The sequence below is a fragment of the Halovivax cerinus genome (assembly GCF_024498195.1).
GTDB lineage: Archaea > Halobacteriota > Halobacteria > Halobacteriales > Natrialbaceae > Halovivax > Halovivax cerinus.
On record NZ_CP101824.1, the window covers coordinates 56,271 to 110,841 of the forward strand.

The window sequence follows — 54,571 nt, forward strand, 5'->3', positions numbered from 1 at the left end:
GGAACTGATCGAGGCGACCGACTCGTTCGTCGACCTCGACGGCGACGCCGACCGATTCCTCCTCTGAGACGGTCGAAACTGACCCACACCGATCCACAGCCGATGGCGACCGCGTCCGGTTCGGTCGCTCCCACGTCCGTCGGTCTCGACCTCGCGGGCCGCTCTCAGCGCTCGGACAGCTGCCGGGTCCGACTCCTGGCTCGTCGATGTCGAAACGGAGCGACGCTCGTCGCAGAAACCGAACCCGGGGCACTCAGGCGGATCTCGACTGGAAACTCCTGATCCCGCCGACGATACCCGCCCAGAGCGCGAGGCAGACGCCGAGAATCGCGATCGCGTACAGCCCCAGCGTCTGCCCGACCACCGACTGCCCGACGGTGATGAGCCCGGCTGAGACGAGGAGGAGCGTGCCGAGCGCGATCTGTGTCCCGTCCATTCGTGGTGGAAATAGCGGACATACGTAGTAAAATGCTATCGGTTCGAGCGCCAACAGTATAGATTGTTGTCTGATTCGATCAGAAAGGTACGGTCGGACGTCGTCTCCCCGTCGACGAAGACGCTGTCGATCGGTTCGATACCCTTTCGACGGTCCAACCGCAAGTGACGCCGATGACTGACGCGGTCGATCGGTCGACGCTGCGGCGGATCGCCGAGTACCAGTTCGGATCGGGCGCCGGCGACGCCCTGTTCCCGGCGGACGAATCACCCACGATCACCCGAACGAGTGGCGGTCGCCCCCAGCAGATCCACGTCGACGAGGAGAGACTCGCCTCGTTCGGAACGGACGGACGATTCACGCTCGGACTGGCGGGCGGGCGGCGACTCGCCGACGCGCTCGACGCGCCGGCGAGTCGCGTCGTAGTCGACGACGAGAGCGAGCCCTTCGTCCGCGACGGCAAGAACGTCTTCGCGAAGTTCGTCCGCGCCGTCGGAGACGAGGTCCGTCCCGGCGACGAGGTCGTCGTCTGCCACGAACGGGGCGACGTGCTGGCGGTCGGGCGCGCTGAGCTATCGGCGGACGGAATGGAAGACTTCGAGACGGGGATGGCGGTGAAGGTCCGTGAGGGTGCCCCTGACGCGGAGTGACGTAGGACGGGACGGAGACGCAAGAGAGAGAGAGAGAGAGAGAGAGAGAGAACGGAGCCGGGACGAACCGGCAGACCGCGGTACGGGACGAACGACCCACGCGACGCGTCGTCGGCCCGTTCGTCGCGTCGACCGTCGGCGGTCGTCAGCCTTTTGCCCGCGCGTGGCAACCGACAGAGTATGTTCGGGGGAGGCGGCGGACTCGACCCGCGGAAGATGGAACAGATGATGAACCAGATGGGCATCGACATGGACGAGCTCGACGCCGAAGAGGTGATCATCCGGACGGCCGATCACGACCTCGTCTTCGAGTCGCCCGACGTCACCAAGATGGACGCCCGTGGCCAGGAGACCTTCCAGATCATCGGCACCCCGTCGGAGCGCGACCGCAGCGAGGGGAGTGCTGACGGATCCAGTTCGGACGGCGCCAGCTTCGACGCCGAGGACGTCGACCTCGTCGCGACGCGAACGGGAGCGAGCGAGGAGGACGCGCGAGCGGCGCTCGAGGCGAACGACGGCGACCTGGCGGCGGCCGTCGCCGAGCTGGAGTGAGCCAGTCGTGACGGTCCTCGTCGTCTGCGAGGACCGCGAGTACCTCGTCGATCCGGGCGAGGAGTTCGGCACCGACCTCGGCGTGCTCGACGTTCCCGCAGACGTCGAACCGGGACAGACGATCGAGACGCACCTGGGCACCGAGTTTCGCGTCCGCCGCTTGCGCGGCCCCGACCTCTTTCATCACTTCGACCGGACGGGCGCACCCATGGTGCCGCGCGACATTGGCCTGATAATCGGCGAGACCGGCGTCTGCGCCGGCGATCGCGTGCTCGACGCGGGGACGGGGACGGGCGTCCTCTCCGCCTCCGTGGCCAGAGCCGGTGCGTCGGTCGTCACCTACGAACACGACGCCGACTTCGCCGACGTCGCCCGCGAGAACATGGCGCTTGCGAACGTCGCCGAGTCGGTCGACGTCCGGACGGGTGACCTGACCGAAGAACTCGACGACGTTGCCGACGCCGAGGCGTTCGACGTGCTGACGCTCGACACTGGTGACGCCCCTGACATCGTCGAACGCGCACCCGATATGCTGGTCGAGGGCGGCTTCGTCGCCGTCTACAGCCCCTTCGTCGAGGACTCTCGCGACGTGGTCGCGGCGGCCCACGACGCGGGCCTCGCGGACGTCCGTACCCGGGAGACTATCCAGCGGGAGATGGACTTCGACGACCGCGGCTCGCGGCCCTCGACCGCGCCCGTCGGACACACGGGCTATCTCACGATCGCCAGAAACGACTGACGGTGGCGCTCACGCGCGATCGAGCGCGGGCCGGACCCGGGCGGCCGGGTCACCGCCCGCGGTAGGTATCGACGCCAAGCAACCGGTTCAATACACAGACCTGTGTGGCGCCGGTGAACAGGAGTACCACGCCCACGAGGACCGCGAGCGCGCCCAGAACCGTTCCCAGCGTGCCGCCGAGGCCGATCCAGCCGCCGAGGATGGCGACGCCGACCAGCGCCAGGATCGGTCCGACGACGAGCCGTGCGGTGCGATCGGTGCCGCCGACGTTCTTCTTCATACACGATCACCGTTAGCACCTAACACGGGAGAGGGAATAAGCGCACCGCTCGATTCAACGAACCTCGACACGCCGACGAAGCGTCGACAGCGCCGACCGGGTCGGACCGGAGACCGATACCGACTCAAGCCGGGACAGCCGATTGGTTCGGGGACCCGACGACGGCACCGGCGGACACGTGTGGCGCACGTCGTTTCACCGCGAGCGCGAACGCACTCGCGGCCCGATTCGTGGACGTGCTACGAGTCGAGTGGGACCGGACGGTTCGTTGCCCGTACGAATAGGCGGCGAGACGCGCCGCGACTGTCGAGGCGGTGACACTCCTCGCAGCGCCCGTATGCAGCGAACGAGTTCCAGGCCGAAGACTCACCTGTCTGCCGTGGCGGCGGTGGCACCACGCGGTTCGCGCTACGTACCAGCCCGACGTCACCCGATGGAACAGGTCGTCAGTGGTCGTCTTCGCGCCACTTGTGCTCGCACTCGGTGCAGATGAAAAAGCGGGTCTCCGATTCGTCCGCGGAACGGATCTGCTGGAGGTACCAGTAGGCGCGGTCGTTGCCGCACTCGGGACACTGGGCATCGGTCTCGGGGAGCGACGACTCGTCGGAGGACTCGATGACCTCGCCCGCCTCCTGGTCGTCCGTGACGACGAACTCGTCCGCGTCGCCCCTCGGCTTCTCGAAGCCGCAACTGGCACAGACCCAGGTGCCGTCGTCGGCTTTCATCATCGAACCGCACTCGTCGCAGAACTCCATTGGTGTGCTATCGTGGCGGGTCGACGACCTTAAGCGGCGTGTTTGGTCCCTACCCGTTCCCCCGCGGTGTGACGACGGTCAGGACCCGTTTCTGCGTGGTGTAACGACGTTCAGGACCCGTTTCCGCGTGGTGTAACGACGGTCGGACGGCCCACGCGTCCGGACGGTCGACGGACGACGGACAGAACCGTCGAGAACGGTGGGGACCGGACGGTGGTGAGTAGCTGTCGTCGTCCGATCGATACGGCTCGCCGACGGCGTTTCGCGCGAATACCGAGTACGCGTTCGGATTCGAGTTCGGTCTCGCCGTCGGCGAGTCGGAGCGTCGTATCGCCGGGTTCGCACTCGACGGTGGTCTTCGAGACCAGATACGAAATCCTGCCGAGGTGATCGGTGAGTTCAGTGAGCGAGAGAGCGTCCACACGGAACGATTCGGCGAGGGGAGTACAGAATGGTCGTCGTAGTGGCGCAGAGAGTCTCCGCGGTGGACAGGCGACGAACGTCGATCCGATATCATTTCGGTTCGAAATCGTCATGGGCCCCGCCTCCGAATGGAGACACGAATGCTACGGTCGGGTCTCCGGTCGGTCCGCGGCGCGTTCGCCGTGGACCGTCGGGTCTTCGCGCTCGCGTTCGCCCGGCTCGCTGACGGCATCGGCAACTCGTTCCTGATCATCGTGATCCCGCCGTACGTCGCGAGCAGCGTGGTCGGCGGGCCGACGTTTGGCCTCACCGAGGCGATGATCATCGGAGTCATTCTCTCGCTGTACGGCCTGCTCAACAGCCTCTTTCAGCCGTTTACGGGACGACTGTCCGACAGCAGGGGCGCACGGAAGCGATTCATCCTGGTGGGACTGGCAGGACTGGCGACCACCAACTTCCTCTACCTGTTCGCCGGGTCGTACCTCTCGCTGGTCGTCCTTCGGGCGTTGCAGGGGGTGAGTATCGCGTTCATCGTGCCCACGTCGGTCGCGCTGGTCAACGAACTGGCGACGGCCGGCGACCGCGGCGGGAACATGGGCGTCTACAACACGTTCAGGCTCGTCGGCTTCGGCGCGGGCCCGGTCGCCGCAGGCGCCGTCGTCGCCGGCGGGCCGTACGCACTTTCGGTCGGCGACTCGGCGGTGACGATCAGCGGCTTCGAGGCGACGTTCCTGATCGCGACGGTGACGGCGCTGATCAGTCTCGCGATGGTCGCCACGCTGATCACCGATCCGTCGGACATCGAGCGGCGAGCGGGCGGCGCGCCGTCTCTCTCCCTCGGCGATCCACGCGGGCAGAACGTGCTCAATCCTGTGATCACGCTCGGCCTCGCCACGCTGTTCATGATGATCGGTATCTCGATCTTCGCGACGCTTCAGAACACCGTCAACGCGCGACTCGATCAGGCGTCGACCTGGTTCGGCCTGCAGTTCTCGGCGTTCGTCATCGCCCAGATCGTCCTCCAGACGCCGATCGGTCGCGCGAGCGATCGGTTCGGCCGACGGCCGTTCATCCTCGCCGGAATGATCGTCCTGGTTCCGACGACGCTGGTCCAGGGGTTCGTCGGGACGTCGCTCGCGATGTTCGTCGCCAGAATCGGACAGGGGGTCGCCGGTGCGATGGTGTTCGCGCCGGCGCTGGCGCTCGCCGGCGATCTGGCCCCCGAGGGGGAGTCCGGGACGACGCTGTCGGTCCTGACGATGGCGTTCGGGTTCGGCATCGCCATCGGGCCGCTCATCTCGGGCTTCCTGGTCGGGATCGACTTCGCCGTCCCGTTCGTCTTCGCCGCCGGACTGGCCGCGATCGGCGCCGTCCTCGTCGCGACGCAGGTCGACGAGACCCTGGATCGAGAGGGTGCCCCAACGGCCGCCGCCGAGTGACGGCGACCGTGATGGGGTGTGAGCGCACACCGTGCGGGCGGAGCGAGCGGAACGGACGAACGAGCGGGACGGACGAACGAGCGGAACGGCGTCGCGACGCCGTCGAGACGAACCACTCGCTCGCCGCGGCCGACGGGTGGCGGTCGCAATGCAAAAGTACCGATTGACCGTAGCCTCGCGTGATGAGTCTCTCCGAGGAGGCGCGCGATCGCCTCGCCGACGTGGTGCAGCTCCAGCCGACGAAGAACAGCGAACTCCAGGATCGGTGGGACCTGGAGAGCGGCAGCGACGTCCACCAGTTCCTGGAATCGGAGCTCTCGGAGTACTACTTCCGCGACGACAACAGCCTCATCCGGGCGACGCCGGAGGCAGCCGACCTCGTCGACGTCGAACCTGGCATCGAAAGCGATCCGGACGACGGGGTTCCATCGAGAGTGAGCGTGACGCCCTTCCAGGAGACGATCCTCTCCGTCGTCCCCGGCCCGTCGGACCGCTCGGCGAGCGTCGTCGCCGTCCTCCAGGCCGTCCGCGAGACCGGAGCGGTGGACGACCCCGACGTCGACGACGTACGGTCGGGGCTGCAACGGCTCAAGCGCCTCGGCATCGTCGAGGTGGAGTACCGGACGGTACCGACGTACCGGCTGGCGGTCGACCGCGACGAGTTCGACGTATCAGTGAGTGAGTGATACCGGCGCGACGGTCGCAGTCGACGAGTGACGTGACTGGTGTTCGTGACGGAGCGTGCGTCGACGATCGCGTCGGGCCGTCGGCGGGCGTGTCGACGCACGGTGTACCGAGGGCTCGATCGACGAGCACCGGCGACGGCGGGTGGGAGAGCGTGCCTGCGATGGCGGGTGGGAGAGCGTGCCTGCGACGGCGGGTGGCGAGAGCGTGCCCGCGACGGCGGGTGACGATTTCACACCCGCAGCGGATCAGGCGTATCGACGAGAAGGCGCAGGCGACGTGACGACGGGGTTAGAAGACGTACTCGTCCGCCATCTGGGCCGGCGAGATGAGCGACAGGTCGTCCGCATCCCGGTGGTCGCTCACGGACGAGGCGATCGCCTCCAGCGATGCGACCACGTCGTCGTCGACGTGTGAGAACGCGATGGACGTGATACCGCCGACCTCGGCCGTCCAGTCGACCAGGTTCGCTGCCGTCTCGGGGTCCGGGTTCGCGACGCGCGTACAGAGGTGCGGGTTCGCGGCGTGACCCTGGGCGGGGAACCGACCGGCGAACGCGAGGTCGTACTGGTCAGTCGCGGCCTCGTAGGAGGCCTCGTCGAATCGACCGCCGGGGAACGCGAAGAAGCGTGCGTCGTAGCCGTTGTCCTCGAGCCAGGCGGCAGATTCGCGAACCTCGCTCTCGCGGTCACCCTCGTCGAGGTCCGGGAGGCGCAGGCCACGCGACGCGTAACTGCCGACGGTCCAGCCGGCGCCAGCGAGTTCGTCGAGTTGTTCGGTCGTCAACCGGTCGCCCTCGGCGTTTCGGGACTCGCGGACGCGCTGGGTCGCGACGAACGTCGTCGCCGGGAGGTCGTGTTCGTCCAGGACCGGGTAGGCCAGCTCGTACTCGGACTCGTAGCCGCCGTGGAACTGCACCATCACCTGGCCGTTCTGGCTCCGCGGCGAGAAGAAGAGGTCGTCCACCCACAGATCGCCCTCGCCGTCGTCGCCCAGCCAGTGGACGATGTGGATCTCTCCGATGCGCGAGAGGTCCACCTCGCCGCCCATCTTCGAGAGGCCGAAGTTCCGTCGAACGAACGGGTTCTCCGGGTCGGTCTGCTGTCGATACTGCGCCTTGTGTCCGTTCTCGTCCCACAGCTGGATCGCCGGCGCGTTGCTCGACTCCGAGGCCATGGCGAGACCGGGAACCACCTCTGAACAGTCGAGCGGGGCCGACAGCGACTTGACGATACGCCCGCGAGCGTCGGAGTCGGCCGAGATGCGAACGGACTGTGATCCAGTGACCGAGCGGCCGGTGTCGGCCTCCATCGATCCCTTCGTCGCCGTCCAGTCGGCGAGTGACTCGAAGTCGTCCCACGTGCCGGCGAGTTCGTCGGGCGTCTCCGAGGGATCGTCGTCGTCGAAGTCGCCGATGTCGTCGTCGGACTCGTTGGCGGGGTCGTCGTCACCGCTCGTACACCCCGCGATCGCGACCGCCGTCGTCGCCGTTGCCGTCGTCAGGTACGTACGTCGCTTCATGTGTGACCGTACCGGAGCCTCTCGGTAGCGAGCGGTTTGTTATGCAGGTACTGGCACCCCGGTGGGACCCCGTACAGTTCCGACAACGAGAGGGTACAGCGACTCGCCGGGGGGACAGCCGTCCCGGACACGGCGGTGAGACACCTCGCCCGCTCAGGCTGACGTCGCCGTGGCACCGAAAGAGCGCAGCAGCGGGGAGCGACGCGAGTACTCTTCGGCTACAGCCCGCGTTCCGACGACGAAGCGGGCAGCGACCCGACACTGAAGCGGGCCGTGTTTCGACGCCGAAACTGGTCGCGAGCCGGCGCCAACCTGAACGGGTAGCGATGGCGGGCAATTTTGTCCCCGGTCGACGAACGGACGGTATGGAATCGATCCCCGCAGACGCGACCGACCTGTTCGAGAAGCGGACGTTCGCCCACCTGACAACGCTGTTCCCCGACGGCTCGCCGCACGCGACACCCGTGTGGATCGGCTACGACGAGGCGGCGAACCGACTCCTCGTCAACACGGAACGCGACCGACAGAAGGAGAAGAACGTCCGCGCGGACCCCCGGGTAGCCCTCAGCATGACGGATCCCGACGACCCCTATCGGATGCTCTCCGTGACGGGTGAAGTCGACGAGCTCACGACCGACGGCGCCCGCGAACACGCAGACGAATTAGCGGGGCGCTATACGGGAACCGCGGCGTATCCGAGTCCGATCGAGACGGAACGTATCATCATGCGTATCAGACCCGACACGGTCAGGTACGGCGGAGACTAGGGATTGTGGTGTCGCGAACGCCCGCTGTCGGGGCGGGTACGATCGCCGCCGCGTCTGGGAACGTGCGCGGTCAGCAGGCGGGTGATCGGGTACAGTGCTGGATTCCGTCGATTGGCCGGAATCGGGGAAGACGACTGCGCCGTCCCCAGGCAGTCGGCGTTCGATCTAGACGAACCTGAACCGGCGTCGATTTCCTCCCGAGTCCCGCACCCGTGGACTCGGACGCCGCGATGGACAACGTCGCGGGACTGGGCATCGGGACGATCGTCGCCGTACGGAGTCGATGGGCCGGTAGCACAGAGATGGTCCGAACGGCGACAGGTTTTCGACACGCCGGTCGTCTCACAGGGTATGGGCATGAACGAAACGGTCACGCTCGATACCGAGCTGTCGGCACACGAGGTTGCTGCCGGTTGGCCGGCGGATGCCTTCACGTGGATCAACAACGTCCGTCGGGCCGATGGTGCGGTCTCCGTGCTGCTAACCGATACGGTCGGTCCTGATCCGGAGCCATTCGCCGAGACGTTGCTCGACGGATTCCCTGCGGTCGAGCGTGTCGCGTGGACCCAGTTGCACAACACCTCCGACGGTTGTGTCGTGGAGGTATACGAGCGAGCACCGGAGTACGTCTCTGAACCCACTATGCGGGTGCTACAGGTTGCAGCCGGGACCAACTACTGGCGCCTCGCTCGTGACGCCGTTCGAGAGCAGTGTGGAATCCCAGTGCAGACGTGGTACGAGATCATCGACGGGGACGCCGATATTCAGACGGTCCCCCGCGACGAGACGCCGTACTGAGACATCGCCTCGTCCCGTCGGTTTGGCCCGCTACGGCGTTTTCTGTGGGTGTGCCGGTCGGACGTAGATGTACGCGGGCGACGGGGCGTGCGCTACGGCGTCGGAGCCGTGCTGACTAGCCCGGACGTCCGTCTCGAAGCGGACGTCGAGCGGTAGACAGTCCGCACTCTGTACCCACGATCACTCCCGCAGCGACTGGAGCCACCCGAAGGAGGCGTCTTCGTCGTCGATCGATCCGACGTACGGTTTCACGTCGACGATCGGCGTCCCGTCGACGAGATCGAGTCCCCTGACGTGAAGCGTCGCTCCGTCGCGTTCACGCAACTCGACGGTCGTCTGGGCGAGCGGGTTGGGCCGGTGAGGACTCCGCGTCGCGAAGACGCCGACCGCGAGGTCGTCGGCGTGTGGCGGCCGAGCGGTGAGGCGGTACTCGTCGATCTCGTCTAACTGGGCGAAGACGACGACGTGTGAAAACTCCTCGATGCCCTCGAGACCGGCCTCGTACTCCCCGTCGAGGACGATCTCGCCGGTCGTCTCGTCGACTGCGTCGTGATCGACGTCGGCGGGAGACTCGTAGGGCGAGCGAACGCGTCCGATCGGCGTGTACGTGATGGTCATGTGGCTGGTGTGGCTACGAGCACGTAGTGTGTTCGTGACTGGGTGGCTACTCCGGCCTCCGCGACCGAAAGCACTGCGGTGATAGCTGCGACGAGCGGGACGGACCGAGTCCGTCAGTACCCTTCTCGCAGGTTCGACTGGTCCGGCTACTGTCTCGAACCCGTCGAGGACACCGGCGAACGTGTCCAGTACCCGGGTGACGCCGTTCGTGCGGGTACCCAGCCGTGTCATCGGCTACCGCTCGAATCGCGTCGGTCGACCCGTTGACCGTCGCATCGAACTCTCCTGTATCGGAGTGGACTGTGACGGGATATCGCACGGGTTCGTCCGCCCGGCCGACCTGAACGCGTCCTCGTCGGAGGCTGACTGTCGAGACGGACCGCTCGCTGACTCGTGGCCGGCCCTGGTTGTCGTGTCTGGTCAGGTGCGCCCGACACTCCACCACCTATTCCATCGGGACCGAGACCGCTCCGACGGAGCGCATTCGCCGGCCACCGGCGCAACCGAGAGAGTATCCCTCTCGATCACCGAGGGCCCGTATGCAGTGGTGCGACCAGTCGCCGGGCTCGTTCGGGAACGAGGGTGTGACGGCCAGGACCCAAGATCCGACGGAGGGCGCGGCGTGACCGACGAGCCGCTCCCGGTCGAACACCTCTCCCCGCTCGCCGCGCTCGTCGACGAGGTGCTCGCGGGCGTCGGCTACGAGGTGGCGGCCGCCACCGAGGTCGTCGACGACACGGTCCCCGGCTACGGCGGTCTCTTCGATCCCGCGACCGACCCGGCCGAGTTGCGGAGTGCACTCGAACGACTACTGGAGTCGGGTCTCTCCCGGCCGCCCGTCCCCGAGGCGGCGAGCGACGCGTTCGTCCTCTACGTCGACGGTAGTTCGCGGGGCAACCCCGGCCCCGCCGGTGCGGGCGCCGTCATCCAGGACGCCGCAGGGGACGAACTCGCCCGTCTCGGTCGCCCCGTCGGCGCCCGGACGGGGAACAACACCGCCGAGTACGTCGCCCTCCAGCTCGGGCTCGCCGAACTGCTTGCTCGCTACGAGCCGCGCCGGCTGGACGTGCGCATCGACTCGATGACGGTCATCCGCGACGTCTGGGGCGGCGACGACCCGACGGAACCGGGCGTCGAGCGCTACAGCGAGGCGATCGCGGCGGCGCTGTCGGACGGTCCGGACCACCGGTACACCCACCTGGCCGACAGCGATCCGAATCCCGCCGACGCGCTGGCGACGGTGGGGGCCGACATCGCGGCGTTCGGACCCGGGTAGGACGTGGTGCCGGTCGACGTCACACGGACGGCTGTGGTCCTCGACCTGCTCGACACCCCGATCGCGAACGTCCGCGCGCCGTCGACCGACTACCACCGACGACGGAGGACAACTCGGCCACCCGACACCAGAGATGGATTTTACAAGCCACAGGTCCTCGGTCGCGTTATGGCGACCGAGGCTACCTTCACCGTGCCGTCCGATCAGTTCCCGCTCGGCACCGTGTTCACGCAGCTCCCGGACGTGACGGTCGAACTGGAGCGATTGATCCCGGCGGGGGACGTGGTGATCCCCTACTTCTGGGTCCGCGGGACTGCGGTCGACGACATCGAGGACGCGTTCACCGACCACCCCGGCGTGGAACGGATCCAACTCGTCGATTCCGTCGCGGACGAGTACCTCCTCCGGGTCGAGTGGTCCGTTGAGTACGACGACGTCCTGAGCGTGCTGACCGAGGTCGACGTCCCCCTCGTCGGCGCGACGGGGACGAGTCGGCAGTGGACGTTCGACATCCGCGGGGACACCCGAAGCGACGTCGCGGCCTTTCACACGCGCTGTCGAGAGCTGGAGATTCCGGTCACGATCACGGAACTCCACGCCCTGACGCCGCTCGAGACCGAGACGGAGTCAGCGCTCACCGAGACACAGGAGGAAGCCCTGGTGCTCGCCTACAATCGCGGGTACTTCGAATCTCCACGGGAGGTGACGATGGAAGAGATCGGCGACGAACTCGGTATCTCACCGCAGGCCGTCGCCTCGCGCCTCCGACGCGGTATCAATCACATCCTCGGCCACACGCTCTCCGACGTATCGGCGCCACCCCGGGACGAGACCTAAAAGTGTGTTACATAGTAAAAAACCAGGCTGAACTGCTCGACCGGTCGGATTACTAGTGATGCATGGGGATACCGGTGATTTCGACACGGTGCTCGATCTCTGTCGGAACGACCACCGTCGCATCGCGCTCGCTGTGCTCGCAACGGAGGGGCGGGCGGTGACGGGAGACGACCTCACCACGGCTATCCTCGAATACAATCACCAGACTCCAGCGTCAGAGGTTGGCGAGGACGTACTCACGCGGGTCACGAATTCGCTGTATCACGAACACATTCCCCGGCTGGAATCGGCCGGCGTCGTCGACCACGACCGCGAGCGCGACCGCGTCGAACCGACGGACCGACTCGAGGAGTTGCGCCCGTCCCTGGACACGATCGTCGAGCTCGACCCCGGACTCGAACCGCCGATCGAACTGTGATCCCGCGGTCCCACAGCGTACGCTCACCACCGAGACCCCATCGAACCGTCAGTCGCTGAGACGAATTCCTCACCGGGAACGCAACGCAGCCCCGATGCCCGCACCGAGTGCGACGCCGATCGGTATCCAGATTCCCAGGTCGTCCGTCACGAAACCGATCGCGACGCCGAGACAGCTGCCGATCGCCATCCCCGTCCCCATCTCCGAGCCGCTCGTCGCCATAGCGGTGGCCTTCGAACGGCACGCACATACAGGTTCTGGAGGGGTAGGCGAGGTCTTTAGTGAGTAGGTTCCGCCCGAGAGCGGCTCGGTGATGCGGTGAGTTGCTGGTGGATAGGACGCGCCCTCCGGAGTTGATTCACGGCTTGCGGGTCCATGAGGAAGTCACGTGTTATCTCCGTCCGTTTGAGAGTGCACAAGTGGCATTCAATACATATATAATCAAATCCATTTACTATCGAAATATGATGGATTACGCGTTCTTGGTAGTGGGGATTCTTGCCGCTATAGGGGTAGTGCGAATTCTCGCTTCGACGGTCATCAATGGAGGCGATACCGAGGATGTCAAGGGAGTCGGGGCACTCTTTATCGTGCTCGCGGCTGTGGGCACCGAACTGGTTCCGAGTCGGTTTCTCACGGTCACGCCTGCTATCGATCGCGCGAGTGATATCCTTATCCCCGCGGTTTTGATTCTGGGCCTCGCCCTCCTATTTGGGCCAGCCATCCGCAGCAGATGGTCGTAGGAGTCTGTCCCGCCTACTATCGTCCGGCGATGGTCGATAGAGCATCTCCATCGAGCGCGACTAGCATTCCACACCGCGTGGTTGGGCATATAAACACCTGCCCCAACCAATGCATTGGTTAGGCATTTAATCTCACGCGATAGCCACTGTATTATGGCGTTACTGGAGACGCCGGATCGGGAACGCGGGTTCAACAAAGAGCGGATCATCCGCATTCTGTTGAACCACGTGGGAGACGATTTGACGAAGTACCGGTTAGCACAACTTTCGGAGGCGTCTGAGCCGTGGACGCGCCAGTTCACTGAAACGCTCGAAGAACGGGGCCTGGTCGAAGGGACCGAGGTCGTGGCGCCCGCGGAACTGTACCGGACGTGGTTAGATCAGCGGATCGAACCGAATCACGTGGCGGTATCGCTCCAGCAGCCGATGGACCTGCTAGCGGAGACTGACTTGCAGTACGCGTTGACGACGTACCAAGGGGAGAACTTGCAGCAGGGGTTTCTCTTCGCTTCGACCACCGACTTCTACATTGCTCCAGCAGAAATCGACGACTGGCTAACGGTCGGCGAGGAGAAGGGACTGCTGGGCGGGGGAAATACCCGGATCAGGGTTATAGACGACCACGTCTTCTACAATCAACAGACGGTCGATGGGTTCTCGACCGTATCGGTCCCCCAATTGATTCTGGATTTGGTCGCGGAAGGCGGACCGTGTGAGGAGGCGGCGGAGAAACTCATCGATTCGTATCACGGTGACCGACAGTGGTGAGACAGTACTACGTACCGCAGGTAACGGAGCTCTCCGAACAGGACCTCCAGGCAGTGTTCGAAGCAGCGCAACCGCCGGTCTGCCTGCTCGGTGATTGGGCCGTCCACCTTCACGTCACCCCCGGTTCCACTCGGCGCACGGCCGCGAGTAATCGGCTCAAGAGACATCGATATCGGCATCCACGTAGACGCGAGTTGGTCGAGTGACGATCTCCGGGAAACACCGGTTGGAGAGACTATCTCGGCAGTCGAAGACCTTGGATACACGAAGAGCCGGTTCGGATTCGTCCAGCACTTCCTCCGTGACAGTCAGGACCGAATCAGCGAAGACGAAGCAAGCGAACACGGCATGCACGACGTGTTCCAGGTATACGTCGATATAATCCCGGACACCACGGAGTTAGACGAGTTCCGAAACGCGTACGGGTTCAAACCACCGGCGGAACCACTCCTGAAACCGGTATTCGACGCGGACACGGGCGGACAGTTAGCGGAGCACGTGTCGTGGTCGCCGTCCGCCGGAACGCTGATTGTGTCGCCGGAATTGCTGGCCGCGATGAAAATTCGCTCACTCCCGGACCGAGACAAGAGTCACAAACGGGTGAAGGATGTTGCCGACCTTCACGCCCTCCTCTGATACGTCACGGACTATACGGATGTACGGACCGGCGCACTGGAATACGTCTCCGACTCCGACGTAGAGCGATTAGCGGCCGCAGTAGACGATCCAGTGTTCGAAGACGCAGCGACACTCCTCCAGATCGAACCGCAACTCGTCAGCGACTCCATTTCCCAGTTACTCCGGTGATCCCGTCACGAGGCCGATCGCGACGCCGAGACCGCTGCCGATCGCCATCCCAGTCCCCATCTTCGAGCCGCTCGTCGCCATAGCGGTGGCCTTCAAACGGCACGCACATACAGGTTCGGGAGGAGACGGGCGTTCAGGGGTAGCAGGTCCGTCCGACAGCGTCTCGGTGAGGCGTGGGAAGTCGCTGGAGACAGCACGTATACCAACCGAAACGGCTTTACGATACAATCGACTACATTTGGGTACACTATGCCGGTGCTGCTCAAAGATCACGACGCCGAACTGACCCTTCGGCCAGGAACCACGAAATCAGATATCGTGGCCTACCTGTACCACAATCCCGAGTGGGGGTACTCTCCGCAGGACCTCACGGACGCCCTCGACATCCCGCGAGGGACCGCCACGACGACGCTAAAACGCCTCTACGAAGACGATTACGTCGGGAAAACCGACGACGGGTACTACTACGCGCTCGGCGAACGGGAAGACATTCGCCAGTACGTCTCCAGTCTCGATCAGGTGGACCGGCTGTTCGGCCACCACCGCGAGGCCGATGTCACGCCCGAGGAACCCGACAAACAGATCGGTGAGGGCCGGACCGACGAGGAACTCGATGCCGAACTCGACGCGCTGGAAGATGGGAGTGGCGACGTAGATGAGTAAACTATCTGCAGGAGACGTGTGCTGGGCACGGGATCCAACGAACGCCCATTCTCAGAGACCAATCGTCGTACTGGCTCACGAAACGCACCCGTTCAGCGCCACCGATTGTACCGTGATGTGCATCGGGACGAGCGCCGGAACGTACCAGCAAACGACACCCGAACTCACGGATGAGCACCTCACCGGTATCTCGTTCAACGACACCTCGTACCTGATGCCCTGGGCCCTGTACACGATCCCGCCTGGGACGATCATGAACGGGAATACAAAGGGGAAACTGACGGAAGCTGGACGAAGACTCGTGAAGAAGTCCCTGATTGCGCTTCTCCCGTAGTGAGCGGACAGTGAGAGCGGTGCTGTAGTGCAATACTCCAGCCGGTACCGGGGTCCCAGGCTGTAGCAGTCCGAGTCTCCGCCGTGTAGTTCGTGGAGTGACTTCGACTGTCCTAGACGGAGACCGGATTCAATCGAACAGTATCGAGCCTGTCCGAGACAATACATCACTTTCCTAAATGATCCGGCAGAGTCACCGAAGATAATAAATTTCCAACCTATCCAGTAATTATAATACACTGTATCGCGTAGCTCCCGCTGGAAGCCAGCGTCTCCATCAATCGCAGGGGACTGCGAAGCAACGAAAGAGTCTCCGACTCTTTCGAGCATCGCGGGAACTCCGTTCCCGCTCAAAATTGTCCCGGGTGTTGCACCACCCGAGACGCGTGGCTTCCAAACCCGCTTGAGGGTTTAGTCACCATGTTACGGAACACACCGCCGAGACAAAAAGGTCTCGCCCGCTCTCGGTTTCGAGAGACGAATCGCTATCCGTCGCTGCCTTTCGATTCCCGGGATTGGGGGCCGAGATCCACCGGGTGGCGAGTTCGATCGCACCGTGGTGAGCTCGGATGAGATCCATCGAATCGGCGGGCGGCGGGACTCGCGACACGTCTCGGACCCGCGAGTGTTACCGGTGTGACCGTGACGTGGCGCCACAACTCCTCTTTCGGGTCGACGTGCAGTCGCCGGACCATCTGTCGGAGAAGTACGCGGACTCCGTTCGGTACTGCTGTGAGCACTGCGCGGCCGCGATGAACCTCTCCGACTTCTCGGATCGGTGGAAGGCGCACGCGAAGCGGGAGTAGACGGGCAGGGGTGAGATTTTGTAGGGGTGCCTACCGCGTTTGGCCAGTTCACGCGTAGAAGTCAGCGGGATCCTCGACCACCTCGACTCGATAAGGCTCTAACAGTCTTGTTCAGATGTTACAGTGAGTGTGCAGGTCGCCACGTTCACTTTCAGAGCCCTGGCGCTCTCGACTCCCACGGCTCGCTGCGGTCCGTACGGCGTCCTCAGAAATCGAAGAGTTGTGATGGGCCGCACAAGAGCCTCGCTCTTGCGAACGTCGGGGGTACCCACTATTCGTCAACTCGGAATGTACGTGATTGTCACTTACCAAGCGGAGTATGTCACGGTTTTCGCCTCTATTGTCCATCACAAGTCCCCATTTCCCCGACCGGTTCTCCAAGTGGACAGCAAGGTTAGACTCTTCGATCACTGTTTGAACAGTCTCCGTATCGAGTTGGTCGACGACGTACTCCGACTCCACGTCTTGCCGAGGTTCGAGATTTGCACTATACACTCGGTGACCGCGCTGTCGAAATGACGTGACCGTCCCAGCGAGACCCCTCACTGGGTTACGTCAGTTCATCCGCGGAGCACGACCGACTCGTCCGACGCCCGCTCTATAGCGTCGGTCAGTTCCAGCCATGCGATTCCCGACGCGGTCACTTCCACACCGATCTGGCGTTCAATCGCCGACTCGGGGACACCCGTGTAGAGATCGTCATCGTATTCGAACTCCAGAAGCGTGGTGATAGCATCGTGGACTGTCTTTCCGTCCCGAGACTGACGTAGAGACTCTCGATCTCTGCGTGGATGTCGAAGACGTATCCCCGCTCTTCGAGCCGATCCAGCTTGTGTTTCATCGCGCCAATGAACTCGTCTCTTCCGATGAGTCCCAACTGCGTTTCGACTTCTTCGAGGATCACGTCATCGTCGATCCCGCCCTGGGCGATTCGAATCATGTCGTCGACGTCGTCCTCGCGGTTGGCGACTGCCTTGAACAGGAAGATGTCGGTTAGCGCGACCGTCCGCACCGAGAGGGGGCCTTCGTCGAACAGGTGTCGACTCCGAGAGACCATCGAATCGGTTAGAAAGAGGACGCCAGCGACCTGCTCGCAGAACACGTCGAATCGTCGTCGGTCATTCTCGAGGATGAACGACGCCTCGAGCTCGTGGTACGATTCGGAGAGGCCCGCCGGCGGCTCGTATCCTGCTGAACGAAGGGCGGTTCGAAGCTGTCGGAGTTCGGAATCGCTCCGGACGATCAGATCGACATCCTTCGTGGCGTTTTTCAGTTCGGCCAGTGTCAATGCACCTCCGCCGATGAGATACACCGTCAGCTCGTCGTCGATGAGTTCGGCGAGTTCGCTGAACTGGCGACGAATCGCCGACGAACCAAACGTCGGCTCACGGCTCATATCTCGACCTCGTACTCGGCCGCCAGCGTCTCGAACTCGCTCCACTGCGGCGTCTCGTTCGAATCGGTCTCACCGCAAGTCTGTAAGAATTCCAGCAATGGGTCGACTGTATCAGCAATCCCATATTCGTTCGCGGTCGATTCGACGTCTTCGGGCGACAGCTCTTCCGCAGCAACCAGCAAGAGGGCGTACTTTCTGTGCCGGGAATCGTTTTCGATGAGGAGAAGGTGACACACCAGCTCCTCAGCGGTGAGTGAGTCCCGGTTCGCCGAGTAATAGTAGTACTGCTCGGACGTCGTGTGAAACCGAAGCCCGTACTCGGCGTAGGCGTCGAGACCAGTCAGGTGGTAGTCGATATCCGCTATCGTCTTCTCGGTGCGGACGAGGAAGTCGTCGTGTGACTCCCAGACGATCGTCCCGTTTCCCACATCGCGTTTGATTCGAACTCGGTGCAAGTGGTGACGGAACTCGGACGCGAAGACGTGCAGGTCCTCGAAGCCCGCTGTGAGCTGATAGTGGCTCTGCGTTTTCGTCGCCATTGCGCGATTCGTAAGCGTCCGCAGATTTCGGTAGATTGTCGCCCGGGCGTGATCCGTACGCTCTGTGAGTTCGGTGGCCGTCCACGACTCGTGACTGCTCAGGTAGTACAACACGTTCAGCATCGACGAGGTGAATAGCTCCGGAAAATCGACGTGCGGATGTGCCTTCGTGAGTGACTGCAGCGTCTCTACACACCGATTATCAACAGGTCTCGCGAGCGTTTGGTTCCCGTTTCGCTCTTTATAGATGAGATTTCCCTGTTCCAGATTGCCGAGTGCCTTGGTTATCGTCGTCTCCTGGTAGTCGAGCTCCCCGGCCAGCTCTCGCCTCGACGTAGCCGCGTCGAGCACTGAGAGTACCCGAAGTTCCTTCTCACCGATCATGTTGTCTCATATTCGAACAGACCCTACTTAAGCACTTGGACGAATATGAGACAAACTATCCGAAATATATCCCCTCCTATTTGACTTCAGATGCTGCTCTATATCCAACAATTTATGGCGTGTGTTTTGGATATTAACGCAGAAATCGGCAAATATCCGCCATTCTGACGGATTGGGCCGTAGACGGCTATGTACCAAACACACCCAATAGATCAAAAATAATTCCTCTCGGTGACATCCTCCCCGTCGTAAACCGGCGGCTACGTGTAAGGAAATGCGGGAAAAGGGGTTTATATCCAGTGGGCCGGCGCAGCGGGGAACTACGTCGATACTGTGCAGTGTCGATACCTCGAACGGCGCAAATCGGGTTGATGATTCTACTCATGGTCAAGATCCTCCAAATCGAGCGATTCGATCAGCGGTCGACGACGCTTCTCCATCCGATCCCGGAGCCGTCGACGGCGCTCCTCGGGATCGGCTTTGTCGTAGTGCTCTTCGATCGTCTTCACGGTGGCATTGACGCGCTCAGCTACATCCTCGGGCGGCCAGCCGCGATTGAGTAGCCAGGTGACTGTCCCCGTTCGGATGCGATGCGGAGATCGCGACGACGGGCACTTGCTGGCGTGTGCGTACTCGGTCCACTCACAGCTGGCTCGTTCCTTCCCATGCGGGCACTCGCCCATAAGACAGGGCTCGGTCGCCAGGTAGCTCCAGACGCGGAGCGTGTTCTTTCCGGGCCGACCCTTTGCGCTCGCTAGAAGCGGCTGACGACCGTTCTCGTCCCGAACGTCGTACCGGTTGTTCCGGATATAGAACCGGACCACCTCGGCCGTCTCCGGCCGTAGCGCGACCGGCCTCTCCCCGCCAAGCTTGTTCTTCAACGGGGTCCCGGATTCCGGCCGGTGACGGAAATCAGCGTACGGTTGATCGCCCAGGTGAACGTCTCGGATATCGAGCGCCCGGAGGCCGCCTTGCCTCGCTCCGGTGAACCAGGCGAGTTCGAGGAACGCGTGGGCGCGGGTTCCGTAATGCTTCTCACTGTTTCGATAGAACTTCAGCAGCGCAACCGCGTCCTCGGTGTGCAGTTTCGCGTTGTTCGACCGGTCTTCGGGGTCAAGATCCGGAATCCGGACGGAATCAGCCAACCCATCCTCGACAGCGCCGAGATCTTCGAGGAAGCCGGCGAGTTTCTTCAGCGTCCACATCTCGCCTTCTAACGTCGCCGGAGCGACGTCGGACGCGCGGATCTCGTAGTACTCGTCCATGTCGTACGGGCGAAGCTGACCGACCGTCACGATCCCGACCGACTCGCACCACTCGATCCACAGTTTCAGCCTGTATTCCCAACCGTGAAGACTCCCCTCAGTCGAATCGGCTTCTCTCCGTCGAAGATACCGCTGGACGGCTTCCCGAGGAGTGAATTCCTCGGGGTCGCGGCGTCGTCGATTCCGGCTCACTCTCGCCCCTCCCGACCAGCCCGATCGCGACGCTCCGCTTCGCGATACGCACGCTCGATCTCCCGAGCGCAGTTGGCGCAGACGTGCCCCTCGGGCGTTATCGTCTCGGCCCGCCCATCGCAGCGGGGCGTGTCGCACTGGCCGGCTTCGACGGGTTGGACGCTCATGCGGCCACCCCGCGAGTGTCTGAAAACTGGTTGGTAGCGGTACGCTGAAGGATCGTGCGCGTGTTTGCTCGCATGGTCTCACCTTGTGGGACCACGGACCGGACCGGGCGCACAGCATGTCCAGTGACGCGCGCCCGGTGGGGGTCCGTTGGTCGATACGATAGTTGTCGAGAGGGTAGCTTAAGGTCGGGAGTCAGCTTTCCGGAATTTCCGATACGGTGTCGTCGAATGGGGCTTTCATATCCCCGTCGGGTGCAGTGTTGCATGGTTCTCGCACACCAGAGAACCACCCGGACCCGCGCCACCACGCGGGTCGTCGTCTTTCTTCTTCACATCGATCGGCCCAGGCCTGGGTGAGTCTCTGTTAGCCGGACTGACTGTCCCCGTATACTTATAGATTAGCGTAAAAACGCTACTATCACAGCACAAATGAGACAAGACATTGGCAAACCGACGGAAGTTAAACGGGGTCGGACCGACGGAACGGACGAATGCGGCCCAGACCGGCGTGGATGAGTCTGAAAGATGGTCTGATCCTCGAATTCCTCGCGGATCACGATCTCGAGCTCCCGCCGAAGCCGCTCTATCGGAATTTGAATCGACACGGGCACGAAATCGGGTACTCGACGGTCCGGCTTCGGCTCAGTGAGTTGGACGATCACGGACTCATCCGTCAGACCGAAGACGGCGGATACTACGAAATCACCGAGAAGGGGCGTGCGTATCTCGACGGCGAACTCGACGCGTCGGACCTGGAGGACTCAGACGAATCCGAGTGACTCGGTCGCGTCTCGACTTAGAATCACGTTCTTTTCGGAAACCGACACGTCCGAATCGGAAACGTCGCCGATCAGCGCGGCCAGGTCACGGAGGTAGCCGTCGTTTCGCTCCTCGCGAAACCGGACGATCTCGTTCACCGGCTCGATGGCGCGGTTTTCGAGATAGCACAGCACCCACGACTCGCGCGTCTCGTCGGACGCGTCGGCCAGGTACGCGGGCACCGTAAGCTGTTGGTGTGCCTTCGGTCCGACGGGCGCACCGAGACAGGTGAGGACCCGGCCCAAGACGGTACCGTGTTCGGTCGGGCGCGCTTCGTCGGCCCGACCGTCGCGATCGTCGATCACCTGGTACTCGACGCCGACCGCGTCGAGCGCGTCGACGATGTGCAGCTGGCGCCGCGTCGGATCGAGCGCGAACGACGGCCGGTAGTACTCTTCGGCGATCGACCCGCCCGAGAACACGTTCGCGACGAGCGCGTTCAAGGCTTGAAAGGTCGGGTGGTCTTCGTCGGTCTCGATCCAGTCGCGTTCTCTGGCGACTTCAATCGCGGCCACCGCGTCCGGCTTCGAACCGTCGAGCCAGGACCGGATTCGTCCACGCGGCATATCGAGTGCGTTTGCAATCGCGCTCGATCCCTTGTTCGGGTGCTTGCTCCGGTATCGCATCGCCTCGTGGTACTGCTCCACCCGTTCCCACGCGTCGACGGTCCGCCCACCGTCGTAGGTGCGCGCCAGGTCCTCGGCGCCGACGACCGCCTCGATAGTCATCACTCGTTACAGGTCACGAAACGCCCAAAACGGTTATGGTGTTATGTCTGATGGTCTGTATCCTTAGATTTCGAGAGTTTCAGCGCCTTCAAGACATCCTTGGAACGCCCATTACGACCACTGATGATTTACAAGCGGTGCTATTCACAATCCTGAGACTGTCAGTGGAACGTGACTGGCAGATAGATTTATACTATCCCCGTTCACTCTCTGTCCCGTACCCGGCAATCGATCAGAAAACGTGGGCGTGCAGGTTGCGGACGGATTCCCATTCCCTGCCTGCACTGGTGCGACCCAGCGCCCGAGAGATAAGTTTTCTGTTCGTTCAGCCGCGGACGGACGAACCATGGACGGAAAAACAATTCGCAACAAACTGGTCGGATCGGACGACGAACGCGCAGTCTCACCCGTGATAGGGGTCATCTTGATGGTTGCCATCACGGTCATCCTGGCAGCAGTCATCGCGACGCTCGTAATGGACTTCGGGGACTCAGTAGAACAAGAAGCGAATGCAGGTGTGGTTATTGAAACTACTGGATCGGATGCAACGGTGACTTGGCAAACTGGAGGCAACGCGGAGTGGATCGATTTAAACGTTGATTCGAGTACCCAAGCCTGTGCTGACGTTTGGCAAGCGGAGAACCCAGGAAGCGGTGGTAGTGGTACTGGCGAATTAAGTACTGTCGGTGCTTCAGAAACTCTCGATGAGAGTATTGGTGGTGTTGGCGGGACTTCCAACGCCTGTCAGGACGAAAGTGGTACGATCTCTGCTATCGCTGTTACTGAGGATGGGGATCGAACTGTAGTTCAAACGGAGAACTTCGACTTCAACTAATTAGATCTGGGGTTCCTCACCCCGAGTTCCTGAACCGATGTTTAGATTTTTAACGTATTCCTCCAGACAAATCTCCGCATAGGTAGTTGAATGTGAGGTATATACACTCCGTCAGGAAACCGGCCACCTGGGTACAATCCCATGGCAGTACGAAACATCGCGTTCGGCAGTACGAACGGAAACAACGAGGTCGATCTCGTTGACCTGGGGGCACTCGTCCTCATTCCGTTCATGGTATCGTTCCTGTTTCAGGTAACCTCGTTCCAGATCAACGTCTTCGGGGGCTACGACCTCACTGCGCCGATCTGGACGGTCGCCGGGATCGACATCTCAGCGTCGCTCCTGGTCGTCATCGCCGGCGTCGCCTGGATCTTCGCCACCAACCTCGCGAACACCAGGACCGACATGGAAGATCTCGAGCTGGCCGCGGTCGCCACCGCGCTGTTGCTCCCGATCCTGTACGTGTTCGTCCCGGCCGTCGAGTCGCTCATCATGTGGCACGACACGACCCAGCTCGCGGCGACGCTCTACGTCTCCGCGGCGTCGGTCTACGCCAGTTACGTCAGCTGAGCAGACCCCACTTCGCTCGACCATGATACCGGATTTATCCGCACTCACGACGGCCAACGAACGGGTATACAACTACGCCATGCTGGGGTACTGCCTCGGCGCGGCCGGGCTGACGATCGTCCTCTCGGCACTCGCGGTCTCGGGGGTGGTCTGAGGTGCGGCCCAACGCCCAAAGCGTCCGGGCACTCGCCCTGGTCGCGGTGCTTCTCGTCTCGGCGGTCGCCGTCCCGATCGCCGCGGCGCAACCGGCCGCAGCCCAACCATCGCCTCAAGTCGACTGGGACGACGACTTTCTCGAATCCTGCACAACGAATGCCAGATTTGCCTATCCGGGCATCTGTGGACTCGCGACGCCGGATATCACGGAGATAGACTCGTCTCAATCGACGTCCATCATCAAGACGGACATCCACGTCGGCGCGCAAGGGACGTACGAGTCCGGAGAGCAGTTTGCGTCGACGTATCGGAACTATCTCGAAGACACGTCGACGCTGGCGGCGCTCGAAGCGCGTCACGCCATCGCTACGTCCTACGAGTCTAACGAATCGGCTACCGAAGCGCAGGCGGCCGCGACGGGAGCTGTTAACGACTATTACGCGATGCACGAACGGCAAATACTGGAGGTGGTGAGCGCTCACTCGGCCGAACTCGCGTACTATTCGAACGCGTCAATCATGGACCCGGATATCGCTGACGAGTTTGTTCACGGCTTCCCTGTCCAAGTGTCCGATGGGTTCGGCGATGGGGGGATTGACGGGCCGTTAGCCGGAGAGACGCACAACAGTTCCTGGACGCTCGTCAATGGCTCTACCCACGAGTACGAGCTTGCTACGTTGAATCAGAGCCGGATATTTGAGCCCGATTTCTACGAATTCGAGAACACTGTTGAATCCGAATGGAATCTCTCGACGTACAACGAGTCAGGGAACCACTTCGATCTAAATGTCCACTGGGACCGCCTGGATAACGACAATGAAGGGAACCGAACGGGCCAGTGGAAAGGGCTTGCTGTCCTCTTGAACCATCCTGACGCCGGCCTCGATAGTCAGATCGTGTATGATTACAGACAGTTTGTGCAAATGCTGAAAACGATAGATGAGCAGGCGCAGACTGTCCAAAATGCCTTCCCCCAGTCCCTCGCTGAAGATATGTACGCAGCGATGGACTCCGGCGCGCTCGACCCGAACGAGGTTCGTGGCGCGCAAGGGATGGTCCGCTATCTCTCGGGAGACGCGACCGGCGGCGATGCGCTGAATATCGCGCTCCGTCACGCACTCGACCTCGAACATCCCGATGAACTGGGAGCGCGCATGGTCGTCTCGACGGACGGCGTGAAAGCCAATCCCGAGAGCAACGTCTCGACGGCTGGCGATATATCGTGGTCCTATACGACGCTGGAAAACCAGTCGCTCGACGGACTCATGTTCGCGTCTGGCTTCCCGAACTCGACGGCGCACGTCGGACAGACCTACGACGCGGCGAATCTATCCCACGTCTCGATCCTGACCGGATCGGGCGAGTTCGTCTTTGATTCGGGGAACTTCACGGTTGACGCCATCTACAACGCCGACGGCGAGTCGGTCGATTCGATGACGTTCTCCGGGCCCGGATACGGTACGTACAACGCTACGGACTACATCCAGGCGCTTGAAGACGCCAGTAACGAGCGTGAAAAGATCATCGACGACGGCGGTGGTGGCGGCGGGATCGAGTTACCCGGATGGTGGCCCGACGGAACGACCATCGGCGAAGCCGCCTTCGGGGTGCTCGCGGTCGTCGGCGTCGGCGCCGTCGTCCTGACGGTCATTCGTCGGTGATTCCACGATGAAACGAATTTTTTGCGTGCTGGCCCTGGTAGCCGTCGCGATCGCGATGGCGATGGGCAGCGCTGCTGGCGACGTCGCTGCACAGACCGACGGGAACGTGACCACCGTCGACGACGATCCCCGCCTCGACGACGTGCCCGACGACGCGGTGAGTTTCGACGACGCGACGCACGTCACGAGCTGGCGTTTCGAGGATGGCCGAGCCCACCTGACCATCACGACCGATATCTCTCGGGACGTGACCATCAGTGACGCGCTGGCCGGCGCTGGCGTCGCCGGGGCGACGCGAGTCCCACAACGGGAGTACGAGGTTCCCCGCGGCACCCACCGCGTGAGTGTCCCGGTCGAGACGGTCCGCGGTGCAAATGCTGTCTCCGTCTCCACCGACAGTGGCACGGTCCGGCTTTCGACGGCGATGGAAAGCGACGACGCAGAGGACCCCTTCAGCTACTTTGGTGGCGGTAGCGGTGTGCTGTCCGGCGTCGCCCTGTCGATCCTGATGAGTGGTGGCGCGGCTGGTTGGGTCCTCTGGCGCGAAGAAACCGGGGTGATCCGAGCGTGACCGACACGAGCGACACGTTCGGCGGGTTCTGGGACCGGCTGACGTACGTGGTCGCCAACGCCCAGCTGCTCGTTGCCGGCGTGCTCATCTCGCTGGCGGTCGCAGTCGTCATCTACCGGCCGACGCTCCCCGGCGTCCCGCCGCTCGCTATCGGCTGGTTCGCGATCTCGATGTTACTCGGCCCGCCGCTGTTCGGCTTCTTCGTCTGGCTCGTCCACAAGCTCCGGGTACGTGGGATGATCGAAGTCCACGAGATAAACGGGGTCACGGACGTCCGAGAGAAATGGTACGTCGAGCCAGAACAGTGGAAGGATAAGACCGTAGAGGGACCGAGCCCATACCCCGTAAACGATGGTGACGCGTACGAGGTCCGCGAGTTCGACTGGCACGAGGACACCGAGACGCTGATCGTCACCGGCTGCCACTACTCGTCCCTTGCCGACTCGAAACTCGTCACGGTCAAGGCGATGATGGAAGACATCCACGGCCAGCTCATCGAGACCGCGATCGCGTACAACAAGCTCCGGGCTCGTATCTCCCGGATGGGCGTCGAGATCGAGCGCGACGTCGTGAACTTCCAGGCAGAAGCCGACGAGCGTGGGCTAATGGGCCAGAAGACAGCCGTCAAAGAGCGGTTCGAGGCAGCCGAAGACGAAGCACAGGAGTGGGATACCGATGAAATGCGCGACCTCGGCGACTACGAACACGAGTACGACCCCGTCGAGAATCCCGAAGGGATCACCGTCGACGCGAGCACGGGCCAGCAGGCCGCAACGGACGGAGGTGAACAGCGGTGACCGACGAGCAAGAGATATTCACAGCGGCGCAACTCCGGGAGCACCAGGACGGCTACCAGGCCCGCGACAACCGCGAACTCCTGCCGCATGCGGGCATCGTCCGGGATCCGAAGATCGAGCGGGCACTGTCGATCCGTGCGGTCCACTACGACCCGACCAAGTGCGATCGGCCCGACGAGCTGCCGGCGACGTCGAAGGACCTCGAAAAGCATCGCCAAATCCAGAAGATCGAGGGAACGCAGGTCGCCCGCCAGGCGCTCGAAAACGGCGATATGGCGACGGTCAAGCACCTGACCGGCGACACCAACCAGCGCGCGGACGTGAGCGGTATCCAGGCGATCGGCAACGTCGACGATCTTGTCACCGGGCCGGCGTCGATCATCTACATTTACGCCGAGCCTGGGTCGGGAAAGACCGACTTCGCGCTCTTGCTCGGCCAGCGGTGGCGTCACCACCAGCCTGGCGACGCGCTCGTCGCGTCGAACATTCAGACGCTCCAGGAGACGACCGAGTGGACCGACGACGAGGGACGCCTTCGCGACGGCTGGATCGCGAACTACGGCGCGCTCGACGAGTGGATCAAGCAGAACGGCGAACCCACCGAGAACGAGCAGACACCGAAGCTGTTCATCTTCGACGAGGCATCGAGCCACGCGGCAGGCGGTGGCGCGCAGGGCTACGAGACCCGCCAGAAAATGGGACCACTCGTTTACAAGATCCGCAAGTACGGCGGCTCGCTCATCATCATCGGCCACGACGGCGGCGACGTCCACCCGATGGTCCGCGAGCAGTCGAAGGTGGTCAAAAAGGACGGGAAGAAAGAGGCGACAATCTACGACTCGATCCGGAATCGAAAGCCGCAGGGCCAGATTGCGTCGATCTCCGGAATACCGCCGACTGACTGGCGTTTCGACACGCACGAAGCGACCGCATGGAGTTGGCACGACCTCCGAGCCGAGGACGATGGCGACGACGTGAGCGAGAAGGAAGCCGTCGAGAAAGCCGCTCTCTACTCGGTCATCCGAGCGAAACAGCAGGGGATGAGCAACCGGCAAGTGGCGAAATTCGTCCCCTGGAGTCGCGAAACTGTCCGGAAGCGGTGGAACGAATATGATACTGATGGGAAACATACCGAGGCCGTTGCCAACGTGGAGGCCACGATCGCATGAGGGCAGGCGGGTGGCATTCCGGCAACGACACGGGACACCCCACTATTACTGCGGTTCTCTCTCCTTTCGTCGAATCTTGCGGCCCACGGCTCACGCCAGCCAACAGCCGGGAGGAGTCGATATATAAAACGCGCGTGGCGCGTGGTTCGGCGTGAATCGCTCGAAGCGGGCGAACCACTTCGGCACGATCTGCGAAAAGCGGATGGCCGCCAAACGTCGATTCGATCTCGAACGGTCGAGCTGGCACGACGCCAGGTTCGGAAACGGAACACCGGTCGAGATCAAATCGACGATGATCGAACATGCCGACGGCCAGCCGGGAAACTTCAAGGTCTATCACGCCTACCACCGGAAACTCCGGCGGCACGACGGCTGGTACTGCTTCGTCGTCTACCGCCCGCACGGCCGCTCAGGCTGTACGATCCTTAAAGACAAGATGGTCAAGGCGGCGAATCTCCCACTCCTCCGGTGGCACGGTGGCGGCGATCACCGTGATACGAAGCAGGCGAAGATCCCTATCGGCGACGTGTTCTAAAACCGATGGACATGCGTAGTCTGACAGAAACGAAAACGATAGTGGCGCCCTCGGCGGGGGGGACCGACCGAACGCGCCACGCCCCATGTCTTCGTCGGCGGGGGTCCGAAGCTATTGAAGGTGATCGGATCGGACTGGTGCTACCCGCCAGTATAGGCACTGTACCCGCGAAGAATAGGCGTTTTGGCCGATTATGGACATCAGTGAACCTAATGCCCGTTGGGTTCGGTTTATGTAAAATGCGGGCACCGTGGAGTACGATCTGGGTGGCAACCACAGACGGACATGCCCGCAGAGAGAAATATAACGTATTATGATAAAAGACTACTGGCACCTTTCATTCAGTGCGAGTTTCGACCGTCGTTCGGACGTCGAACGTAACGGCCTTCGTCGATAGCGTCTCGGCGATCTCCTGGCGCTGCTCGGCAGTCAGGTCCTTGCGCTCGATCACCTGGCGAGCTGCCCCGACGAGTTCGGGCACGTCCTCGCACGCCTGCGTGACGGCTTTCGTCTTGTTACAGCCGTAGTAGTCAGCCGCTCGTTCGATCACGTCCTTCCGATACGCGTAGTCTCCGTCGGTGCGGATTCGCATACTCGTACACACGACCCCCCGAATCCTAGTTTTTTCGACTCACTCAACCCGGCCCACAGCCCATAATCGGGGTGTTTCTGTCAGGGTGTCCGAGGAATCTGCGAGCCCGACGACTCGATCGGCGCGAGATATGCACACGCCGAGCTGGCGCTCGTGTGCATATTCGGGAAACAGGTTTTGTCGACGTGCGACCCCTGGGGGGAGAGGAGATTGAAAGGAGATACTCGGATGTCGATCAAAGGTAGTACTTCAAAACGATAGTACGGATGTATTCTGCTGTTTTGCCGTCTGGAATCGTATGCGGTGAACTAATTATCGCCCGATCAGAATGGATTTCTATAGAACTTCGGCCATCCTCGGAACTCAACACCAGTTCTGTTTCGAATTCGCCGTCTTCAATCCAATCATCTAACGTGAGGTTTTGATCAATTGGTGAAATAATGATTCGTCCTTCAGTCATATTTCTGGTGTCAAGGAGTTCCCTACAAGCCCTCTGGATATGGGATGCAAAAATCATCAGATCAATTATTGAATCTCGAAGTTTTCCAAACTCATAACTGAATTCAATGGTGACTCCGATACTTCTAATCTGTGTATTTTGGTGAGTGTCCCCTTCCTTTGTCGTGGGAGAGGAGATGAAGTTTAGTGCCAGCTCATATGGTTCCTGCCTATTCCTATATTTGATTCTGGAACTGAGTTTTCGACCATCATTGCTCCACATATTTTGCTCTACTTCAAAATCGCCTTCGCTTTCTTTGCTAACTAAGTCTAGAATTTGCTCAGCAATACTGTTAGTTTGACTCTCATCAAGTCCCGATTCCAGATATACACTAAACTCATAGTCCGATCTAATTTTGTTCTTTTTTGTTCTCCAAGCCTTGTATCCCCTGAGAGCCCGCTTGAATAGCGGAGAGAAAATCTTCCTATCATACAAGGATTGCGCAGTATATTCGATTAGTGCAGTAATGGCTATTAGGAAGGCTACAGACGCCCCACCAACGATGTGATCGAGGGAAGGGGTTACTCCAGATAGCACCATTTACTTTTCTGAACCTTCTTCACTCGATGATGTGTCTGTTTCGGACCCGAATTCTATAACAGATGTTTGACGGGTTAATCTAAGGTTTGGTACAATATACGAGGTTATCATATAGAGATAGGAGGACAGAGTTATTTTGTTATAACTACGGACAAGACAGTCGTCAGAAATTTGGACTGTCTTATCTGGCCCCTCCAGTTTTGAAGTGCCAAATCTTTGGCCATGGACTGATCCTCTACGCATTTCCCTCTCATATTCTTTAGATGAACCGAATCCTCGGCCCATAATATGCTTCTTGTGAATACTGGCATCTTTGTAATCCTCGACAGAAGTCATCAAATGAGTATCAATCAAATCGTCCCCAATTTCTTCAAATTCTTCGTGGGATATAGAGATCTCATCAATGATGATCCCAAGGTTCTCCAGCATATTATCCATAAATCCTAATACTTTCCTCATATTCTCCCTGCTAGAAATAATGAGGAGGAAAACACTCCCAACTTGTCTAAAAATTACAAACTTCGTTTCCTGCTCGTCAAGAACAAGAATCTTTTTCCTCTTATATTTTACCGTGTCTGATTTATTATGGAATAATCTACCAAACAGAGCCTGAATTCCATCTACATTAATTTCCTCAACGTCTTTTATCCTGGCCAATCGAGTGTCTTCTTCTAATCCGGATTGAAATATTTCGGGAATATGTATGTCGTCCCTATCTTCTAATGAGTCATCGTCGTCAATGCTGTGGGTACGATTGCGAAGGTTTTCAGCCAGACCCTCAAATCGGAAAGTTTCGGGATCGGGTAGGCTCAGGTGGAAAACTCTCCCCGTGAAGTTATCTTCAAATAACAATGGCGTTTCCAATTGGGAGATCGTTTCACTCACGGAACTACAATGGAATCTTCACCATTTAAACATCTAGGTAGCAATTCACTCGAATATCGCTTACGTTGATATAGAGTGACTGGGGCAGGTTGCTGACTGACCCACGACCGTTTCGCCTGCTTCAACTGGAGATCTGCGGAGGCGGGGCGGGTGCTGTGTAATTTTTTGGCTCTGTCCCCTTGGGGACACGCCCCAAGGGGGCTTTCGCGCGCAGCGCGAAACGACCCCGCAGGGGTCGCGGTGCTGTCGCGCCGATCGACGCGCCGGCGACCGGCCAAACACAAACAAGGTTGTGATAGTCGGAACTGGATGAAAGTCTACTTGCTGAAAATAAGTATCGGAATAGCGTTGCCACTAAGCTGGCGATTTCAGCGGTCGGCGACGGCCCCGATGTAACCCGTCTCAGTCTCGCCGGCCGGCGTCTGCCACTTCATGATCGCGCCACGGAGAACAGCCGGATCGTTCCCCGAGTGGCGCCACTTTTCGATCGCCTTCCGCGCGGCCTCCTGGACGGACTCGTAGGAGCTGTATTTCAGCCACGAGAGGATACCGTCGATTCGCAGCTGCTCCGGATCGCCGTCTTCGTCGAACTGTATCTCGGCGCCGTACTCGGCCACCCACTTCTGGAACGGCGAGACGTCGGCGACGTGTTCGGCCAGGTGCATCACCTGCTGGAGTCGGTCGGCCGTGCTCTCGATCCCGTACACGCTGCTCTCGACGAGCGCACGAATCTCCTCCTGGAACTTCCGCGCTCGGTACGAAACGTGGCCCGATTCGAGTTCGACGAGCTCACCCATTTCCTTGATCGCGCGGTAGATCGTCGCCGGGTGCTTTCCGAGTTCGTCGGCCAGATCGTCGACGCGCTGACCGCCGTCCGTCGCGATCGTGCCGGCGACCTCCTCGGCCGTGTCGCCCATCTCGTGAAGCGTCGTCACCAGCAGGTGGTCGCTTTTCGCTTCGAGACCTGGCGTCGGGTCCTGGTAGATCTCGACCGGCTCCTCGCGCGTCTCAGCCGCGAAGTGTTCGTCTTCGACGTACACGTCGGTCCCGTCCGGGTTCAACGGTATGTCTTCCCACGCCAGGAAGTTCATCAGCGTCTCCTCGATCTCCTCGACGACTTCCTGACGCTCGGCCCATGCCCATGACTCGCCGTCGTTGAACGACTTGTTCACGAGGACCTCCACCTTCGGATGGTACGACGGGTGATCCGAACTCACCGCGTTCGGATCGGCGAGCAGGTAGATCTCGAACTTTCGGCCGTAGGTGTGACCGGGAAACAGTTCGCTCACGGCTGAAGGCGGGAGAATAAGACGATTCTGGTGGTTCACGACCTCCTCGTTGTCGATATCGAGAGTCATCTTCACACCCTCGGTATCGGCCAGGTGGTGCGTGACCTTCTGCAGGACCCCCGACTGCGCCATCCGCTCGGCCCACTCTCGGCGAGCGCGCACGTATCGCTCGTGCGCCCACTCGCGGCTGTACTCCGGGTGGGGCGGCTCTCGGAAGTACTCGCGATACACGGGCTCGCCGGCCTCCTCGAAGATCGCGTGAAAGAACTCGGGTAACAGTTCGAGCGATCGCTCGGGCGTCACGTTTGAGGGTTTGTACTCGACGTCGACCCCCTCGACCTCGCCAAACTGGTTCTCCCACGGGAGATTGACCGGTTCACCCGTCTCGAAGTGGCGCATATCCGGGAATCGCGGCGAGATGTTGTACGTCGACTTCGACTCACCCGGTCCGCGACCGATTATGTCCCACTCGTACAACCGCGTCGCTTCGATCGGGTCGCTCTCGGCCGGTGCAAACCCGGATTTCGAATACTTGACGTAGATGTGCCAGGGCTCGCCGTCGACCTCGACGTCGAGATTCATCTCTCCCTCGAACGGCGGTCCGAGCATCACCTTCGACAGCGCCGTGTACGGCCCGCGGCCCCACTCGTCCCACTTCCAACGGCCGTGGCTCTCGTGCGGGGCGTCCGCGACCTGCGACATGGGTCACTCCTCCGCGGACCGCTTCGCCTCGATCAACCCGGTCAGGACCGCCGTCGGGTTCCACCACGTCGTCGTCCCGCACCGGTGGCAGACGTGTTTGAACGACGTTAGTGCCGTCGCGTCGAGCGTCACCGGATCGACACCGATCTCTGCGTCGACGTCCTCCGGGCGAACCTGCTTGACGTGGGTCCGCTGGCAACCGGTGCAGATCGCGTCGACGGGGAAACCCTGGAGGCCCGACTTCGGACTCGCGAGCTCGGCGCTCAGGTCCCGGTCGGCGTCGACGCTCACGGCAGATCACCCTCCTCGATCGGCGTTCGGGACCGATTCGGTAGCCGTCTCGGATTGTACTGACGGGATCGCGGGTAGGCTGTCTGGCAGCCCACGCACAGGGTGAGACCGACGCCTTCGTCCGGCCGAACGTACACCGTCGCGAGTCGTGGGTTCACCCGGTCGGAACACTCGAAACACCGGGTCACGGCTGCTCACCTCCGTCAGTTCGGGCGGGCGCTTGTCTGGCTGATTCGGTCAGCGACCGCTGGGTAAACTCGCGGTCCGTCGACGGCTCAAAATTCGTGATCAGGCGCTCGGTGACCGCTTTCCCGTTCCCTGCAGCGGAGTGGGTCGCTTCGCGTTCGATAACAGCCCACTGCTCGCCCTCGTGCAGTCCTGGCGGGATCTCGGTGTAGCTCACCAACGCGTAGCCCTCGATACCGCTCAGCGCGCATTCAAGCGCCGCGTGGTCGGCGCTCTCGAGATACAGGTCCTCCTTCTCATAGTACGGCGGATCGAGATAGAAGACTGTCTCCGGGGAATCGTACCGCTCGATGACGTCCTGGTAGTCCTCGTGGACGACCGACACGCCCCGGAACCGATCGGCCACCGTCTCGATCCGCTCCGGCGCGTTCACCCAGTTGCGCGCGTTCCGCGAGCCGCGTTCATCGATCGGACTCTCGCGTTTGAACCCGGACTTTCGCGCCACCTTCCCTGCGTACTGGCTGTACCGAAGGAACAGCCAGCGGCCTGCGTGTTCGACGTCATCGGCGGGCCGGTCACCGGCAAAGAACTGGTCGGACCATTCGTCGTGCAGCTGCTCACTGAACGGGACGCGCTCGCACCACTCGGCCAGCGCGTCCGGCTGCTCTCGAGCAACGCGGAAGAACGTCACCACGTCGCTGTCCTTGTCGTTGAAGACTTCGACGTCACTCCGCGGCTTGTTCAGCAGTACCGACGCGGAGCCGCCGAACGGCTCGACGTAGCAGGTGTGTGGCGGTAGGTGGTCGATCACCCACTGAGCCAGTCGAGTCTTCCCGCCGATATACGGGAACGCGCTTATCACCGCTGCTCACCCCCGTCAAGCCCATGCCCACAGTACGGACAAATCGGCTTCCGGCGACGGTTGAACGTCGCGAGCGTCGACGAAACGGTTGCACCACACGTACACCGGTAGCTCACGAATCACCACCCCCGAATTCGACGAGCGTGGTTTGGTCGGCTCCGAACGGCGCGAAAAGCGTCGGCTGCTGGTTTGCTAACTCGACGACCTCCTCGTAGGTCTCGGGTTCGCGACCGACGAGCGACCGGAACCAGTTCTTGTGGACCTGCGAGTGTGAGACGATCCCCACTGGCGACTGCGTCTCGAACCCACAGATTCGACAGGTGTAGACCGTCACAGCACATCACCCCGCGCTTTCCGGACCTCGCGAACGCAGTCGGGACACAGGCGGCTCGTCGCGGCGGCCGGCTCGCCACAGCGCTCGCAGTCGTCGCGCTCGACGACGCGGCTCATTGGCCGGACTCACCCCGTTCAGCCGCCTCGGCGAACGGATCACTCACGATCGTCGCGTTGCACTCGGTGTCGATCGAGTAGATCAGCGGGTCGCCGATTCGATTCTCGGCCGTGTTGATCGATCGGAGCGAGACATTTTCGGGACCGTGAACAACCCCTAAAGAAACCTGCTCAGTGTCCTCCCGAACGAGTCTGGCGGGAATGGCTGGCTCGGCTGGATACGGTTCGCTCGGAGCTTTCTGCTCCGACAGAACAGCCTCGCCAGACCCGACAGTAACGTTCGCGAGGACCCGACAACTGTCTCGGTAATGCTCCTCGGCCCACACAGTCACGTTCGGACCGGTGTCCGCCGCCTCGTCCGAGTCGAACACGCCGAGGATAGATCCCCCGGTGAGTCCCAACCAGATGGACCCGAACACGACCGCGAAGACCAAGGCAACGTCGCGGGTGTTCATCGGCGACCTCCGTCGGAGCGGTCAGTCCCCGTGCGTAGTGACCGGGCTTTCTCCCGGCACTTCACGCACAGGTCATCGAGGTCGTATCCGGGTTGAGGGTCAGACAGATTAACGGGTTCGTCCGCGTAAGTGGTGTAGAACCCCCAGTTTCGGCAGAGAGACATTGCCCGGGTATCGCCGTCGAACAGGTGGGGCTTCCTCGCATCTGCTGGCTTTCCCCAGTACACCTCGCGGTCCGTGTCGTCTCTGCACGTACCGCCGTCGGTGACGAGCTCGCGCTCGGTGGTCTCGATTGCCTTCCGAACGTCACGGTCAGTCGCCTGCGTCGCCGGGTGGGCTATGGGTGTCCGACTCTCGACGTCGAACAGGCGACTCGCACGCACGAACTCGCCCGTCACCGTCGCTCACCTCCAACGATCGCGTCGCAGCGACAGCAGGCGAGCGCTTCGCCACCAGCGACAGGGACGAGCTCGCGACGAGCGTCACACCGCTCGCAGTACGCGAACCGAGTCAGCGTCACCGGCGCTCACCCCCGTCGGTCGCGACCGGCGGGCGACGGTACGATCCCGTCCGTTCCATCCGTCGCGAACAGTAGTAGTGATGCCCGGCCTCCGAGTGACCGTCGAGCAGGAGTGTACAGCGCGCACCACACTCCCCACACCGAAACTCTCGATCCGTGGTCGGCGAGGGTGCAACGAAGACCCGCTTTCGGAAAATCTCGGGGTCGATATCGGAAAGGTCCACGCTCACGCAGACCACCCCCTAAACCGGCCGCTAACTGTCAGAGGATGCGGGAAAAGGGGTTTATATCCAGTGGGCCGGCGCAGATTCGAACTGCGGTTACGGCCACCCGAAGGCCGAAGGATACCAAGCTACCCCACCGGCCCGCACTCGACAGGTGGCGACGGCCGCGTATAATTATTGCGTTGTGCGTCCGCCCGCGGCGAGTGACACGCTCGACCGCCGACCAGCGATCCCCGTTCGGACTGCCTACTGGGTCACGAGACAGGACACCGGATTCACGATCACCGGTTGGTTCCGTCCGACGAACACGTGGAGGAGAAAACATATAAATTAATCACTAATCACCCAAATGTGAACCGAAGATCGTACCTCTCTGCGGCGGTCGGCGGCGCGGGTGTCCTCTCGGGGTGTCTGTCGCGGCTTCCACTGATTGGCTCGGACGTGCCTGACAGGCCACTGCCCAACACGCCGATGGGTTCGTGGAGGCAGTACGGGGCAGACGGGGCGAATTCGTCCGCCCGGGACGTCTCCGTGCCGTCGCGGGGGAACCTGGCGTGGACGCTGGAGGACTACACACAGTGCCAACCCGCGGTTTCCGACGGAGTGGTCTACACGACGGTCTACGACCGCACCGACGGGGCGAGTGCGATCGCACTCGACGCACAGGACGGCACCGAGCGGTGGCGGACGGCACTCGGCGACAGCGAGGCGGAGCGGACGATCGTCGTCGACGACCGATGCATCGTCCCCTACGAGTCGGACCTCGTCGCGCTCGATCGCCGGACGGGCGATCGGGTCTGGACGGAACCGATCATCGACCGCTACTCGCTGTCCGTCGTCGTAGCAGACGAGGCCACCGGGACCGTGCTGGTCGATTCCATCGCCGGTATCGAGGCGTACCGGGCATCGAACGGGGCGAGACGCTGGCAAAGCGACCCGGTTGATTACCTCGCCCGGGAGCCCGCGATAGACGACCGGCACGCGTACGTCGTCGGGGACGTGGACGAAACGCCGTCTCTCGTCGCCCTCTCGCTGGCGGATGGATCGGTACGCTGGCGGCGCGAGCTCGAGGACACACCCGAGCAGGTCGCACCCGTCGCCAGCCCGGTGGGCGTGATCGTCTCCGACGACGGAACGCTGGTCGTCCACGACGGGGACACCGGCGACCGACTGCGCGAACTCAGATCGTTCGGCACGGACAGGGCCGATGCCCCGGTATCGGTCGCCTTCGACGACGGGACCGTGTTCGTCACCACCGAGTACTCCGGTGCCGTCGCGCTCGACGGAGAGACCGGCGCGGAACGATGGCACATCGACGTACCAGTGGACTACACGGGCGGACTCTGCGTCGGAAACGAAACGGTTGTGTTCCCGGTCGAGGACCCCGAATACGCCCCGAAGCAGGACACGATCAGCGCGTTCGATCGCGACTCGGGAGACCTGCGCTGGCACTACGCGTTCGAGCAGCAACTCCACTCGTTCGTGAGTACACAGCCCGTCCTGGTCGACGGAGCAGTGTTCGTTACCGCCACCTACATCGACGGGCGGGGCGTTCGGCGACGTGCCCGAAGCCGAGAGCTAGGTCCCAGCACCGGCCGCCTTTCCACTCGAGGGATCGGTCAAACACTACCGCACAGACTCCCTGTGCCGAAATTCGGGGTTCAGATCACCACTCCGCGTACCCGTCCGTGTCGAGTGCGTGGTGGGCGACGGTGATGGCCTGGTCGGCGTGCAGCGCGAGCGGGCCCAGGCGAGCCCGCCGGTCGGCGCGCGTTTCGAGGAGGTCGCGTTCGGCCGCGGTGAAGTCGCCGTGATCGGAGAGGACGAAGACAGGGTGTTCGGGCAGCGGGCCGTCGACGAGCGGGTCACCGTCCTCGTGGAGGTGGACGAGTGTCGCGTCGTCGTCCAGGGCGTCGAGCGTCGCCTCGAAACCGCGTCGATAGACCTCGAAGCCCGGACTGGGTTCGGCAGGGAGTGCGCCGATGGCCTCGTCGCGGTGTTCGAGGGCCGTCTTGATGCGGGCGGCCGTCGAACGCTCGTCCGGGTTCAGCCGGCGGACCGCGCCCCCGTCGACGGTGATCGTGAGTTCGTCCTGCAGGACGAGGTGGACGCGGACGTCCTCGCGGATCCCGTGCGACCGGAGGAGGGCGGCCGTCAGCGATCTGCAGAGGGCGTCTAAGCGACCGGCGCCGCCCGCTATATCGTCGAGCGAGAACGACGGCGTCGTCGGCACCTCGTGAGCGAGACAGACGAACTGGCGCATAGGATGCCTCCGCGAGGACGACGCATAGGTGCGGCGATGTCGGGCGCAGGGGTACCGGAGGGCGCTCGACGACAGGACAAGACGATACACTCCGATACACTCGAACCGGGAGCGCCGGCCTCGATGAACGAATGTGACGGCCCTCGACGAACGGATGCGTCGACCCTCGCTGGCCGAATGCGTCGGACCTCGATGGTCGATCGAGATGACCCAGTTTCGATAAGACGACGCGTTGAGACTATCGAATATCGAAATATATTTTTCGAAGTAGCGTGACGGTACGCAAATCTGATGGCACACCGGTCGTGGGTGGTCACCGGCCTCGTGATTCTCCTCGCCAGCGGGAGCTGGGTCGCCGTCGGGCCGGCGATGGCCGACGGGGCGGGATCGGTATCGGACGCCGACGCCGTGCGATCCCCCGCCGGGGCGAGTGCGACGGTCGCCGAGACCGGGGACCCGGCCTTTCCCGGGGTGACGTACGAGGCCGTCGAGATCGACTCGATCGTGCTCTCGATCGACCTCACGACCGAGGGGACCGCGAACTGGCGCGTCGAGCACCGCGTTCGGCTCGACGATCCGAACGCGACGGCCGGGTTCGAGCGCACTCGCCGGAAGCTCCGGCAGAACCGATCGGCGTTTCGCGATCCGTTCGCCGACAGCATCCGCTCGATGGCGACGACGGCGCAGGCGGAGACGGGGCGCGCGATGGTCGTCGAGAACGTCGCGGTCGAGGCCCACCGGGACCGACTGCCACAGGAGTACGGCGTCGTCGCCTACGAGTTCCGGTGGCACGGCTTCGCCGCGACCGGCAAGACGCTCCGCGCCGGCGACGCCCTCGCCGGGCTGTTCTTAGACGACGTGACGACGCTGGTGATCGGCTGGCCCGCGGCGACCGAGCCCGTCGACCTCGCCCCGAACTCGACGACTACGCGGGACAATGCGGCGGTCTGGCGCGGTCCGCTGGAGTTCGCGAGCGGCGAACCGCGGGTGGTCCTGGCCTCGGAGACGCACTCGTTCGGACCGGACTACACCGCACCGCGGAGTAACGATGCCGTCCTGACGGTCGCCACGATCGGCGCCGTGCTCGGGGGCCTGGGCGCGGCGATCGTCGTGCGCCGCCGGCGCACGAACCGAGCGCCCGACGCGGCGCAGGACCGGACCGAAGGCGCAACCCAGACCGGAGGGCCAATCGAAAGGGAGAGCGCAACCGAGAGCGAGGGTCCAATAGAAACCGAGGGGCCAGTAGAGCGCGAGGAGGCAACCGAGACGCCCCACGGCGCGGCATACGCCGACCCCGAGACCGAAACAGCGTCGAGCGATCACGGCTCACGTGTCGCCGACCGGTCGCGACAGGCCGATCACCCAGGGGCCGATCGGACTGCTGACGGCGATTCTCCGGACACCGCTCGGACCGCTGACGGCGATCTCCCGGCGGCCGATCGGACCGATCCCGAACCCCTGTTGAGCAACGAAGAGCGCGTTCTCGAACTCGTAGAAGCGCGCGGCGGCCGGGTGAAACAGCAGGACGTTGTCGCAGCCTTCGGGTGGTCGGAGACGAAGACCAGCGAGGTCGTGGGCGAGCTTCGAGCGGCGGACGCCGTGTCCGTCTACCGCCTCGGGCGGGAGAACGTGCTGGCGCTCCCCGAGGTCGCCCTCGACCGCCCCGATCGGGCTGCGGACGAAGAGACGGGGGACGACGAATGAGCCGGGGCCGAACCGGCGGGACGGGCTCCGACGCGAACGATCCCGGTGGAGCCGCGCGCGGTTCGATTCGGGCGTATCGACGCGCCGTCCTCGTCCTGGCGATCGTCTGCCTCCTCGGCGGACAGGCGTTCGTCGCGGCGGTCGCGATGCCTACCGACGCGGCCGACGTCGGACGTGCGCCGTCGACCGCCGGCGCGATCGGCGTCGCCGGCGAGCCATCTTCGGGCGATCCGTCGCCTACCGACACGATCGACGGCGGATTCCAGCCGTCGGGCGCCGACGCCCCGGTCGACGACCTCGAACCCGGCGCGCAGCTCGCGGCCAACACGGCCGGACAGGCGGCGTCGATCCGGGGGCACGTCGACCGCGCGGACTTCGCGGTGCGCCTCGACGAATCGACGTCGACGGCCGAACGAGGGGTCATCGTCGATGGTGAGGTCGACGCCGTCGAGCGGCGGGTGACGGCACTCGAACGGCGATACCGCTCGCGCGACGCGTCCGGCCCGAACGGCCGCGTCGGTACGGGAACCGTCACTGCCAGGAAAGCCGCGGTCGGGTTCGAGGCCGACGCCGTCGACGCCCACCTGACCGCCGTCGACGCGGCTGCGGCGGGCCTCCCCGGCGACGTCCGGGCCGGGTACCGCCTCGACGAGCGGATCGAAGCGCTGTCAGGTCGTCTCGATTCGCTACGGTCGCGAACGGCCGACGCGGTGGAGACGGTCGAAGGGGCCGGTCGTCCGATTCGGACGGCGCCGGTGTCGACCTCGAACGTGGCGGCGGCGATGTCCCAGCTCGGCGTGACGGAGCGCTGGTACGTCGCGGAACTTCGCTCGGAGCGGATCGAACTCCACGTCCGGGCTGCCAACGGCACCACGGTGCGATTCGGGGTCGATCGCGCCGGGAGCGACGCCCAGCGGATCGAAGGCGGCGCGATGGACGATCCGACGGTTCGCGTCCACACCGATTACCGCGTCGTTCGCGCCCTGGAACGCGGCGAGGATCCCGACCGGGTCCTGCGCGAGGGGCTGGACGCCGATCGGATCGCGATCGACGGCGTCGGCCTGCGCTCCTCGGTGAAGTACAGCGTCGTGTCGATCGTCGCCTCGGCGTGAGCGACTGCAGCGCGGACGGTCGACGCCGGCACCGCCGTCGGGGCCGGTTTCTCGGAAAATCGGGTGTCGAACCGCACAAACGCGTCCACACCGCGGCGGGCCCGAGCGTCGCCCGGCCGCAGGGATTCGTCGTGCCGGCGGGCCGAACGGCGTCGCCAGCGCCAGCGCAGTCGATAGTGCGATCAGGGGCCCGACGGGTCGTCGAGCGGGTCGTACTCGTCGAGGAAGGCGTGCTGGCTCACGGGACACCAGGCGAACTGGCCCATCGGGACGTAATCGTAACAGTACGACGGCAGTTCGGCGATGTCGTCGTCCCAGTCGTCGCCCGTCCACACGAGGGTGCCGACGGCCGGCTGTGCGAGGACCGGCTCATCGCCGTCCGGCTCGACCGTGACGGACGTCGGCTGGAGATCGTCGACCCCGACGTCGACAGTATCCGACCCGTCGGATTCGTTCTCCGCCGCAGAGAGGGGTCCGAGTTCCATATAACACCTGACGAGCTGGGGGTCGGTCGGGGCGCCGCTCCAGCAGTACGGCTCTTCGGGATGGTCGCCAGTTTCCTGTAGCCACTCGCTGGGCTCGAAGTCGACGCCGTCGGTCTCGGGGTCGACCGACAACCGGCCGAGTTCGCGTCGGTCGCCGTCGAGACTGGCGACGACGTCCCTGGCGGCAGGCTCGTCGCCGCCGACGGCGTACGCGAGCCGCAGTTCGAGCGGCTGCTCGCCGTGGAGGACACGATCCTCGACCCGATAGTCGAGCGCGACGAGTCCGTCGTCGAGCGTGGAGAGGTCGTCGGCGACGAGCACCGACGTCGGTTCGCTATCGCCGAGGCGCACTTCGTAGGCGTCCCCGTGCTCGTGGTCGACGTCCTCGAGGGCCGCGACGTCGAACGTGATCTCGCAGTGGAGGTACCAGCCGTCGTCCTCGTTCCAGCCGAATTCGCAGGAGATGTCGACGTCCGCCGCCGCACCGACGTCGGTGGGTTCGAACGCGACCGTCTCCTCGCCCGGGTGGACCGTCGCCTGCCCGAGCTCGTGGTCGGTTCCGTCGACGTCGACCGCGACGTCGACCGCTGACGGTCCCTCGCCCGACCCCTGGTACAGCGCCTGGAGGCCGAGGCGCTCGTCCGCCGTGACCGTCGGGTCGTCGACGGAGTACCAGCGCAGTACCGGGTCTCCGTCGGTCGTCGTATCGGCGTCGTGCGTCGCGTCTCCGGACGCGTCGGCGATCGTATCGCCGCTCGTCGCGGCGGTCGTCGCTGCGGGCTGTTCGATCGTGTCGGTCTGACCCATCGCCCCCGCGGGCGAGGCCAGCGCGCCGGTCAGCGTGGCAGCGGCGAGGATGCCACCGACCAGCGCGAGCGTCGTGAGTATCGTGATCTGTCGTCGCATTGCACCCGCCGCTCGGTCCAGCCGAAGCATATAAAGGGCCGGCTCGACGCCCGGATCCGGGCGAATCCGCCCCAGTCCCGGCGAATCCGAGTCGATTCCCTCGTTCGATTCTCACCGACAGGACAGACGAGTGACCGTTGTACGATCGAAAGACTAACGTACCCCGTCGGCACCGCGTTCGGTTCGGCGCACTGGACCGGCCGCGGGGAGGCCGGGTCGAGTCGCACTCCACGACTGCGCGGATCCGGTGTGAGCACGACGACGGCCCAGTGATGACGTTCTTCTGTCGACGCCCGGCACGGGCGGTACGATGGCATCGACGGCCGTCCGCTCGAACGGACGACGCGCGATGGCGGTCGGGTTCGATGCACAGTACGTGGGCGTCTCGCCCCTCGACCTGTCGAACTGGGAGCGCCACCAGGGGTTGCATACACAGGGCCAACCGGTATCGGTCGGTCAGGCGAGGTGTAGCGATATGGCGAACGCAGCACCGAAAACAGACGGGGTTTTACACCGGTTACGCGGCGATCGCTGTCCGCACTGCGAGGACGGCACGCTGGTACTCGGGACCTACAAGGGCAACCGGGCAGTCCTCTGTGACGACTGCGAGACGCCCCGGGCGCAGCTCTGGTGATCGATCGGGACCGAGACCCATCGGGACCGACAGTGAGCCGTTCGAGTAGAGCCAATCGACCGGCGACGATTGAGCGAAAACGATCGACAGTGAGCCGTCCGACCCGAGCCAATCGACTGGAGAGATCGGATCGAAATTCACGTCGGTCGCCAGCACGTAGCCCCGGCCATGCAGACCGTCTCGACCGACGGCACCACGCTGCACTACGCGGTCGACGGCGAGGGACCGCCGGTCGTCTTCGTCACGGAGGCCGGCCTCGGCGGCTGGTCCTGGGGGTGGCAACACCGGGCCGTCGCCGGACCGTATCGGAGCGTCGTCTGGGACCTCCGCGGAACCGGCCGGTCCGAGCGACCGCCGGGGCCGTACGCGATGGAGACGCTCGTCGCGGACCTGGAGGCGATCCTGGCGGCCGTCGACGCCAGGGCGGCCCACGTCGTCGGCGCCGGCCTCGGCGGGGCGATCGCGCTGCGAGCCGCGAGAGCGTCGACGCGCATCGAGACCGTCACAGTCGTCGGGACGCCAGCGGACGAAACGGCGTTCGACGGGAGCGCACTCGTCGTCGATCGTGACGAAACGAGCCAGGGCGACGGTGTGGCGAGCGATGGTGACGCCTTCCGCCGATCCACCGAAGCGCTCCTCTCTGCGGACTTTCGCGCCGCCCAGCCGGCCGTCGTCGACGGGATCGTCGACTGGCGCCGCGACGGCGACGCCGACGCCGCCGCCACGCGCGACCAGCTCGCCGCGTTCGAAGAGTTCGACGCCACCGACTGGGGGTACGAGGTAACGACGCCGACGGCAGTCGTCCACGGCACCGACGACGCCGTCGTCCCGGTCGAATCGGCCGAGCGGCTCGCCGACGCCCTCCCGAACGGTGCGTTCGTCCCGATCGACGGCGCGGCCCACCTTCCCCAGATCGAGCGATCGAGGGCGGTCAACGACCACCTTCGCGGGTTCCTGAACGAGCACACCGACGAGTGACGCCCGGCGGCGCTCGGCATCGAGACACGGCACACACAGGTGACCGTCGCCGGTGACCATCGCTTGACGGTCACGCCGACTATCGCATGGTGACCGCTGGAGACTGTCGCATGGTGACCACGTTGACCGTGACATGGTGGCCACAATGACTGTCGCCTGGCGGCCGCCGGTGACCGACGCGTGGTGGCCCCCGACGAGGCCGGCCGCGCTCGCAGGCATGGTCTGGACCGTCGTGTGGCTCCACCGCCGATTCGACGGTTCCGGATAGGCACCGTCGACCGCCCAGGCTCCGGCCGGTACCAGGGCGCGGCACAACGCATATTGACCCGCGGCGCCCATGGAGACACGAATGCGACGACCGCGACTCGCGTTGCTCGACGCCAGCCACGGGGACGAGAACGTCCCGCGAAACTTCCGCCGGGAGCTCGACGCGTCGCTCGCCGAGTTCGACGTCACCGAGGGGGCACTTCCAGCGGGGTACGAGTTCGACGGCGTGGTCGTCACCGGCTCGCGCTCGTCGGTCTACTGGGACGAAGACTGGATCGACGAGACGAAGGCGTGGGTGTCGGACGCGATCGACCGCGATCTGCCGTGTCTCGGGGTCTGCTGGGGCCACCAGCTGCTCGCGGACGTCCTCGGCGGGACGGTCGCCGATATGGGTGTCTACGAGATCGGCTACAACGAGATCGATCGCACGAGAGACGAGTCCATCCTCTTCGCGGGCGTCGAGGACACCTTCCTCGCCTTCACGACGCACTCGGACGCCGTCGTCGACCTGCCGCCCGGCGCGGTCGAGCTCGCCAGGAACGAGTACTCGAATCACGGCTTCCGGGCGGACCACGTCTTCGGCGTGCAGTTCCACCCGGAGTACGACCGCCAGAGCGCGCGCGACCTCACGATGGAGAAGGAACTCGACGAGGATCGTCGCGAGGCCGTCCTCGCGGGCATCACCGAGGAGAACTACCGACGGGCCACCGGGACGAAGCGGGTCTTCGAGAACTTCGTCGCGTACGTCGAGACGCATCGTCGAAACGGCGATGGCCGACGGGATCGCGCCGTCCGGACCGACGGAGCGCCGCCCGGGCGATAGCCTGCCGGGGACACCCGGACGAGGTGACGGTCGGGCGATGACGGTCGTCCGACCGCGAGGAGCGTCGGTAGCGCCGACCAGGTGACGCGGGTCTCAGCCGAATCTGTCCGTGACGTCGGTGAGCGAGACCGATCGTCCGTCACCGTCCAGGGCGGCCGTGACCTTCGGGACGATTCCCGACCGGAAGTACAGGAACAGGACCATCAACAGCAGCCCGAGGGCGGTCATGCGCCACTGTCCGAGGACGTGGAGCTGTTCTTCGAGGTAGACGATCGCGCCGGCGCCCACGACGGGGCCCCACGTGGTTCGCATGCCGCCGACGACGAGCATGATGAGGACGATCACGTCGACGGTGTTGAACGAGAACATCGAGGGTTCGATCCACCCCTCGCCGTGGGCGTACAGCGGGCCGGCGAGCCCGATGATGGCGGCTGCGGCGAAACCGGCGATGGTCTTGTACTTCACGACGTCGATGCCGACGGATTCGGCCGCCACCTCGTCCTGTCGGATGGCTTTGAACGCGAGGCCGTACTTCGAGGTCATCGCGAGGCGGTAGCCGACCAGCAGGACCGCCAGGACCGCGAGGAGGACGTAGTAGTGGGCGACGTATCGGCTGAACCCGAGCGTCTCCGTGAGGAACGTGACCTCGAGGCCGGAGAACAGGAAGCCGGTACTCCCCCGCGTCAGGTCGCGAGCACCGCCGAAGAGTTCCATGATGGCGAGCTGGAGGCTGAGCGTGAGGATGGCGATCACGATTACGGTCATCCCCCGCCGTGCCGAGACGTAGCTCACGAGCATGCCGATCGCGCCCGCGAGGAGGGCGCCGACCGGGAGGACGAGCCACGGCGAGACGCCGACCGCGTCGGCGAGCAGCGCCGTCGTGTACGCGCCGACGCCGGCCAGCGCGCCGACGAAGAGGAAGAGTTGATCCGTGTGACCGAACACGACGTTCAGCCCGAGGGTAAAGATGGCGAACGTCAGCGCGATCGTGAGCAGGCGGGCCTGGTAGGTCATCCCCGTCCCGACGACGAGTTGTGGAACGATCGCGAGGACGACGACTCCCAGAGCGATGTCGTCGAACCGACCGAGTCTGTGCCTGAGAGCGGCGATCGGGTGTCGACTCATGCGATCTCCTCCGGCCGGGCGATCAACACGACCACGACAAATCCGAACAGGACGATCATCGCCTGGTACGCCCCGATGAAGTAGTTTGCGTAGGTCATGAGTAATCCGAGTCCGACGCCGGCGACCGCGGTTCCCTCGATGTTCCTGACTCCGCCGACGATCGAGACGATGATCCCGTAGATGGTGAGGTCGAACGCCGACCCCGCACCAACCGGTGCCTGGATGCTCCAGAGGAGCCCGGCGGTGCCCGCCATGACGACACTCAAGACGAATATCAGCGAGCGCAGCCGGCGGGGGTTGATCCCGCAGAGCAGCGCCCCGGTCTCGTCCTGGAACACCGTGCGGGTCGCTTTCCCGAGCGTGGTCCGGCGGAGAAACAGAAACAGACCGGCGAGGGCGATCGACGCGACGACGATGACGACCATCGTCGAGCCCAGGACGGTGACCCCGCCGATCGTCCGGGACGCGACGTCGAGCGGGAACGCGTAGCGAAGCGAGAACTCCGCGAACAGGACGCCGTCGATCGCGATGGCGAGCCCGAGGGTCACGAAGATGCCGAGCAGGATGCGCTCCTCGCCGTCCGTCCGATAGACTGGCGAGAGGAGGACTCGATCGATCGCGAGGCCCAGCGCGGCGACGCCGGCGAGCGCGGCCAGCGCCGCGATCGGGACCGGGACGGTCGAGACGACCGTCGCCCCGATCACCGCCGCGACGATCGCGAACGCACCGAGCGAGAGGTTCAGGACGTCACCCAACCCGAAGACGAGTGTGATACCCGCTCCGAGGAGGGCGAACAGCAGTCCCCTGGCGATAGCGTCGACGGCGATCTCGGCGAGGGTTACGACCTCCATCGGCTCGCCGGTAATTTCGGCGATCCGGTCTTATACTTTTGTGGAAATATGCGACCGTTCGACGTGGCAATTTATCACAGAGACCGGACAGTCGGAGCGACGGTCCGGGACTGTGGCCGGCACAGGGCTGTGCGTGGTAGAGCGAGGTTGTCACCCGCTGGCCAGGACACCGGATGCGGTGACGTACCGGAGTGTCCGCGGGAGAGAACAGGTCCCACCGGGTGGCCAACGGCTCTCGTCGGGTAGCGTACAGTTCTCGCGGGGTGGCCACCGGCTCGCGCCAGAGAGCGGCGTCCGCAGCGAGCAGGTCGTGGCGCCGCCGCGGCCGCGCGACCATCGGTGTGGCGCGAAAAACTATTTGTGGGTCGGGTGACTCGACCACGCTATGCTCGAAGTCTCCGGGGTTACGAAGTCCTTCGGGGGACTCGTCGCCGTCGACGACGTCAGTTTCTCGATCGGCGACGCAGAGATCGTCGGTCTGATCGGGCCGAACGGCGCCGGCAAGACGACGCTGTTCAACACCATAACCGGCGTCGATCCGCCGAGCGACGGGTCCGTCACGTTCGACGGGGCGTCGATCGCCGGGCGCAAGCCGAACAAGATCTGTCGGCGTGGGGTCGTCAGGACGTTCCAGATCGTCCGGACGTTCGACGAGTCGACCGTCCTCGAGAACGTCCGCACCGGCGCCGTATTCGGATCGAGTCGCGACCGGTCAACGGACGAGGCGACAGAACACGCCCGCGAGGCGATCGAGTTCGTCGGGCTCGGGGCAGAGGCCGAGACGCCCGCCAGCGAGCTCACGATGGCCCAGCGAAAACACGTCGAGCTCGCCCGGGCGCTCGCGTGCGATCCCGAGTTGCTACTGCTCGACGAGATCGGCAGCGGCCTCACGCCGACGGAGATCGAGGAGCTGACCGACACGATCGAACGCATCCGCGACGAGCGCGGGATCTCCGTCTTCTGGATCGAACACGTCGTCGACGCGATCATGGGCACGACCGACAGGCTGCTCGTGCTCAACGAGGGATCGCTCATCGCGGAGGGCGAGCCGGCGGCGATACGGGAAGACGAGCGCGTTCTGGAGGCGTACCTGGGAGGTGCCGTATGACTCGCCCCGGAGGTGACGGATGAGCGACCCGCTGGTGAGCGCGAACGGGATCGACGTCGCGTACGGCGACCTGCAGGTGCTGTGGGACGTCTCCGTGGAGATCACCGACGAGGATCGCGTCGTCGCCCTCGTGGGTCCGAACGGCGCCGGCAAGACGACGCTCCTGAAGGCGCTCTCGGGCCTCCGGCCGCTTGCGGGCGGGTCGATCGAGCTCTTCGGCGCCGACGCGGCAGCGTTGCGGCCCGACCAGATCGTCGAGCGCGGGTTCGTCCACGTCCCGGAGGCACGAAACCTCTTCACCGAGATGACCGTCGAAGAGAACCTCGAGATGGGCGCGTACACGAAACGGGCCGAGCAGGCGGCGACCATGGCCGAGGTCTTCGAGCTGTTCCCCGTGCTCGACGAGCGCCGAACCCAGCGCGCCGGCACGCTCTCCGGCGGGGAACAGCAGATGCTCGCCATCGGCCGCGGGTTGATGGCGAAACCTGACGTCCTCGCGCTCGACGAGCTGTCGGTCGGTCTGGCTCCGCAGTTCGTCGACCGGGTCTTCGAGAAGGTCGCCGCGATCAGCGAGGATATCACCGTGTTACTCACCGAACAGCACGTCCACGAGGCGCTCGAACTCGCCGATCGAGGATACGTCCTCGAGAACGGCCGTATCGTCGCCGAGGACGACGCGGACGCGCTCCTGGAGAGCGATCGCGTCCAGGACGCGTACCTGAGCGGGTAAGTGGGCGCGACGGTACGCTCGACCGTGTGGTCGGTCCGATCGGCCGTGGAATCGGTACGCTCGACCGTTTGGTCGGTCCGATCGGCCGTGGAATCGGTACGCACGACCGTTTGGTCGGTCCGAGCGGCCGTGGAATCGTTCCGATCAGTGGTGTAATCGGCAGGCACGATCGTGTAATCCCACGCTCGGCGATGACCCGACCTGCGAACCTGTCGGTTCGATCGGTTACCGTTCTTCGGGCACGAGTGGTTCGACCATCGACGCGTTCATCAGGCTGCTCTGGTACTCCTGCTCGAGGTGGAACGCGCCGTCCGAGTGGAAGTCGGGGCCGCCCTCGTGGACCGTGCTCAACATCGATCGGACGCCGTCGATCTCGCCCCACTCGTTGTACTGGAGCGGTTCGGCGAGTATCGTATCGTGCGACGACTCGAGGACGACGGACGCGATGTCGCTCGGGTCCGTCGAATCGGCCTCGTCGATCGCCTCCGCGAAGACGCGGCCGGCGATGTAGCCGTAGCCGTGGTGCGTCGTGAACTGCTCGCCGCGGTCCTCGGCGAATCGGCCGGCGACGTCCGCGAACGCGTCGCCGTAGACGTCCGGCGTGTGGAGGTGGGCGAAGGTTTCGGCGGCGCCGCCCAGCGCCTCGTAGAGGACGCCCGGCGGCAGTCCGGCCCCGGTCGTCAGATCGTGGCCGAGCCCCAGTTCCCGCGCCTGCGTGTGAATCGAGATCGACCCCGGCGGGTGGCCCGTCGCGACGATGAGGTCCAGGTCCTCGGGCATGTCCCGGAGGTACGAGCGGAAGTTACTCTCGCCGCGCGGCGCCACGTCGACCGACAGGTCGATCCCGTCGGGGAACCACTCGTCGATCTGGTCCTCGACGGTTCGGCCCCACTCGTAGTCGGCCACGATGGCGCCGACCGTCTGGTAGTCGCGCTCTTCGATCAGTTCGGCCTGCGGTTGCAGGTCCATCGGCGCCGGGAGCGATCCGAGTCGGAACGTGTGTCGCGACTGTTTCGTGTGCAAGCGGTGCGTCCCCGCCATGTGTAACATCAACGGGACTTCGAGTTCCTCCGCGAGCTGGGCCGTCCGGACCCCGACGTCGCTGGAGACCGGCCCCGTGATCGCGACCGCGTCCTCCTCCTCGACGAATCGGCGAAACGCCGTCGCGGCGCCCCCGGCGTCGCTCTCAGTGTCCGTGCTCTCGACGGTGAGTTCCTGGTCGAGAAAACCCTCGTCGTTGACCTCGTCGACGGCGAATTCGAGTCCGGCCTGGTGGACCGACCCCCAGGGGGCGAAGTTCCCCGACAGCGGCTGGAGCGCTCCGATCGTGAGCCCGTCGTCGCCTCCGCCGCCCGTACAGCCAGCCAGGGTACCGACACCAGCTGCGCCGGCCACTTTGAGCACCGATCGTCGCCGGACACCGGTTCCCGTTCGGAACGTGTCGTGTGCCATCAACCCACAATATACGAACTGTTCAAAAAGGATTCCGGTCAAATCCTACATATAGGGGGTCGGGAACGGCAATCGGAAAAATATTAGGCGTGTTTTATAGACATCAATAAATTTGTACGAAAATTTAATCATCGGAGGGGAGGCTGCCGTCGCTGCCTGCGAGCGCGACGGCGGTTTGACACACAAACCGTCGGGTACTCCGACAGGGATTCATCCACCGGACATCCGACGGGACGAACCGCAGATGGGACGGCTAGGTGTCGGTGTCGTCGCGCCGTTCGACGACGACCAGGTCCGTTCGGTCGTGGACGACGTCGCCGTCGCCGTTCGTCGCCGTCAGCTGGAACGAGACCTGGCCGCGGTCGTCGTTCCAGGGCGTCTTCTCGACGACGGCGACCTCGATCGTTAGCGCGTCACCCGGGCGGACGGGTTCGCGCCAGCGGAGGTCGTCGACGCCGGCCGCGGCGACGACCGCCACGTCGGAGAGTACCGACTCGACCAGCGGTCGCATGCAGGCCGCCGCGGTGTGCCAGCCGCTGGTGATCAGGCCGCCGAAGTGGCGCTCGGCTGCCGCTTCGTCGACGTGGAACGCCTGAGGGTCGTAGCGCTCGGCAAATTCGAGGAGCTCCTCCTCGGTGATCGAGACGGTGCCGGCGTCCCACTCGTCGCCGACGGCGAGGTCTTCGTAGTAGTACGTAGCAGGCATGTCTCGGTCGCTCACTCGTACATGCGGTTCGCCACGACGAGGCGGTTGATCTCGTTCGTCCCGTCGTAGATCTGGGTGCCCTTCGCCTCGCGCATGTACCGCTCGACGGGGTAGTCTTCGGAGTAGCCGCGTGCGCCGTGGACCTGGACGGCGTCGGTGGCGATCTCCATCGCGGCGTCGGTCGCGAACGTCTTGGCCATCGCCGCCGACTGAGTGATGCGCTCGCCGCGATCTCGCTGGTCGGCGGCGGCAAGCGTGAGGAGGCGAGCGGCTTCGGTCCGGGCGGCCATGTCCGCGAGCGAGAAGCCGATCCCCTGGAACTCGCGGATGGGCTGGCCGAACTGCTCGCGCTCGTCGGCGAAGTCGCGACTGGCTTCGAAGGCACCCTGGGCGATTCCGACGCCCTGCGCGGCGGTGCCCAGTCGTCCGATGTCGAGGCCCTCCATGATGTACCGGAACCCGCGGCCCGCCTCGCCGACGAGGTTGTCCGCGGGGACGCGGAGGCCGTCGAAGCGGAGTTCGCTCTCGACCGCCACGTCGCCCTCCATGCACGGGATGTCCCGGACGACCTCGATCCCGTCGCGCTCGTGCGGGTTCGGCACGCCGATGAGGCTGATCCCCTCGTGACCCGTCGCGTCCGGGTCCGTCCGCGCGACGATCAGCAACAGGTCGGCGACGGCGCCGTGGGTGGTCCACCACTTGTGGCCGTCGATCACCCACTCGTCTCCCTCGCGTCTGGCGGTCGTCTCCAGCCCGGCGGCGTCGCTGCCCGCCTCGGGTTCCGTGAGCGCGAACGCTGGGATCCAGTCACCCGCACAGACGTTGCCGAGCCACTCCTCGCGCTTGCGGTCGTCGCCGAACTCCGCGAGCGGGTAGCCGACGAGTCCGCAAGCGATGTTGACCGCCCCGGCGAGGAGTTTCCACGAGCGGGCGAGTTCCTCGACGGTGATCGCGAACGAGCGAAAGTCCTTCCCGGCCCCGCCGACCTCGGGCGGATAGGGCACGCCGATGAGGTCGGCCTCCCCGAGTCGGCGAACGAGCTCCTCCGGGAACGCCCCGGCCGCTTCGAGGTCGTGGACGTTCGGATCGACCTCGCGCTCGCAGAACTCCCGGACGTGCTCGCGCTGTGCCTCGTGTCGCGCTTCGAGTGAGAACCGCTCGATCATTCGGACGCCTCACCCGCCTCGCGTTCGGACGTCCCATCCGCCTCGTCGATCACCGCGAAGCCCTCCATCTCGATGAGCGCGTCCGGCATGTAGAAGCCGCTCACCTCGAACAGCGCCATCGCGGGGTAGTCGTCGACGTACTCGCCGAATATCTCGCCCACCTCGGCCAGATGCTCGCGATACTCGTCGCGGTCGGCGACGTAGACGTTCAACTTCACGATGTCCTCGCTCGACCCGCCAGCCTCCTCGCAGACCGCAGCCAGGTTCGACATCACCTGTTCGAACTGTCCGAGGAGGTCGCCGGGGGCGACGATCTCCCCGTCGGATCCGGAGGCGTCCTGGCCGGCGAGGTACAGCGTCTTTCCACCCTCGATCAGGAAGCCGTGGTTGAAGCCGCGAGGCTCCGCCAGTTCCGGCGGCGTCACGATCTCTTTGTCCATCAGTTCGGGGCTAGGGCGGCCCGGATATCAAGGTGGCCCCCGGTTTCGCGCCGAGTGTGAGACAGATTAACCCCTCGCGTCAGCGGGCCGAGACGTCCGCGGAGGACCGACCGCCTCGTGGTCGGATACCGGTCGGTGGGCCGACCCTGTCGGCGCGGCGGGCGACCCATCGTGCGACCGAGGGGTCGACCCCGCCTTCGCGTCGGCGGTCGCTGACGTAACGAGTAGTCGACACGTCCGCGATCGTTCGGGAAGCCGACCAGTTCGGCGCGAATCACGGCAGGAGCGGAAAACGCTTTGTCCCCGCCGACACTCGGATCCTATCGTGATGACAGACTCGATTGACGGACGGAGGGAACGATGAGCGCGGAGTCGACGGACCGACGGTCACCAAGCGTGGGCCCGGATCTGACGGGGCAGGTGGCCGTCGTCACCGGCGGCACGCGCGGGATCGGCCGTGCCATCGCGGAGACGCTCGCGGTCGCCGGCGCCGACGTCGTTCCCGTCTCGCGGACCGAGGCGGACGTCGCCGAGGCAGCCGATGCCGTCCGCGAACTCGGTGCCGACTCGCTCGAGGTGCCGACCGACGTGACCGACGACTCGGCCGTTGAGGCGCTCGTCGAGCGCGTGGTCGACGACCTCGGCGGGATCGACGTCCTGGTCAACAACGCGGGGATCAACCCCGTCTCGGCGATGGGGCGCCCGGAGACGCTCGACCCCGACGCGTTCCGCCAGGTGACCGAGGTGAACCTCCAGGGCGCGGTCACCTGTACGGCTGCGGCTGGCGAGGCGCTGCTCGACGGGGGCGGCGCGGTCGTCAACGTCGCGAGCACGGCCGGAATCGCAGGGATCAAGCGCCAGCACGGCTACGTCGCCTCGAAACACGGTCTCGTCGGGTTCACGAAGAGCGCCGCGCTGGACTGGGCGCCCGAGGTGCGGGTGAACGCCGTCGCCCCCGGCTACGTGGACACCGACCTCACCGACCCCGTCCAGGAGAACGAGGAGCTCTACGACCGGCTGACGGGGCGCACACCGGCGGGCCGGTTCGGCGAACCCGCGGAGGTCGCAGACGCCGTCTGCTTCCTCGCGAGCGACATGGCCTCGTTCGTCATGGGCGAGACGCTCGTCGTCGACGGCGGTTTCACCGTGGAGTGATCCAGCCGGCCCACCGGCGACGGCCCAACCGGGGACGGCAGGAAGACGGCCCAACCGATGACTGCAGGACGACGGCCTCCCCCGCGTCGGCAGGAACGACCTCCCCAACAGAGGACGGAGTACCGGCACCGAGACGAGAGTCGAGTGTCGAGCGGATCACCGGGGACGAAACACTGACGGACGCGGACGGCGAGGCCCTCGCCATGGTCAACGCTGCGTTCACGGTCGAAGACGGCGTCGGTCGAATCGAAGTGCAACGGCCGACGGCGCTCAACGCGATCGATCTCGAGACGAAAGACGCGATGCTCGAGCACGTCCGCGCCTACGGCGAGCGCGACGACGTTCGCGTCGTCGTCTTTCAGAGCGAAGGCGACGTCTTCTGCGCGGGCGGCGACATCGAGGAGGTCCGGGAGACGGGCTACGAACTCGAGCCGTTCACGCAGAGCTGGAACGAACTCTTCGAGGCGATGATGGGACTGTCCGTTCCGACGGTCGCCCGCGTCGACGGCTGGGCGCTCGGCGGCGGCTTCGACCTCGTCTTGCACACCGACATCCCCATCGCCGCCGAGGACGCGAAACTCGGCCAGCCCGAGACCGGTCTCGGCATCGTGAATCACTTCTCGCCGCCGATGCTCCAGGAGACGGTCGGCCTCACGAAGACGCTCGACATGATCCTCACGGGCGACCCGATCACTGGGAAAGAGGCGGCCGAGCGCGGCCTCGTCGCCCGCAGCGTCCCCGCCGAGGATCTCGACGGCGAGGTCGAGCGCGTCGTCGACTCGCTCCGCGAGAAGCCGCCCGAGATCCTCCGCAAGGCCAAACGGGGGATCTACGCCACCGCGGATATGTCGCTGCGAGCGAGTCGATCGTACCTCGAAGCGATCTCCCTCGAGAGCGCACGAGAAGAGGGGTACTACCGGGAAGGCGTCGCGGCACAGCTCGAGGATCGACCCCCTGAGTGGGACGCGGTGGAGAGCGCGGACGACACGTAACCATTCCGAGTACCGATACGGACGTGAAACCGTCGTGACCGGCGAGCTGCGGTCTCGACGCCGGCGGCGGACTCGTCGTCAG

65 protein-coding genes and 1 tRNA gene (1 of these 66 running past the window's edge) are annotated in these 54,571 nt (G+C 63.9%); 36 read left to right on the top strand and 30 right to left on the bottom strand.

Translation table 11 applies throughout. The features are described 5' to 3' along the window. Window positions 1–67, top strand: partial view of a LabA-like NYN domain-containing protein gene (locus NO366_RS00290; protein ID WP_256532323.1) — the end only. It extends 431 nt beyond the left edge of the window; 67 of the gene's 498 nt are visible here — the last part of the coding sequence; its start codon lies off the left edge, out of view; its stop codon occupies window positions 65–67. Window positions 68–253: 186 nt separating this feature from the next. Here NO366_RS00290 and NO366_RS00295 read toward each other — a convergent pair whose 3' ends face one another. After that, window positions 254–436: a hypothetical protein gene (locus tag NO366_RS00295; protein ID WP_256532324.1), complete on the bottom strand. Its 183-nt coding sequence runs from the start codon at window positions 434–436 to the stop codon at window positions 254–256. Window positions 437–609: 173 nt separating this feature from the next. Here NO366_RS00295 and NO366_RS00300 point away from each other — a divergent pair, with 173 nt between their 5' ends. The 3 genes from NO366_RS00300 to NO366_RS00310 all read left to right on the top strand — a co-directional run bounded on the left by NO366_RS00300 (window position 610) and on the right by NO366_RS00310 (window position 2,377). Beyond that, complete coding sequence (locus NO366_RS00300) at window positions 610–1,086, top strand: PUA domain-containing protein (protein ID WP_256532325.1); 477 nt, start codon at window positions 610–612, stop codon at window positions 1,084–1,086. Window positions 1,087–1,266: 180 nt separating this feature from the next. After that, on the top strand, window positions 1,267–1,638 hold the full coding sequence (locus NO366_RS00305; protein ID WP_256532326.1) for a nascent polypeptide-associated complex protein: 372 nt from the start codon (window positions 1,267–1,269) through the stop codon (window positions 1,636–1,638). A 7-nt stretch (window positions 1,639–1,645) separates the two neighbouring features. Further along, on the top strand, window positions 1,646–2,377 hold the full coding sequence (locus NO366_RS00310) for a 50S ribosomal protein L11 methyltransferase (protein WP_256532327.1): 732 nt from the start codon (window positions 1,646–1,648) through the stop codon (window positions 2,375–2,377). A gap of 49 nt (window positions 2,378–2,426) precedes the next feature. Here NO366_RS00310 and NO366_RS00315 read toward each other — a convergent pair whose 3' ends face one another. Both NO366_RS00315 and NO366_RS00320 read right to left on the bottom strand, forming a co-directional pair. Then, window positions 2,427–2,657, bottom strand: coding sequence for a YgaP family membrane protein (locus NO366_RS00315; protein WP_256532328.1), 231 nt, complete (start codon window positions 2,655–2,657; stop codon window positions 2,427–2,429). Between the two features lie 446 nt (window positions 2,658–3,103). Continuing rightward, the gene (locus NO366_RS00320) at window positions 3,104–3,412 is read right to left on the bottom strand and encodes a transcription factor S (protein WP_256532329.1); all 309 of its coding nucleotides are present in this window, start codon (window positions 3,410–3,412) and stop codon (window positions 3,104–3,106) included. 563 nt (window positions 3,413–3,975) lie between these two features. Here NO366_RS00320 and NO366_RS00325 point away from each other — a divergent pair. Both NO366_RS00325 and NO366_RS00330 read left to right on the top strand, forming a co-directional pair. Next, window positions 3,976–5,274 carry an MFS transporter gene (locus NO366_RS00325; RefSeq protein ID WP_256532330.1) on the top strand — a complete coding sequence of 433 codons (1,299 nt, stop codon included), beginning with the start codon at window positions 3,976–3,978 and terminating at the stop codon, window positions 5,272–5,274. 182 nt (window positions 5,275–5,456) lie between these two features. Continuing rightward, window positions 5,457–5,960, top strand: a complete 504-nt coding sequence (locus NO366_RS00330) for a DUF5797 family protein (protein WP_256532331.1) — start codon at window positions 5,457–5,459, stop codon at window positions 5,958–5,960. A gap of 289 nt (window positions 5,961–6,249) precedes the next feature. Here the strand turns inward: NO366_RS00330 and NO366_RS00335 are convergent, their stop codons facing one another. Further along, window positions 6,250–7,479 (bottom strand): polysaccharide deacetylase family protein, encoded by a 1,230-nt coding sequence (locus NO366_RS00335; RefSeq protein WP_256532332.1) that lies wholly within the window; start codon window positions 7,477–7,479, stop codon window positions 6,250–6,252. A gap of 365 nt (window positions 7,480–7,844) precedes the next feature. Between NO366_RS00335 and NO366_RS00340 the strand changes: the two genes are divergently transcribed. Continuing rightward, window positions 7,845–8,246, top strand: a complete 402-nt coding sequence (locus NO366_RS00340; protein ID WP_256532333.1) for a PPOX class F420-dependent oxidoreductase — start codon at window positions 7,845–7,847, stop codon at window positions 8,244–8,246. Between the two features lie 351 nt (window positions 8,247–8,597). Continuing rightward, entirely contained in the window at window positions 8,598–9,044 is a 447-nt protein-coding gene (locus NO366_RS00345) for a hypothetical protein (protein WP_256532334.1), read from the top strand. A 180-nt stretch (window positions 9,045–9,224) separates the two neighbouring features. Here NO366_RS00345 and tsaA read toward each other — a convergent pair whose 3' ends face one another. Then, the gene (gene tsaA, locus NO366_RS00350; RefSeq protein WP_256532335.1) at window positions 9,225–9,662 is read right to left on the bottom strand and encodes a tRNA (N6-threonylcarbamoyladenosine(37)-N6)-methyltransferase TrmO; all 438 of its coding nucleotides are present in this window, start codon (window positions 9,660–9,662) and stop codon (window positions 9,225–9,227) included. A gap of 622 nt (window positions 9,663–10,284) precedes the next feature. Between tsaA and NO366_RS00355 the strand changes: the two genes are divergently transcribed. The 3 genes from NO366_RS00355 (at window position 10,285) to NO366_RS00365 (ending at window position 12,193) form a co-directional block, all read left to right on the top strand. Then, window positions 10,285–10,938: a ribonuclease HI family protein gene (locus NO366_RS00355; protein ID WP_256532336.1), complete on the top strand. Its 654-nt coding sequence runs from the start codon at window positions 10,285–10,287 to the stop codon at window positions 10,936–10,938. A 168-nt stretch (window positions 10,939–11,106) separates the two neighbouring features. Further along, window positions 11,107–11,775 carry a helix-turn-helix domain-containing protein gene (locus NO366_RS00360; protein ID WP_256532337.1) on the top strand — a complete coding sequence of 223 codons (669 nt, stop codon included), beginning with the start codon at window positions 11,107–11,109 and terminating at the stop codon, window positions 11,773–11,775. 58 nt (window positions 11,776–11,833) lie between these two features. Next, entirely contained in the window at window positions 11,834–12,193 is a 360-nt protein-coding gene (locus NO366_RS00365) for a DUF7344 domain-containing protein (RefSeq protein ID WP_256532338.1), read from the top strand. A 69-nt stretch (window positions 12,194–12,262) separates the two neighbouring features. On the opposite strand, the gene NO366_RS00370 is transcribed toward NO366_RS00365, so the two are convergent. Beyond that, window positions 12,263–12,415, bottom strand: coding sequence for a glycine zipper domain-containing protein (locus NO366_RS00370; RefSeq protein ID WP_256532339.1), 153 nt, complete (start codon window positions 12,413–12,415; stop codon window positions 12,263–12,265). Window positions 12,416–12,657: 242 nt separating this feature from the next. Between NO366_RS00370 and NO366_RS00375 the strand changes: the two genes are divergently transcribed. The 6 genes from NO366_RS00375 to NO366_RS00400 all read left to right on the top strand — a co-directional run bounded on the left by NO366_RS00375 (window position 12,658) and on the right by NO366_RS00400 (window position 16,313). Further along, complete coding sequence (locus NO366_RS00375) at window positions 12,658–12,936, top strand: hypothetical protein (RefSeq protein WP_256532340.1); 279 nt, start codon at window positions 12,658–12,660, stop codon at window positions 12,934–12,936. A 153-nt stretch (window positions 12,937–13,089) separates the two neighbouring features. Further along, complete coding sequence (locus NO366_RS00380; protein WP_256532341.1) at window positions 13,090–13,704, top strand: hypothetical protein; 615 nt, start codon at window positions 13,090–13,092, stop codon at window positions 13,702–13,704. Window positions 13,705–13,794: 90 nt separating this feature from the next. Beyond that, the gene (locus tag NO366_RS18540) at window positions 13,795–14,340 is read left to right on the top strand and encodes a nucleotidyl transferase AbiEii/AbiGii toxin family protein (protein ID WP_343217308.1); all 546 of its coding nucleotides are present in this window, start codon (window positions 13,795–13,797) and stop codon (window positions 14,338–14,340) included. A 420-nt stretch (window positions 14,341–14,760) separates the two neighbouring features. After that, entirely contained in the window at window positions 14,761–15,174 is a 414-nt protein-coding gene (locus NO366_RS00390; protein ID WP_256532343.1) for a winged helix-turn-helix domain-containing protein, read from the top strand. A 115-nt stretch (window positions 15,175–15,289) separates the two neighbouring features. Beyond that, window positions 15,290–15,508 (top strand): hypothetical protein, encoded by a 219-nt coding sequence (locus NO366_RS00395; RefSeq protein WP_256532344.1) that lies wholly within the window; start codon window positions 15,290–15,292, stop codon window positions 15,506–15,508. A gap of 568 nt (window positions 15,509–16,076) precedes the next feature. Further along, window positions 16,077–16,313 (top strand): hypothetical protein, encoded by a 237-nt coding sequence (locus NO366_RS00400; RefSeq protein WP_256532345.1) that lies wholly within the window; start codon window positions 16,077–16,079, stop codon window positions 16,311–16,313. 640 nt (window positions 16,314–16,953) lie between these two features. Here the strand turns inward: NO366_RS00400 and NO366_RS00405 are convergent. From NO366_RS00405 to NO366_RS00420, 4 genes are all read right to left on the bottom strand, one after another. Further along, window positions 16,954–17,709, bottom strand: coding sequence for a DUF6036 family nucleotidyltransferase (locus tag NO366_RS00405; protein ID WP_256532346.1), 756 nt, complete (start codon window positions 17,707–17,709; stop codon window positions 16,954–16,956). After that, complete coding sequence (locus NO366_RS00410; protein ID WP_256532347.1) at window positions 17,706–18,632, bottom strand: IclR family transcriptional regulator; 927 nt, start codon at window positions 18,630–18,632, stop codon at window positions 17,706–17,708. Before NO366_RS00410 ends, NO366_RS00405 begins: the two co-directional genes overlap by 4 nt. Before the next feature lie 377 nt (window positions 18,633–19,009). Then, window positions 19,010–20,089, bottom strand: a complete 1,080-nt coding sequence (locus NO366_RS00415; RefSeq protein ID WP_382274861.1) for a tyrosine-type recombinase/integrase — start codon at window positions 20,087–20,089, stop codon at window positions 19,010–19,012. Next, window positions 20,086–20,256 carry a hypothetical protein gene (locus NO366_RS00420; RefSeq protein ID WP_256532349.1) on the bottom strand — a complete coding sequence of 57 codons (171 nt, stop codon included), beginning with the start codon at window positions 20,254–20,256 and terminating at the stop codon, window positions 20,086–20,088. The genes NO366_RS00415 and NO366_RS00420 overlap by 4 nt, the downstream gene beginning before the upstream one ends. Before the next feature lie 512 nt (window positions 20,257–20,768). Between NO366_RS00420 and NO366_RS00425 the strand changes: the two genes are divergently transcribed. Beyond that, window positions 20,769–21,035, top strand: a complete 267-nt coding sequence (locus NO366_RS00425) for a winged-helix domain-containing protein (protein ID WP_256532350.1) — start codon at window positions 20,769–20,771, stop codon at window positions 21,033–21,035. Here the strand turns inward: NO366_RS00425 and NO366_RS00430 are convergent. Then, window positions 21,018–21,803 (bottom strand): hypothetical protein, encoded by a 786-nt coding sequence (locus tag NO366_RS00430; protein ID WP_256532351.1) that lies wholly within the window; start codon window positions 21,801–21,803, stop codon window positions 21,018–21,020. The genes NO366_RS00425 and NO366_RS00430 overlap by 18 nt on opposite strands. Before the next feature lie 346 nt (window positions 21,804–22,149). Between NO366_RS00430 and NO366_RS00435 the strand changes: the two genes are divergently transcribed. The 8 genes from NO366_RS00435 (at window position 22,150) to NO366_RS00470 (ending at window position 28,097) form a co-directional block, all read left to right on the top strand. Beyond that, a complete protein-coding gene (locus tag NO366_RS00435; RefSeq protein WP_256532352.1) occupies window positions 22,150–22,638 on the top strand; it encodes a type IV pilin domain-containing protein in 489 nt (162 codons plus the stop codon). Between the two features lie 141 nt (window positions 22,639–22,779). Then, window positions 22,780–23,208, top strand: a complete 429-nt coding sequence (locus tag NO366_RS00440; protein WP_256532353.1) for a DUF8023 family protein — start codon at window positions 22,780–22,782, stop codon at window positions 23,206–23,208. Window positions 23,209–23,230: 22 nt separating this feature from the next. Further along, the gene (locus NO366_RS00445; protein WP_256532354.1) at window positions 23,231–23,362 is read left to right on the top strand and encodes a hypothetical protein; all 132 of its coding nucleotides are present in this window, start codon (window positions 23,231–23,233) and stop codon (window positions 23,360–23,362) included. Window position 23,363: 1 nt separating this feature from the next. After that, a complete protein-coding gene (locus tag NO366_RS00450; protein ID WP_256532355.1) occupies window positions 23,364–25,025 on the top strand; it encodes an Env/VP5 family phage fusion protein in 1,662 nt (553 codons plus the stop codon). Between the two features lie 7 nt (window positions 25,026–25,032). After that, window positions 25,033–25,596 carry a DUF8063 family protein gene (locus NO366_RS00455; protein WP_256532356.1) on the top strand — a complete coding sequence of 188 codons (564 nt, stop codon included), beginning with the start codon at window positions 25,033–25,035 and terminating at the stop codon, window positions 25,594–25,596. Beyond that, window positions 25,593–26,393, top strand: a complete 801-nt coding sequence (locus NO366_RS00460; RefSeq protein WP_256532357.1) for a hypothetical protein — start codon at window positions 25,593–25,595, stop codon at window positions 26,391–26,393. The genes NO366_RS00455 and NO366_RS00460 overlap by 4 nt, the downstream gene beginning before the upstream one ends. Beyond that, on the top strand, window positions 26,390–27,562 hold the full coding sequence (locus NO366_RS00465; RefSeq protein ID WP_256532358.1) for an ATP-binding protein: 1,173 nt from the start codon (window positions 26,390–26,392) through the stop codon (window positions 27,560–27,562). Before NO366_RS00460 ends, NO366_RS00465 begins: the two co-directional genes overlap by 4 nt. A 151-nt stretch (window positions 27,563–27,713) precedes the next feature. After that, window positions 27,714–28,097, top strand: a complete 384-nt coding sequence (locus tag NO366_RS00470; RefSeq protein ID WP_256531924.1) for a PD-(D/E)XK family putative nuclease — start codon at window positions 27,714–27,716, stop codon at window positions 28,095–28,097. Window positions 28,098–28,434: 337 nt separating this feature from the next. Here the strand turns inward: NO366_RS00470 and NO366_RS00475 are convergent, their stop codons facing one another. The 11 genes from NO366_RS00475 to NO366_RS00525 form a co-directional block, all read right to left on the bottom strand. Continuing rightward, window positions 28,435–28,689, bottom strand: coding sequence for a DUF7692 domain-containing protein (locus tag NO366_RS00475; RefSeq protein WP_256532359.1), 255 nt, complete (start codon window positions 28,687–28,689; stop codon window positions 28,435–28,437). Between the two features lie 235 nt (window positions 28,690–28,924). After that, window positions 28,925–29,728 carry a hypothetical protein gene (locus tag NO366_RS00480; protein WP_256532360.1) on the bottom strand — a complete coding sequence of 268 codons (804 nt, stop codon included), beginning with the start codon at window positions 29,726–29,728 and terminating at the stop codon, window positions 28,925–28,927. Then, entirely contained in the window at window positions 29,729–30,613 is an 885-nt protein-coding gene (locus tag NO366_RS00485) for a hypothetical protein (protein WP_256532361.1), read from the bottom strand. It abuts the gene before it with no gap. Between the two features lie 368 nt (window positions 30,614–30,981). After that, window positions 30,982–32,604 carry a DUF7845 domain-containing protein gene (locus NO366_RS00490; protein ID WP_256532362.1) on the bottom strand — a complete coding sequence of 541 codons (1,623 nt, stop codon included), beginning with the start codon at window positions 32,602–32,604 and terminating at the stop codon, window positions 30,982–30,984. A 3-nt stretch (window positions 32,605–32,607) separates the two neighbouring features. Continuing rightward, complete coding sequence (locus NO366_RS00495; protein WP_256532363.1) at window positions 32,608–32,895, bottom strand: hypothetical protein; 288 nt, start codon at window positions 32,893–32,895, stop codon at window positions 32,608–32,610. A gap of 184 nt (window positions 32,896–33,079) precedes the next feature. Then, a complete protein-coding gene (locus NO366_RS00500; protein WP_256532364.1) occupies window positions 33,080–33,943 on the bottom strand; it encodes a DNA adenine methylase in 864 nt (287 codons plus the stop codon). A 112-nt stretch (window positions 33,944–34,055) separates the two neighbouring features. Then, complete coding sequence (locus NO366_RS00505) at window positions 34,056–34,277, bottom strand: hypothetical protein (RefSeq protein WP_256532365.1); 222 nt, start codon at window positions 34,275–34,277, stop codon at window positions 34,056–34,058. 112 nt (window positions 34,278–34,389) lie between these two features. Beyond that, window positions 34,390–34,848, bottom strand: coding sequence for a hypothetical protein (locus NO366_RS00510; protein WP_256532366.1), 459 nt, complete (start codon window positions 34,846–34,848; stop codon window positions 34,390–34,392). Then, a complete protein-coding gene (locus tag NO366_RS00515) occupies window positions 34,845–35,246 on the bottom strand; it encodes a hypothetical protein (protein ID WP_256532367.1) in 402 nt (133 codons plus the stop codon). Before NO366_RS00515 ends, NO366_RS00510 begins: the two co-directional genes overlap by 4 nt. Further along, window positions 35,243–35,368, bottom strand: coding sequence for a hypothetical protein (locus tag NO366_RS00520; protein ID WP_256532368.1), 126 nt, complete (start codon window positions 35,366–35,368; stop codon window positions 35,243–35,245). Before NO366_RS00520 ends, NO366_RS00515 begins: the two co-directional genes overlap by 4 nt. Before the next feature lie 294 nt (window positions 35,369–35,662). After that, window positions 35,663–35,735 (bottom strand) — tRNA-Pro (locus NO366_RS00525). Between the two features lie 208 nt (window positions 35,736–35,943). Here NO366_RS00525 and NO366_RS00530 point away from each other — a divergent pair. Next, window positions 35,944–37,308 (top strand): outer membrane protein assembly factor BamB family protein, encoded by a 1,365-nt coding sequence (locus tag NO366_RS00530; RefSeq protein WP_256532369.1) that lies wholly within the window; start codon window positions 35,944–35,946, stop codon window positions 37,306–37,308. Here the strand turns inward: NO366_RS00530 and trmY are convergent. Next, window positions 37,259–37,855 carry a tRNA (pseudouridine(54)-N(1))-methyltransferase TrmY gene (gene trmY / locus NO366_RS00535; protein WP_256532370.1) on the bottom strand — a complete coding sequence of 199 codons (597 nt, stop codon included), beginning with the start codon at window positions 37,853–37,855 and terminating at the stop codon, window positions 37,259–37,261. The two genes, NO366_RS00530 and trmY, sit on opposite strands and share 50 nt — an antisense overlap. A gap of 291 nt (window positions 37,856–38,146) precedes the next feature. Between trmY and NO366_RS00540 the strand changes: the two genes are divergently transcribed. Both NO366_RS00540 and NO366_RS00545 read left to right on the top strand, forming a co-directional pair. After that, on the top strand, window positions 38,147–39,559 hold the full coding sequence (locus NO366_RS00540; protein ID WP_256532371.1) for a helix-turn-helix transcriptional regulator: 1,413 nt from the start codon (window positions 38,147–38,149) through the stop codon (window positions 39,557–39,559). Next, window positions 39,556–40,671, top strand: a complete 1,116-nt coding sequence (locus NO366_RS00545) for a DUF7096 domain-containing protein (protein WP_256532372.1) — start codon at window positions 39,556–39,558, stop codon at window positions 40,669–40,671. The genes NO366_RS00540 and NO366_RS00545 overlap by 4 nt, the downstream gene beginning before the upstream one ends. 182 nt (window positions 40,672–40,853) lie before the next feature. Here the strand turns inward: NO366_RS00545 and NO366_RS00550 are convergent, their stop codons facing one another. After that, complete coding sequence (locus NO366_RS00550; RefSeq protein ID WP_256532373.1) at window positions 40,854–42,062, bottom strand: hypothetical protein; 1,209 nt, start codon at window positions 42,060–42,062, stop codon at window positions 40,854–40,856. A 310-nt stretch (window positions 42,063–42,372) separates the two neighbouring features. Between NO366_RS00550 and NO366_RS18555 the strand changes: the two genes are divergently transcribed. The 3 genes from NO366_RS18555 to NO366_RS00565 all read left to right on the top strand — a co-directional run bounded on the left by NO366_RS18555 (window position 42,373) and on the right by NO366_RS00565 (window position 44,764). Continuing rightward, window positions 42,373–42,696, top strand: a complete 324-nt coding sequence (locus tag NO366_RS18555; protein WP_256534065.1) for an HVO_A0556 family zinc finger protein — start codon at window positions 42,373–42,375, stop codon at window positions 42,694–42,696. A gap of 168 nt (window positions 42,697–42,864) precedes the next feature. Then, window positions 42,865–43,674, top strand: coding sequence for an alpha/beta fold hydrolase (locus tag NO366_RS00560; protein WP_256532374.1), 810 nt, complete (start codon window positions 42,865–42,867; stop codon window positions 43,672–43,674). Window positions 43,675–44,023: 349 nt separating this feature from the next. Next, window positions 44,024–44,764 (top strand): type 1 glutamine amidotransferase, encoded by a 741-nt coding sequence (locus NO366_RS00565; protein ID WP_256532375.1) that lies wholly within the window; start codon window positions 44,024–44,026, stop codon window positions 44,762–44,764. 93 nt (window positions 44,765–44,857) lie between these two features. On the opposite strand, the gene NO366_RS00570 is transcribed toward NO366_RS00565, so the two are convergent. Beyond that, window positions 44,858–45,889 carry a branched-chain amino acid ABC transporter permease gene (locus NO366_RS00570; RefSeq protein WP_256532376.1) on the bottom strand — a complete coding sequence of 344 codons (1,032 nt, stop codon included), beginning with the start codon at window positions 45,887–45,889 and terminating at the stop codon, window positions 44,858–44,860. Further along, a complete protein-coding gene (locus NO366_RS00575) occupies window positions 45,886–46,740 on the bottom strand; it encodes a branched-chain amino acid ABC transporter permease (RefSeq protein ID WP_256532377.1) in 855 nt (284 codons plus the stop codon). Before NO366_RS00575 ends, NO366_RS00570 begins: the two co-directional genes overlap by 4 nt. Before the next feature lie 385 nt (window positions 46,741–47,125). On the opposite strand from NO366_RS00575, the gene NO366_RS00580 reads away from it, so the two are divergent. Together NO366_RS00580 and NO366_RS00585 are read left to right on the top strand one after the other, a co-directional pair. Next, window positions 47,126–47,848, top strand: a complete 723-nt coding sequence (locus NO366_RS00580) for an ABC transporter ATP-binding protein (RefSeq protein ID WP_256532378.1) — start codon at window positions 47,126–47,128, stop codon at window positions 47,846–47,848. 19 nt (window positions 47,849–47,867) lie between these two features. Next, window positions 47,868–48,578 carry an ABC transporter ATP-binding protein gene (locus NO366_RS00585; protein WP_256532379.1) on the top strand — a complete coding sequence of 237 codons (711 nt, stop codon included), beginning with the start codon at window positions 47,868–47,870 and terminating at the stop codon, window positions 48,576–48,578. A gap of 225 nt (window positions 48,579–48,803) precedes the next feature. Here the strand turns inward: NO366_RS00585 and NO366_RS00590 are convergent, their stop codons facing one another. From NO366_RS00590 to NO366_RS00605, 4 genes are all read right to left on the bottom strand, one after another. After that, on the bottom strand, window positions 48,804–50,030 hold the full coding sequence (locus NO366_RS00590; RefSeq protein WP_256532380.1) for an ABC transporter substrate-binding protein: 1,227 nt from the start codon (window positions 50,028–50,030) through the stop codon (window positions 48,804–48,806). 253 nt (window positions 50,031–50,283) lie between these two features. Continuing rightward, window positions 50,284–50,736 carry a MaoC/PaaZ C-terminal domain-containing protein gene (locus NO366_RS00595; protein ID WP_256532381.1) on the bottom strand — a complete coding sequence of 151 codons (453 nt, stop codon included), beginning with the start codon at window positions 50,734–50,736 and terminating at the stop codon, window positions 50,284–50,286. An 11-nt stretch (window positions 50,737–50,747) separates the two neighbouring features. Then, window positions 50,748–51,902 carry an acyl-CoA dehydrogenase family protein gene (locus NO366_RS00600; protein WP_256532382.1) on the bottom strand — a complete coding sequence of 385 codons (1,155 nt, stop codon included), beginning with the start codon at window positions 51,900–51,902 and terminating at the stop codon, window positions 50,748–50,750. Then, entirely contained in the window at window positions 51,899–52,342 is a 444-nt protein-coding gene (locus NO366_RS00605) for a RidA family protein (protein ID WP_256532383.1), read from the bottom strand. Before NO366_RS00605 ends, NO366_RS00600 begins: the two co-directional genes overlap by 4 nt. A gap of 360 nt (window positions 52,343–52,702) precedes the next feature. Between NO366_RS00605 and NO366_RS00610 the strand changes: the two genes are divergently transcribed. Beyond that, window positions 52,703–53,497, top strand: coding sequence for an SDR family NAD(P)-dependent oxidoreductase (locus tag NO366_RS00610; RefSeq protein WP_256532384.1), 795 nt, complete (start codon window positions 52,703–52,705; stop codon window positions 53,495–53,497). Between the two features lie 203 nt (window positions 53,498–53,700). Then, window positions 53,701–54,489, top strand: coding sequence for an enoyl-CoA hydratase/isomerase family protein (locus NO366_RS00615; protein WP_256532385.1), 789 nt, complete (start codon window positions 53,701–53,703; stop codon window positions 54,487–54,489). Window positions 54,490–54,571: the final 82 nt, after the last annotated feature.

Excerpts from the sequence above, each read along its gene's own strand:
- NO366_RS00295 (WP_256532324.1), bottom strand. The coding sequence starts at position 436 with ATGGACGGGACACAGATCGCGCTCGGCACGCTCCTCCTCGTCTCAGCC.
- NO366_RS00300 (WP_256532325.1), top strand. The coding sequence starts at position 610 with ATGACTGACGCGGTCGATCGGTCGACGCTGCGGCGGATCGCCGAGTAC.
- NO366_RS00305 (WP_256532326.1), top strand. The coding sequence starts at position 1,267 with ATGTTCGGGGGAGGCGGCGGACTCGACCCGCGGAAGATGGAACAGATG.
- NO366_RS00315 (WP_256532328.1), bottom strand. The coding sequence starts at position 2,657 with ATGAAGAAGAACGTCGGCGGCACCGATCGCACCGCACGGCTCGTCGTC.
- NO366_RS00320 (WP_256532329.1), bottom strand. The coding sequence starts at position 3,412 with ATGGAGTTCTGCGACGAGTGCGGTTCGATGATGAAAGCCGACGACGGC.
- NO366_RS00325 (WP_256532330.1), top strand. The coding sequence starts at position 3,976 with ATGCTACGGTCGGGTCTCCGGTCGGTCCGCGGCGCGTTCGCCGTGGAC.
- NO366_RS00330 (WP_256532331.1), top strand. The coding sequence starts at position 5,457 with ATGAGTCTCTCCGAGGAGGCGCGCGATCGCCTCGCCGACGTGGTGCAG.
- NO366_RS00335 (WP_256532332.1), bottom strand. The coding sequence starts at position 7,479 with ATGAAGCGACGTACGTACCTGACGACGGCAACGGCGACGACGGCGGTC.
- NO366_RS00340 (WP_256532333.1), top strand. The coding sequence starts at position 7,845 with ATGGAATCGATCCCCGCAGACGCGACCGACCTGTTCGAGAAGCGGACG.
- NO366_RS00345 (WP_256532334.1), top strand. The coding sequence starts at position 8,598 with ATGGGCATGAACGAAACGGTCACGCTCGATACCGAGCTGTCGGCACAC.
- tsaA (WP_256532335.1), bottom strand. The coding sequence starts at position 9,662 with ATGACCATCACGTACACGCCGATCGGACGCGTTCGCTCGCCCTACGAG.
- NO366_RS00360 (WP_256532337.1), top strand. The coding sequence starts at position 11,107 with ATGGCGACCGAGGCTACCTTCACCGTGCCGTCCGATCAGTTCCCGCTC.
- NO366_RS00365 (WP_256532338.1), top strand. The coding sequence starts at position 11,834 with ATGCATGGGGATACCGGTGATTTCGACACGGTGCTCGATCTCTGTCGG.
- NO366_RS00370 (WP_256532339.1), bottom strand. The coding sequence starts at position 12,415 with ATGGCGACGAGCGGCTCGGAGATGGGGACGGGGATGGCGATCGGCAGC.
- NO366_RS00375 (WP_256532340.1), top strand. The coding sequence starts at position 12,658 with ATGATGGATTACGCGTTCTTGGTAGTGGGGATTCTTGCCGCTATAGGG.
- NO366_RS00380 (WP_256532341.1), top strand. The coding sequence starts at position 13,090 with ATGGCGTTACTGGAGACGCCGGATCGGGAACGCGGGTTCAACAAAGAG.
- NO366_RS00390 (WP_256532343.1), top strand. The coding sequence starts at position 14,761 with ATGCCGGTGCTGCTCAAAGATCACGACGCCGAACTGACCCTTCGGCCA.
- NO366_RS00395 (WP_256532344.1), top strand. The coding sequence starts at position 15,290 with ATGTGCATCGGGACGAGCGCCGGAACGTACCAGCAAACGACACCCGAA.
- NO366_RS00400 (WP_256532345.1), top strand. The coding sequence starts at position 16,077 with ATGAGATCCATCGAATCGGCGGGCGGCGGGACTCGCGACACGTCTCGG.
- NO366_RS00405 (WP_256532346.1), bottom strand. The coding sequence starts at position 17,709 with ATGAGCCGTGAGCCGACGTTTGGTTCGTCGGCGATTCGTCGCCAGTTC.
- NO366_RS00410 (WP_256532347.1), bottom strand. The coding sequence starts at position 18,632 with ATGATCGGTGAGAAGGAACTTCGGGTACTCTCAGTGCTCGACGCGGCT.
- NO366_RS00420 (WP_256532349.1), bottom strand. The coding sequence starts at position 20,256 with ATGAGCGTCCAACCCGTCGAAGCCGGCCAGTGCGACACGCCCCGCTGC.
- NO366_RS00425 (WP_256532350.1), top strand. The coding sequence starts at position 20,769 with ATGAGTCTGAAAGATGGTCTGATCCTCGAATTCCTCGCGGATCACGAT.
- NO366_RS00430 (WP_256532351.1), bottom strand. The coding sequence starts at position 21,803 with ATGACTATCGAGGCGGTCGTCGGCGCCGAGGACCTGGCGCGCACCTAC.
- NO366_RS00435 (WP_256532352.1), top strand. The coding sequence starts at position 22,150 with ATGGACGGAAAAACAATTCGCAACAAACTGGTCGGATCGGACGACGAA.
- NO366_RS00440 (WP_256532353.1), top strand. The coding sequence starts at position 22,780 with ATGGCAGTACGAAACATCGCGTTCGGCAGTACGAACGGAAACAACGAG.
- NO366_RS00445 (WP_256532354.1), top strand. The coding sequence starts at position 23,231 with ATGATACCGGATTTATCCGCACTCACGACGGCCAACGAACGGGTATAC.
- NO366_RS00455 (WP_256532356.1), top strand. The coding sequence starts at position 25,033 with ATGAAACGAATTTTTTGCGTGCTGGCCCTGGTAGCCGTCGCGATCGCG.
- NO366_RS00475 (WP_256532359.1), bottom strand. The coding sequence starts at position 28,689 with ATGCGAATCCGCACCGACGGAGACTACGCGTATCGGAAGGACGTGATC.
- NO366_RS00480 (WP_256532360.1), bottom strand. The coding sequence starts at position 29,728 with ATGGTGCTATCTGGAGTAACCCCTTCCCTCGATCACATCGTTGGTGGG.
- NO366_RS00490 (WP_256532362.1), bottom strand. The coding sequence starts at position 32,604 with ATGTCGCAGGTCGCGGACGCCCCGCACGAGAGCCACGGCCGTTGGAAG.
- NO366_RS00510 (WP_256532366.1), bottom strand. The coding sequence starts at position 34,848 with ATGAACACCCGCGACGTTGCCTTGGTCTTCGCGGTCGTGTTCGGGTCC.
- trmY (WP_256532370.1), bottom strand. The coding sequence starts at position 37,855 with ATGCGCCAGTTCGTCTGTCTCGCTCACGAGGTGCCGACGACGCCGTCG.
- NO366_RS00540 (WP_256532371.1), top strand. The coding sequence starts at position 38,147 with ATGGCACACCGGTCGTGGGTGGTCACCGGCCTCGTGATTCTCCTCGCC.
- NO366_RS00545 (WP_256532372.1), top strand. The coding sequence starts at position 39,556 with ATGAGCCGGGGCCGAACCGGCGGGACGGGCTCCGACGCGAACGATCCC.
- NO366_RS00550 (WP_256532373.1), bottom strand. The coding sequence starts at position 42,062 with ATGCGACGACAGATCACGATACTCACGACGCTCGCGCTGGTCGGTGGC.
- NO366_RS18555 (WP_256534065.1), top strand. The coding sequence starts at position 42,373 with ATGGCATCGACGGCCGTCCGCTCGAACGGACGACGCGCGATGGCGGTC.
- NO366_RS00560 (WP_256532374.1), top strand. The coding sequence starts at position 42,865 with ATGCAGACCGTCTCGACCGACGGCACCACGCTGCACTACGCGGTCGAC.
- NO366_RS00565 (WP_256532375.1), top strand. The coding sequence starts at position 44,024 with ATGCGACGACCGCGACTCGCGTTGCTCGACGCCAGCCACGGGGACGAG.
- NO366_RS00570 (WP_256532376.1), bottom strand. The coding sequence starts at position 45,889 with ATGAGTCGACACCCGATCGCCGCTCTCAGGCACAGACTCGGTCGGTTC.
- NO366_RS00575 (WP_256532377.1), bottom strand. The coding sequence starts at position 46,740 with ATGGAGGTCGTAACCCTCGCCGAGATCGCCGTCGACGCTATCGCCAGG.
- NO366_RS00580 (WP_256532378.1), top strand. The coding sequence starts at position 47,126 with ATGCTCGAAGTCTCCGGGGTTACGAAGTCCTTCGGGGGACTCGTCGCC.
- NO366_RS00585 (WP_256532379.1), top strand. The coding sequence starts at position 47,868 with ATGAGCGACCCGCTGGTGAGCGCGAACGGGATCGACGTCGCGTACGGC.
- NO366_RS00590 (WP_256532380.1), bottom strand. The coding sequence starts at position 50,030 with ATGGCACACGACACGTTCCGAACGGGAACCGGTGTCCGGCGACGATCG.
- NO366_RS00595 (WP_256532381.1), bottom strand. The coding sequence starts at position 50,736 with ATGCCTGCTACGTACTACTACGAAGACCTCGCCGTCGGCGACGAGTGG.
- NO366_RS00600 (WP_256532382.1), bottom strand. The coding sequence starts at position 51,902 with ATGATCGAGCGGTTCTCACTCGAAGCGCGACACGAGGCACAGCGCGAG.
- NO366_RS00605 (WP_256532383.1), bottom strand. The coding sequence starts at position 52,342 with ATGGACAAAGAGATCGTGACGCCGCCGGAACTGGCGGAGCCTCGCGGC.
- NO366_RS00610 (WP_256532384.1), top strand. The coding sequence starts at position 52,703 with ATGAGCGCGGAGTCGACGGACCGACGGTCACCAAGCGTGGGCCCGGAT.
- NO366_RS00615 (WP_256532385.1), top strand. The coding sequence starts at position 53,701 with ATGGTCAACGCTGCGTTCACGGTCGAAGACGGCGTCGGTCGAATCGAA.